This window comes from Amycolatopsis sp. NPDC051106 (genome assembly GCF_040682775.1).
Taxonomy (GTDB): domain Bacteria; phylum Actinomycetota; class Actinomycetes; order Mycobacteriales; family Pseudonocardiaceae; genus Amycolatopsis.
In genome coordinates this window covers 57,197-109,586 of the sequence record NZ_JBFBBQ010000026.1, presented here as the reverse complement: position 1 = coordinate 109,586, position 52,390 = coordinate 57,197, and the positions used below count along the sequence as shown (strand labels likewise).

The 52,390-nt window shown below is 71.3% G+C and carries 56 protein-coding genes and 1 tRNA gene (1 of these 57 only partly in view); 28 read left to right on the top strand and 29 right to left on the bottom strand.

From position 1 onward, the window contains the following. Positions 1–394: 394 nt before the first annotated feature. The gene (gene prmC, locus AB0M83_RS21220; protein WP_286002373.1) at positions 395–1,261 is read right to left on the bottom strand and encodes a peptide chain release factor N(5)-glutamine methyltransferase; all 867 of its coding nucleotides are present in this window, start codon (positions 1,259–1,261) and stop codon (positions 395–397) included. Between the two features lie 96 nt (positions 1,262–1,357). After that, positions 1,358–1,705: a MerR family transcriptional regulator gene (locus tag AB0M83_RS21215; RefSeq protein WP_364519452.1), complete on the bottom strand. Its 348-nt coding sequence runs from the start codon at positions 1,703–1,705 to the stop codon at positions 1,358–1,360. A 56-nt stretch (positions 1,706–1,761) separates the two neighbouring features. Between AB0M83_RS21215 and AB0M83_RS21210 the strand changes: the two genes are divergently transcribed. From AB0M83_RS21210 to AB0M83_RS21195, 4 genes are read left to right on the top strand one after another with little or no spacing between them, the layout of a single operon-like run. After that, entirely contained in the window at positions 1,762–2,559 is a 798-nt protein-coding gene (locus tag AB0M83_RS21210; RefSeq protein ID WP_364519450.1) for a TIGR03619 family F420-dependent LLM class oxidoreductase, read from the top strand. Positions 2,560–2,591: 32 nt separating this feature from the next. Then, complete coding sequence (locus AB0M83_RS21205) at positions 2,592–3,584, top strand: glycosyltransferase (RefSeq protein ID WP_364519448.1); 993 nt, start codon at positions 2,592–2,594, stop codon at positions 3,582–3,584. Beyond that, positions 3,581–4,012 (top strand): GtrA family protein, encoded by a 432-nt coding sequence (locus AB0M83_RS21200; protein WP_364519446.1) that lies wholly within the window; start codon positions 3,581–3,583, stop codon positions 4,010–4,012. Before AB0M83_RS21205 ends, AB0M83_RS21200 begins: the two co-directional genes overlap by 4 nt. A gap of 18 nt (positions 4,013–4,030) precedes the next feature. After that, on the top strand, positions 4,031–5,488 hold the full coding sequence (locus tag AB0M83_RS21195; RefSeq protein ID WP_364519444.1) for a hypothetical protein: 1,458 nt from the start codon (positions 4,031–4,033) through the stop codon (positions 5,486–5,488). Positions 5,489–5,545: 57 nt separating this feature from the next. Here AB0M83_RS21195 and AB0M83_RS21190 read toward each other — a convergent pair whose 3' ends face one another. Next, the gene (locus AB0M83_RS21190; RefSeq protein WP_364519442.1) at positions 5,546–5,977 is read right to left on the bottom strand and encodes a hypothetical protein; all 432 of its coding nucleotides are present in this window, start codon (positions 5,975–5,977) and stop codon (positions 5,546–5,548) included. Then, on the bottom strand, positions 5,974–7,089 hold the full coding sequence (locus AB0M83_RS21185; protein ID WP_364519440.1) for a serine hydrolase domain-containing protein: 1,116 nt from the start codon (positions 7,087–7,089) through the stop codon (positions 5,974–5,976). Before AB0M83_RS21185 ends, AB0M83_RS21190 begins: the two co-directional genes overlap by 4 nt. Before the next feature lie 115 nt (positions 7,090–7,204). Here AB0M83_RS21185 and AB0M83_RS21180 point away from each other — a divergent pair, with 115 nt between their 5' ends. Continuing rightward, on the top strand, positions 7,205–7,861 hold the full coding sequence (locus AB0M83_RS21180) for a TetR/AcrR family transcriptional regulator (RefSeq protein ID WP_364519439.1): 657 nt from the start codon (positions 7,205–7,207) through the stop codon (positions 7,859–7,861). On the opposite strand, the gene prfA is transcribed toward AB0M83_RS21180, so the two are convergent. The 8 genes from prfA to argS all read right to left on the bottom strand — a co-directional run bounded on the left by prfA (position 7,862) and on the right by argS (position 18,273). Next, positions 7,862–8,932, bottom strand: coding sequence for a peptide chain release factor 1 (gene prfA / locus AB0M83_RS21175; RefSeq protein WP_364519437.1), 1,071 nt, complete (start codon positions 8,930–8,932; stop codon positions 7,862–7,864). It lies immediately after the preceding gene. Between the two features lie 76 nt (positions 8,933–9,008). Beyond that, positions 9,009–9,239: a 50S ribosomal protein L31 gene (rpmE, locus tag AB0M83_RS21170; protein ID WP_284744227.1), complete on the bottom strand. Its 231-nt coding sequence runs from the start codon at positions 9,237–9,239 to the stop codon at positions 9,009–9,011. Positions 9,240–9,421: 182 nt separating this feature from the next. Further along, positions 9,422–11,419: a transcription termination factor Rho gene (gene rho / locus AB0M83_RS21165; RefSeq protein ID WP_364519435.1), complete on the bottom strand. Its 1,998-nt coding sequence runs from the start codon at positions 11,417–11,419 to the stop codon at positions 9,422–9,424. A gap of 399 nt (positions 11,420–11,818) precedes the next feature. Continuing rightward, the gene (gene thrB / locus AB0M83_RS21160; RefSeq protein WP_364519433.1) at positions 11,819–12,703 is read right to left on the bottom strand and encodes a homoserine kinase; all 885 of its coding nucleotides are present in this window, start codon (positions 12,701–12,703) and stop codon (positions 11,819–11,821) included. 103 nt (positions 12,704–12,806) lie between these two features. Continuing rightward, positions 12,807–13,868 (bottom strand): threonine synthase, encoded by a 1,062-nt coding sequence (gene thrC / locus AB0M83_RS21155; protein ID WP_364519431.1) that lies wholly within the window; start codon positions 13,866–13,868, stop codon positions 12,807–12,809. Then, positions 13,865–15,187, bottom strand: coding sequence for a homoserine dehydrogenase (locus AB0M83_RS21150; RefSeq protein ID WP_364519462.1), 1,323 nt, complete (start codon positions 15,185–15,187; stop codon positions 13,865–13,867). The genes thrC and AB0M83_RS21150 overlap by 4 nt, the downstream gene beginning before the upstream one ends. After that, the gene (gene lysA, locus AB0M83_RS21145) at positions 15,184–16,614 is read right to left on the bottom strand and encodes a diaminopimelate decarboxylase (protein ID WP_364519429.1); all 1,431 of its coding nucleotides are present in this window, start codon (positions 16,612–16,614) and stop codon (positions 15,184–15,186) included. The genes AB0M83_RS21150 and lysA overlap by 4 nt, the downstream gene beginning before the upstream one ends. Before the next feature lie 3 nt (positions 16,615–16,617). Beyond that, a complete protein-coding gene (gene argS / locus AB0M83_RS21140; protein WP_364519427.1) occupies positions 16,618–18,273 on the bottom strand; it encodes an arginine--tRNA ligase in 1,656 nt (551 codons plus the stop codon). Between the two features lie 196 nt (positions 18,274–18,469). Here argS and AB0M83_RS21135 point away from each other — a divergent pair, with 196 nt between their 5' ends. Both AB0M83_RS21135 and AB0M83_RS21130 read left to right on the top strand, forming a co-directional pair. Continuing rightward, positions 18,470–19,297, top strand: coding sequence for a DUF3105 domain-containing protein (locus tag AB0M83_RS21135; RefSeq protein ID WP_364519425.1), 828 nt, complete (start codon positions 18,470–18,472; stop codon positions 19,295–19,297). Further along, on the top strand, positions 19,294–20,004 hold the full coding sequence (locus AB0M83_RS21130; RefSeq protein ID WP_364519423.1) for a DUF305 domain-containing protein: 711 nt from the start codon (positions 19,294–19,296) through the stop codon (positions 20,002–20,004). Before AB0M83_RS21135 ends, AB0M83_RS21130 begins: the two co-directional genes overlap by 4 nt. Here the strand turns inward: AB0M83_RS21130 and AB0M83_RS21125 are convergent, their stop codons facing one another. Further along, positions 20,005–20,925, bottom strand: coding sequence for a cation diffusion facilitator family transporter (locus AB0M83_RS21125; protein WP_364519421.1), 921 nt, complete (start codon positions 20,923–20,925; stop codon positions 20,005–20,007). Between the two features lie 364 nt (positions 20,926–21,289). Here AB0M83_RS21125 and AB0M83_RS21120 point away from each other — a divergent pair, with 364 nt between their 5' ends. Continuing rightward, entirely contained in the window at positions 21,290–21,415 is a 126-nt protein-coding gene (locus tag AB0M83_RS21120) for a hypothetical protein (RefSeq protein ID WP_364519419.1), read from the top strand. Between the two features lie 16 nt (positions 21,416–21,431). On the opposite strand, the gene AB0M83_RS21115 is transcribed toward AB0M83_RS21120, so the two are convergent. Continuing rightward, positions 21,432–22,532, bottom strand: a complete 1,101-nt coding sequence (locus AB0M83_RS21115; protein ID WP_364519417.1) for an epoxide hydrolase family protein — start codon at positions 22,530–22,532, stop codon at positions 21,432–21,434. Between the two features lie 150 nt (positions 22,533–22,682). Between AB0M83_RS21115 and AB0M83_RS21110 the strand changes: the two genes are divergently transcribed. Then, positions 22,683–22,755 (top strand) — tRNA-Arg (locus AB0M83_RS21110). Positions 22,756–22,817: 62 nt separating this feature from the next. Here the strand turns inward: AB0M83_RS21110 and AB0M83_RS21105 are convergent. After that, on the bottom strand, positions 22,818–23,411 hold the full coding sequence (locus tag AB0M83_RS21105) for a hypothetical protein (RefSeq protein WP_364519416.1): 594 nt from the start codon (positions 23,409–23,411) through the stop codon (positions 22,818–22,820). Beyond that, on the bottom strand, positions 23,408–24,286 hold the full coding sequence (locus AB0M83_RS21100; RefSeq protein WP_364519414.1) for an AraC family transcriptional regulator: 879 nt from the start codon (positions 24,284–24,286) through the stop codon (positions 23,408–23,410). The genes AB0M83_RS21105 and AB0M83_RS21100 overlap by 4 nt, the downstream gene beginning before the upstream one ends. Before the next feature lie 81 nt (positions 24,287–24,367). Between AB0M83_RS21100 and AB0M83_RS21095 the strand changes: the two genes are divergently transcribed. After that, positions 24,368–25,282 carry an MBL fold metallo-hydrolase gene (locus AB0M83_RS21095; protein ID WP_364519412.1) on the top strand — a complete coding sequence of 305 codons (915 nt, stop codon included), beginning with the start codon at positions 24,368–24,370 and terminating at the stop codon, positions 25,280–25,282. A 61-nt stretch (positions 25,283–25,343) separates the two neighbouring features. Beyond that, on the top strand, positions 25,344–25,619 hold the full coding sequence (locus tag AB0M83_RS21090) for a YggT family protein (RefSeq protein WP_155541239.1): 276 nt from the start codon (positions 25,344–25,346) through the stop codon (positions 25,617–25,619). Here AB0M83_RS21090 and AB0M83_RS21085 read toward each other — a convergent pair. Further along, positions 25,616–26,278, bottom strand: a complete 663-nt coding sequence (locus AB0M83_RS21085) for a TetR/AcrR family transcriptional regulator (RefSeq protein ID WP_364519410.1) — start codon at positions 26,276–26,278, stop codon at positions 25,616–25,618. The two genes, AB0M83_RS21090 and AB0M83_RS21085, sit on opposite strands and share 4 nt — an antisense overlap. Positions 26,279–26,390: 112 nt before the next feature. Here AB0M83_RS21085 and AB0M83_RS21080 point away from each other — a divergent pair, with 112 nt between their 5' ends. The 3 genes from AB0M83_RS21080 (at position 26,391) to AB0M83_RS21070 (ending at position 29,010) form a co-directional block, all read left to right on the top strand. Then, positions 26,391–27,581: an FAD-dependent monooxygenase gene (locus tag AB0M83_RS21080; RefSeq protein WP_364519408.1), complete on the top strand. Its 1,191-nt coding sequence runs from the start codon at positions 26,391–26,393 to the stop codon at positions 27,579–27,581. Positions 27,582–27,650: 69 nt separating this feature from the next. After that, a complete protein-coding gene (locus AB0M83_RS21075) occupies positions 27,651–28,637 on the top strand; it encodes an MCE family protein (protein ID WP_364519406.1) in 987 nt (328 codons plus the stop codon). Positions 28,638–28,659: 22 nt separating this feature from the next. Continuing rightward, entirely contained in the window at positions 28,660–29,010 is a 351-nt protein-coding gene (locus tag AB0M83_RS21070) for a YciI family protein (protein ID WP_364519404.1), read from the top strand. A 9-nt stretch (positions 29,011–29,019) separates the two neighbouring features. Here the strand turns inward: AB0M83_RS21070 and AB0M83_RS21065 are convergent, their stop codons facing one another. The 3 genes from AB0M83_RS21065 to AB0M83_RS21055 are packed head-to-tail and all read right to left on the bottom strand — an operon-like array spanning position 29,020 to position 30,950. Beyond that, a complete protein-coding gene (locus tag AB0M83_RS21065) occupies positions 29,020–29,268 on the bottom strand; it encodes a hypothetical protein (RefSeq protein WP_364519402.1) in 249 nt (82 codons plus the stop codon). A gap of 33 nt (positions 29,269–29,301) precedes the next feature. After that, positions 29,302–30,033: a class I SAM-dependent methyltransferase gene (locus AB0M83_RS21060; protein ID WP_364519400.1), complete on the bottom strand. Its 732-nt coding sequence runs from the start codon at positions 30,031–30,033 to the stop codon at positions 29,302–29,304. Then, a complete protein-coding gene (locus AB0M83_RS21055) occupies positions 30,033–30,950 on the bottom strand; it encodes a PAC2 family protein (protein ID WP_364519398.1) in 918 nt (305 codons plus the stop codon). The genes AB0M83_RS21060 and AB0M83_RS21055 overlap by 1 nt, the downstream gene beginning before the upstream one ends. Before the next feature lie 185 nt (positions 30,951–31,135). Between AB0M83_RS21055 and AB0M83_RS21050 the strand changes: the two genes are divergently transcribed. From AB0M83_RS21050 to AB0M83_RS21025, 6 genes are all read left to right on the top strand, one after another. Next, entirely contained in the window at positions 31,136–31,648 is a 513-nt protein-coding gene (locus AB0M83_RS21050) for a PH domain-containing protein (RefSeq protein WP_364519396.1), read from the top strand. Further along, complete coding sequence (locus tag AB0M83_RS21045) at positions 31,645–33,198, top strand: PH domain-containing protein (RefSeq protein WP_364519394.1); 1,554 nt, start codon at positions 31,645–31,647, stop codon at positions 33,196–33,198. Before AB0M83_RS21050 ends, AB0M83_RS21045 begins: the two co-directional genes overlap by 4 nt. A 127-nt stretch (positions 33,199–33,325) precedes the next feature. Next, positions 33,326–34,120, top strand: coding sequence for a helix-turn-helix domain-containing protein (locus tag AB0M83_RS21040; RefSeq protein WP_364519460.1), 795 nt, complete (start codon positions 33,326–33,328; stop codon positions 34,118–34,120). Between the two features lie 31 nt (positions 34,121–34,151). Then, positions 34,152–34,655 (top strand): GNAT family N-acetyltransferase, encoded by a 504-nt coding sequence (locus AB0M83_RS21035; RefSeq protein WP_364519392.1) that lies wholly within the window; start codon positions 34,152–34,154, stop codon positions 34,653–34,655. A 122-nt stretch (positions 34,656–34,777) separates the two neighbouring features. After that, positions 34,778–34,975 (top strand): hypothetical protein, encoded by a 198-nt coding sequence (locus tag AB0M83_RS21030; RefSeq protein ID WP_004561810.1) that lies wholly within the window; start codon positions 34,778–34,780, stop codon positions 34,973–34,975. Continuing rightward, positions 34,954–35,391, top strand: coding sequence for a VOC family protein (locus AB0M83_RS21025; RefSeq protein ID WP_364519390.1), 438 nt, complete (start codon positions 34,954–34,956; stop codon positions 35,389–35,391). Before AB0M83_RS21030 ends, AB0M83_RS21025 begins: the two co-directional genes overlap by 22 nt. Before the next feature lie 75 nt (positions 35,392–35,466). Here the strand turns inward: AB0M83_RS21025 and AB0M83_RS21020 are convergent, their stop codons facing one another. After that, entirely contained in the window at positions 35,467–36,735 is a 1,269-nt protein-coding gene (locus AB0M83_RS21020; protein ID WP_364519388.1) for an aspartate aminotransferase family protein, read from the bottom strand. Between the two features lie 93 nt (positions 36,736–36,828). Next, positions 36,829–38,025: a CoA transferase gene (locus AB0M83_RS21015; protein WP_364519386.1), complete on the bottom strand. Its 1,197-nt coding sequence runs from the start codon at positions 38,023–38,025 to the stop codon at positions 36,829–36,831. Between the two features lie 135 nt (positions 38,026–38,160). On the opposite strand from AB0M83_RS21015, the gene AB0M83_RS21010 reads away from it, so the two are divergent. Then, on the top strand, positions 38,161–40,119 hold the full coding sequence (locus tag AB0M83_RS21010) for an NPCBM/NEW2 domain-containing protein (protein ID WP_364519384.1): 1,959 nt from the start codon (positions 38,161–38,163) through the stop codon (positions 40,117–40,119). An 86-nt stretch (positions 40,120–40,205) separates the two neighbouring features. Beyond that, positions 40,206–40,376, top strand: a complete 171-nt coding sequence (locus AB0M83_RS21005) for a hypothetical protein (protein ID WP_364519382.1) — start codon at positions 40,206–40,208, stop codon at positions 40,374–40,376. A gap of 4 nt (positions 40,377–40,380) precedes the next feature. Here the strand turns inward: AB0M83_RS21005 and AB0M83_RS21000 are convergent, their stop codons facing one another. Further along, positions 40,381–41,358, bottom strand: a complete 978-nt coding sequence (locus AB0M83_RS21000; RefSeq protein ID WP_364519380.1) for a helix-turn-helix domain-containing protein — start codon at positions 41,356–41,358, stop codon at positions 40,381–40,383. A gap of 86 nt (positions 41,359–41,444) precedes the next feature. Here AB0M83_RS21000 and AB0M83_RS20995 point away from each other — a divergent pair, with 86 nt between their 5' ends. Continuing rightward, positions 41,445–41,699 carry a hypothetical protein gene (locus tag AB0M83_RS20995; protein ID WP_364519378.1) on the top strand — a complete coding sequence of 85 codons (255 nt, stop codon included), beginning with the start codon at positions 41,445–41,447 and terminating at the stop codon, positions 41,697–41,699. Here the strand turns inward: AB0M83_RS20995 and AB0M83_RS20990 are convergent. From AB0M83_RS20990 to AB0M83_RS20965, 6 genes are read right to left on the bottom strand one after another with little or no spacing between them, the layout of a single operon-like run. Further along, positions 41,645–42,331, bottom strand: a complete 687-nt coding sequence (locus AB0M83_RS20990; protein ID WP_364519376.1) for a GntR family transcriptional regulator — start codon at positions 42,329–42,331, stop codon at positions 41,645–41,647. The two genes, AB0M83_RS20995 and AB0M83_RS20990, sit on opposite strands and share 55 nt — an antisense overlap. Before the next feature lie 4 nt (positions 42,332–42,335). Then, on the bottom strand, positions 42,336–43,121 hold the full coding sequence (locus AB0M83_RS20985) for an SDR family oxidoreductase (RefSeq protein WP_364519374.1): 786 nt from the start codon (positions 43,119–43,121) through the stop codon (positions 42,336–42,338). A 2-nt stretch (positions 43,122–43,123) separates the two neighbouring features. Next, entirely contained in the window at positions 43,124–44,824 is a 1,701-nt protein-coding gene (locus tag AB0M83_RS20980) for a hydantoinase B/oxoprolinase family protein (RefSeq protein WP_364519372.1), read from the bottom strand. Further along, positions 44,821–46,851, bottom strand: a complete 2,031-nt coding sequence (locus AB0M83_RS20975) for a hydantoinase/oxoprolinase family protein (protein ID WP_364519371.1) — start codon at positions 46,849–46,851, stop codon at positions 44,821–44,823. The genes AB0M83_RS20980 and AB0M83_RS20975 overlap by 4 nt, the downstream gene beginning before the upstream one ends. Continuing rightward, entirely contained in the window at positions 46,848–48,470 is a 1,623-nt protein-coding gene (locus AB0M83_RS20970; protein WP_364519369.1) for a thiamine pyrophosphate-binding protein, read from the bottom strand. The genes AB0M83_RS20975 and AB0M83_RS20970 overlap by 4 nt, the downstream gene beginning before the upstream one ends. A gap of 44 nt (positions 48,471–48,514) precedes the next feature. After that, entirely contained in the window at positions 48,515–49,693 is a 1,179-nt protein-coding gene (locus tag AB0M83_RS20965; protein WP_364519367.1) for an FAD-binding oxidoreductase, read from the bottom strand. An 80-nt stretch (positions 49,694–49,773) separates the two neighbouring features. Here AB0M83_RS20965 and AB0M83_RS20960 point away from each other — a divergent pair, with 80 nt between their 5' ends. The 5 genes from AB0M83_RS20960 to pqqE form a co-directional block, all read left to right on the top strand. After that, entirely contained in the window at positions 49,774–51,138 is a 1,365-nt protein-coding gene (locus AB0M83_RS20960; RefSeq protein WP_364519365.1) for a wax ester/triacylglycerol synthase family O-acyltransferase, read from the top strand. Positions 51,139–51,253: 115 nt separating this feature from the next. Beyond that, positions 51,254–51,349 carry a pyrroloquinoline quinone precursor peptide PqqA gene (gene pqqA / locus AB0M83_RS20955; RefSeq protein ID WP_364519363.1) on the top strand — a complete coding sequence of 32 codons (96 nt, stop codon included), beginning with the start codon at positions 51,254–51,256 and terminating at the stop codon, positions 51,347–51,349. A 3-nt stretch (positions 51,350–51,352) separates the two neighbouring features. Beyond that, positions 51,353–52,036 (top strand): pyrroloquinoline-quinone synthase PqqC, encoded by a 684-nt coding sequence (gene pqqC, locus AB0M83_RS20950; RefSeq protein ID WP_364519361.1) that lies wholly within the window; start codon positions 51,353–51,355, stop codon positions 52,034–52,036. Beyond that, a complete protein-coding gene (gene pqqD, locus AB0M83_RS20945) occupies positions 52,033–52,299 on the top strand; it encodes a pyrroloquinoline quinone biosynthesis peptide chaperone PqqD (RefSeq protein ID WP_364519359.1) in 267 nt (88 codons plus the stop codon). The genes pqqC and pqqD overlap by 4 nt, the downstream gene beginning before the upstream one ends. Then, positions 52,290–52,390 carry the 5' portion of a pyrroloquinoline quinone biosynthesis protein PqqE gene (gene pqqE, locus AB0M83_RS20940; protein ID WP_364519357.1) on the top strand. Its footprint extends 964 nt past the window's final position, so only the first 101 of its 1,065 coding nucleotides appear in the window; the start codon lies at positions 52,290–52,292; the stop codon falls past the right edge of the window. Before pqqD ends, pqqE begins: the two co-directional genes overlap by 10 nt.

The following is a 52,390-nucleotide window of genomic DNA, read 5'->3' as shown; positions in this document are numbered from 1 at the left end:
GGCGACCGCGGTGCTGAGCGCGGGGTGTTCCGTGTGTTCGGGGGTGTCGAGAGACCGAACGCCACATTGGGTGCGTGAGACGCAACCAACGCCACATTGGGGCGCTCGCCCCGCGCTGTGGACAAGTCCGGCCGCCACCCGAAAACGCGCCCGAAACTGTCGGTGGCCGCCGGTAGCGTGGAAGACGGGGGGCGCCCCCGCGAGGCGGGTCAGCCCAGCCGGCGAGCCGGTCCGTTGGCAACGTCAGGTGCCAGGGTCCCGGCGAAGTCGGGGTGGCGCCACCGGCTCGCACGGTCGGCTGCGGCCAAACGTCTTGAATGACTCATTCATGTCGCCGGACGAGGTGAATGAGTCATTCACGACGTCTCGATTTCCAGGAGCCGCGCGAGGCGGGTCAGCCCAGCCGGCGAGCCGTCACGAACCGCGCCCGCCCCGTCAAATCCGCGTGGTCCTCGACCCCGGTCAGCACCCGCCGCGCCCGCACCAAAGCCGGCACCGCCGACCCGTGGGTGTCGTCGTGCTCGATCGCCAGTCCGCCTCCCGGGCGCAGCAACCGCGCCCCCGCCGCGATCGCGTGGCGGATCACCGCCAGGCCGCTCTCCTCCGCGAACACCGCGCGGGGCGGGTCGTGCTCCGCGACCTCCGGGGGCACCGGTGTCCCCTCCGGGACGTACGGCGGGTTGCACAGCACCAGGTCGACCAGGCCGTCGAGCTCGGCGAACATCGTCGGGTCGCCGATGTCGCCCGAATACAGGCGGATCGGGGTGTTGCCCGCGTCCGCGTGGACGTCCGCGTTGTGGCGCGCCCACGCCAGCGCCTGCGGGTCGACGTCGACCGCGTAGACCACCGCGTCCGGCCGGGCGTGGGCCACCGCCAGCGCCAGCGCCCCGGAGCCGGTGCACAGGTCCACCACCACCGGGAACTCGCGCCCCTGCAGGAACTTGACGCCCCACTCGAGCAGCAGCTCGGTCTCCGGCCGCGGCACGAACACCCCCGCGCCGACCGCGACCGTGATCTCCCCCAGCGCCGCCCAGCCGGTCAGGTACTGCAGGGGGATCCGCTTCGCGCGCTGCTGGACGAGCTGGCCGATGGCCTCGATGACCGGCGGGTCGACCAGCGGCACCATCGGCAGCCGGCCGCGTTCGACCCCGAGCACGTGCGCCGCGATCACCTCGGCGTCGAACCGCGGCGAGGCGACGCCGGCGCGTTCGAGAATCCGGGTGGCCTCGATGATGGCCAGGCGCAGCGGCTGCCGGTTCACTCGTCGTCCTTCACCTCGTCAAGCCTGGCACACCAGGCGGAACTCCCCCGTGAGGACACGCGCCGGTCCCACGCCGTCCAGCGTATCGAGGCACCCTCAGCCCTCGGCGGACAAGTACCCGGCCAGCGCGCTCCGCCGCTGCTGCAGCGCCCCGATCCGGTCGTCCATCGCGGTCAGCTCGCGGTGCAGCAGCCCGGCCAGCTCCGGGCACAGGTCGAGGTGCGCCTCCTCCCCGCGGGCGCACTGCAGCGCGGACGCGATGACCTCGGTGGTCAGCCCGGCCCCGAGCAGCCGCCGGATCTGCCGCACCCGGACGACGGCGTCCTCGTCGTAGGCCCGGTAGCCGTTGCCGTCGCGCGCCGCCGTCAGCAGGCCCTGCTCCTCGTAGTAGCGCAGCAGCCGCGTGCTGACTCCTGTGCGTCCCGCGAGCTCGCCGATCCGCATTCCGACCCCCTGGCAGGTTGACCTTCACACCGATGTGAAGACCTAACGTCGCCGGCATGACCGGACATTTCCTGGAAGTCGTGCTCCCGAACGAACAACCGGACCTCGACCCCGCGCGGCCCGCCGAGCTCGCGCGGCGAGCCGAGGACCTCGGTTACCACGCCGCGTGGCTGCCCGACCACCTCATCCCGCCCGGCGCCTTCGGCGACGTCTTCGGCGGCGTCTACGAACCGCTGGTCACGCTGGCCCACATCGCCGCCCGCACGGACCGGATCCGGCTCGGGACGTCGGTGCTGATCGTGCCGCTGCGGGAGCCGTTCGCGCTGGCCAAGCAGGTCGCGACGCTCGATGCGCTCTCCGGGCACCGGTTCGACCTCGGGATCGGCGCCGGCTGGAACGAGCCCGAGTTCGCCGAGGTCGGGGCGGACTTCCGGACGCGCGGCAAGCGGACCGACGCCACCCTCGACCTGCTCGCCGAACTCCTGCGCACCGGCCGCGGCCCCCGCGGCGGGTACTTCGAGCCGCGGCCGGCCGGGCCGGTGCCGATCACCGTCGGCGGCAACTCGGACGTCGCGCTGCGCCGGGCCGCGCGGATCGGTTCGGGTTGGATGAGCGCCGGCCTGTCCCCCGCCGAAGTCGGCGAACGCGCCGAAAAGCTCACCGGCATGACAAACGGCCGCGAAACACGGGTCACCGCCAGAATGGAGTGGAACGGCGGCGATCTCGGGGCCGCCATCGCGCGATTCCGGGCGTATATCCTGGCCGGGGCGGACGCGGTGGCCGTCCACTTCGGCCCGGCCGAGGACTACGGACAGCGGATGACCGTGTTCGCCGAGGGCGTCGCCGATCTCTAGGATGCCCGAGACGCCGACCCCCGGGAGCGCCAGTGCCGACCGAGCCGACCACGCGCCACCGGGTCGCGTTCATCTTCCCGATCTACAACGAGGAAGCGAACATCGACCTGCTGCACCGCACGGTCGACGAGGTCACCGCGCCCCTGGCCGGGCGGTACGACTTCAGCTTCATCTACGTCGACGACGGCAGCCGCGACGCGTCCCTGGAGCGGCTCACCGAGCTGGGCGGGCGCGATCCCCGTGTCACGGTGGTCGAGCTGTCCCGCAACTTCGGCCACCAGATGGCCGTCACCGCGGGACTCGACCTGGTGGACGCCGACGCCACGATCATCATGGACAGCGACCTGCAGGACCCGCCGAGGGTCGCCCTCGAGCTGCTCGAGAAGTGGGAAGAGGGCTACGACGTCGTCTACGCGCAGCGCCGGTCACGTCGCGATTCGCCGTTCAAGCGGTTCACCGCGACCGCCTTCTACTGGTTCCTGCAGAAGATGGCCGCGGTCGAGATCCCGAAGAACACCGGCGACTTCCGGCTGGTCGACCGCAAGGTCGTCGACGAGCTGCGCAAGTACCGCGAGCGCGACCGGTTCCTGCGCGGCCTCGTCAGCTACGTCGGGTTCCGGCAGACGGCGGTGCTGTTCGACCGCGACCAGCGCCACGCCGGCGTCACCGGCTACCCGTTGACGAAGATGCTGCGCTTCGCCGCCGACGGCATCCTCGGGTTCTCGACGACGCCGCTGCGGATGATCACGCGGATGGGCTACCTGATCTCGCTGCTGAGCTTCCTCGGCGTGCTCTACGTCGTCGGCGTGAAGCTGTTCGCGCCGGAAACCGCGGTACCCGGCTGGGCGTTCATCACCATCGCGATGTTCTTCCTCGGCGGCATCCAGATCATCATGCTGGGCGTGCTCGGCAGCTACATCGGCCGCACGTACTCGCAGGTCCAGAACCGGCCGCTGTACACGGTGGCGTCGGTCCGCACCGGCATCCCCGAGACCATCGAGGAAAACCGGAGCGCCGCCCGATGAGGTTCGTCACGGCCACGCAGGTCCGCTTCGGGATCGTCGGAATCGGCAACACGCTCGTCGACGCGCTGGGCTACGCGCTGCTGGCGACGCTGGGCGTGCCGACGTTCGTCGCGAACTTCATCTCGACGACGGCCGGGATGCTGCTGTCGTTCACGTTGAACCGCAATTTCACGTTCCGCGCGAAGGACGGCGACATCCGGAAGCAGGCGCTGCTGTTCTTCGGGGTGACGGCGTTCGGGCTCTGGGTGATCCAGTTCGGCGTGATCACGCTGGTGGGCCGCCTGTTCCCGGGGGTCAACCTGCTGGTGCCGAAGGGCGCGGCGATCGTCGTCGGGCTGTTCTGGAACTACCTGCTCTACCACTACGTGGTGTTCCGGCACCGGCCCGTTTCGCCCGTTCCCGGTGCAGCGCCCGCCGACTCTGCGTGATCTCGTACGCTCTTCCGAGTGCGATCTCGTGAACTGCGCTTCGGCTTGGGCGTCTTCGTCCTCTCCTTGGGCGTCCTGCTGGTCCGGTTCCTCGTGCCGAGGCCGGTCGGGATGGCCGACAACGGTGACGGCTGGCGCCTGCTGTGCGACCTCGGCGGCCGGCACCCGGAGCTCAGTTCCGAGTTCTACGTGCACTTCAGCTACGGGCCGGGTTCGGCCTGCAAGAGCGACTACATCTCGAGCCAGGCGTGGCTCGACTGGTTCGCGAGCAAGCTGGGGAAGGTGCTCGGCTCGTCCGCGGAGCTCAACCTGCTGGTGCTCGGCGCGATCACGTGCGTGCTGGTCGCCGCCGGTGTCGCGGCGACGGTCCTCGGCCTGGAGCTGAGCCGGCGCAACCGCGTCATCGCGGCGGTGCTGCTGCTGCTCGTGATGGCCGATTCGGCGTTCTTCGGTTACTTCGCCTCGGTGCTCAGCGAGGGCGCCGGGTTCGCCGGGATGCTGCTGATGGCCGGCGGCCTGCTGTTGATGAACCGCACGGGCGCGTGGCGCTATTGGGGCGCCGCGCTGACCGTGGTGGGTGCGCTGATCGGCATCAACGCGAAGTCGCAGACGCTGCTGCTGATCCCGCTGTTCGTGGTGGCGCTGGCGCTGATCCGGCCGCTCGGCGCGCGGGGCCGGGCCCGGTGGCTGCTGCCGCTGGGTGTGCTGGTGGTCGTGGGCGCGGGGACGGCGGCGGTGCAGTCCCACGGCGACCCGGCCAACGCCGAGTACCGCGAAGCGAACATGTACCACGTGGTGTTCGACAGCATCGTGGACGGCAAGCACGACACGGACGCCGACCTGGCGGCGCTGGGCCTGCCCCCGAGCGCGAAGAAGTTCATCGGCACCGGCTGGTGGGCGGCGCACCCGTGGACCGACGCGGACTACAACGGCTTCCGCGACAAGATCAGCCGCCGCAACGTGGTCCAGTACTACGCGTCCCACCCGGCGCGCACGGTGCAGATCCTCCAGCAGGGCGCGGTCGACACCCTGACGGCCCGCCCGTCCCGGCTGGGCAGCTTCGCCGAGTCGGCCGGGTTCCCGAAGATGGCCCAGGAGTACCGGGTGCCGGTGTTCTCCGGGCTGTCCGCGCTGGCGGCGCCGCTGGGGCTGTTCGTGCTGGTGCCGTTCTGGCTGCTGATCGGCTGGGCCGGCGTGCGGGCGTTCCGCCGCCGCGCGCGCGAGTACGGCGTCGTGGTGTTCTTCCTGCTGCTGTTCGCGGTGGGCCAGTTCGGGCTGTCCGCGCTGGGCGAAGGCGTCGAGGGCGTGAAGCACCAGCTGCTGACGCTGTTCCCGACGTTCCTGGCGTTCGTGTTCGCGGTGCTGAGCTTCTTCCCGCGGTCGGCTCGGCCGGTGGCGGAAGCCGCGCCCGAAGAGGAGCCGGTGACCGAGGTCTTCGAGGCCTTCCGCGAGCCGGAGAAGCCCGCCCTCCGCTGACGGCGCCGTGTCGACCCCGCGAGCACGCGGGTCGGCACGGCGTGCGGGCCGTGGCGGTCACGCCGCGCGGGGCCTCGTCCACAGCCAGGCGACCGCCAGGACGCCGGCCAGGCAGGGTGCCATCCCGGCCCAGCCCAGCGCCGGCGGTAAGCCGGTGTCGCCGGACGTGTCCCGGATCAGCAGCCCCGCCAAGCCCACGCCGGCGCCGAGCACGAGCCCCACGGTCGCGGCCGCGCGGGCCCACCGCTTGCCCGCCTTGACCGCCAGGATCGTCGCGAGCCAGGCGAGTACGCCCAGAGCGCCGATGACGGACAGCAGGGCCTGATAGGTGGCGACGGCCGAGCCGATCTGCGCCGGGGTGTAAGCGGGATAGCCGGCGCGGAGGTGATCTGCCAGCAGCGAGGTAGCGGTCAACGGGAAGATCGCCGCGAGGACGGTCAGGACGAGCCCGGCCCCCAGCACTGCAGGCACGCGGTTCGTGGCGATCATCCGTACATCGCCACCTGCTGGAACGCCGCGAGCGCGCGGTCGATGGGGTGCGGCTGCGGCACGCCCGAGTCGAGGCGGTTCCACCTCTGCAGGTTCATGGCGACGGCCAGCTGACGTTCGCCGTCGGCCCGGATCGCGGCGAGTGCCCCGCCGCCCCAGACCGTGCCGCCGTGGCCCCAGAACGTGGCCTGGCCGGGCGCCTCCATCGGGTGCAGGCCGAGGCCGTAGTCGATCAGCTTCCCCTCCTGGGAGATCACCGGGACGGTGCGCCGCATCTGCTCGAGCGACGTCCGGCCGACGATCTCGCCCGCGTGCAGCAGGCGGAAGAACCGGTTGAGGTCCGCGACGGTCGAAACCAGCGCCGCCGCCGGCCCGACCCACGACATGTCGAAGACGCTGTAGTCGCGCGGCGGGTCGATCATGCCGAACCACGCCTCGTAGAGCCGCGAGTGCGGCCCCTCGACGTCCGTGCCCTCGGGGAACCCGGTGTCCCGGAGGCCGGCGCGCTCGATGACGTCCTGGGTGATGTGCTTCTCGGCCGCGGTGCCGGTCACGTGCTCCAGGAGCTGGCCCAGGAGCAGGTAGCCGGTGTTCGAGTACACCCCCGGCGCGCCGCCCGGGGTGCCGACGGCGGGCGCGGCGACCCCCATCCCGATCAGGTCGACGGGGTCGAACCGCGTGAGCCGGTGGTCGTCGAAGCTCTGGGGCCCGGTCTTCGCGAGGTCGGGGAACGCGCTGAGCGAGGGGTAGGCGTACGGCAGGTATTCGGCGAGCCCGCTCGTGTGGTCGAGCAGCATCCGGACGGTGATCGCGGCACCGCGCTCGCCGGGGACCAGCCGCGGCAGGTAGTGGCCGATCGGGGTGTCGAGCCCGATCTCGCCGTTCTCGACCTGCCGCAGCACCGCGGCGGCGGTGAACGTCTTCGTGATGCTGCCGACGCGGTGCCGCAGGTCCGCAGTGACCGGCCGGCCGGTGCCGACGTCGGCGACCCCGGCGGCGCCGCGCCAGACCTGCTCGCCGGCCCGTACCTCGGCGAACAGGCCCGGCATCCCGGCGCGGTGGACGTTCTCGAGGGCCGCGTCCAGTCCCGCGGTGTCCAGTGAGTGCTGCACGACAGTGTCCTTCCTCCATGGGAGCGAACTCCCCCCAGCCATCTGTCCTCATTATGCACGCAGTGCGTGCAACAGCAAGTGCATAAGCTAGACTGGCTCGGACGAGAGGGGCGAGATGACCGGCCGAAGGCGTTGGGCGACCGAAGAAATCCTGGACACGGCGGCGGAGCTCCTGCGCACCGGTGACGCGGAGTCGTTCAGCGTGCGCAAGCTCGCGGCGGCGCTCGGCACCGATTCGTCCAGCCTGTACCGGCACTTCCGGAACAAGACCGAACTGCTGCGCGCGGTCGCCGACCGGATCCTCGTGTCGGCCATGGACGGCTACCACCCCGAGGGCGACTGGAAGCAGCGCCTCACCGCCACGGCGCTGCGCTTGCGGGAGGCCTTCGGCCGGCATCCGCAGATCGCCGCGATCTGGGGCCGCTACGCGTCAGGCGGCGCCGGGTCCCGGCTCGTCATGGAAGAGGTGCTGCAGGCCCTGCGCACGTCCGGGCTGCCCGACGAAGAAATTCCGGCGCGCTACCACCGGCTGGCGATCCTCATCGCCGCACTGATCGCGTCCGAGGCCGGGGTCAGCACCGTCACCCCCACCGAGCACGAACAAGGCATGGAACAGTTCCGCGTCGCGGTGCTGGGCGCCGACCCCGAGCGCTTCCCGGCTTTGTCCCACTTCGCCCGCGAAGTGCGCCCCCTCGGCGCAGACCGCCGGGCGGCGTTCGAGGAGCTCCTCGCCGCCCAGCTCGCGCAGATCGAAGCCGGGATCCCGCGCTAGTCAGCCGGCGGAAGTGGCCAGCCGCTCTTCGCGGTCGGCCGTCGCCAACGCGTCCAAGACACCGTCGAGTTCGCCGTCCAGGACCTGGTCCAGGTTGTACGCCTTGTAGTTCACCCGGTGGTCCGAGATGCGGTTCTCCGGGAAGTTGTACGTGCGGATCCGCTCCGACCGGTCGACCGTGCGGATCTGCGACTTGCGGGCGTCGGACGCCTTCGCCGCCGCCTCCTCCTCCGCGACCGCCTGAAGCCGGGCCTGCAGCACCTGGAGGGCCCGCGCGCGGTTCTGGATCTGCGACTTCTCGTTCTGGCACGACACGACGATGCCCGTCGGCAGGTGCGTGATCCGGACCGCCGAGTCGGTCGTGTTGACGCTCTGGCCGCCCGGGCCCGACGACCGGAACACGTCGATGCGCAGGTCGTTCGGGTCGATCTCGACCTCGACCTCCTCCGGCTCCGGGTAGATCAGCACCCCGGACGCCGACGTGTGGATCCGGCCCTGCGACTCGGTCGCCGGCACGCGCTGCACGCGGTGCACGCCGCCCTCGAACTTCAGGCGGGACCAGACGCCGTCGACGACGGGCGACTTCGTCTTGATCGAGAGCGTGACGTCCTTGAAGCCGCCCAGGTCGGAGTCCACCGAGTCGAGGACCTCGGCCTTCCAGCCGTGCCGCTCGGCGTAGCGCAGGTACATCCGCAGCAGGTCGCCGGCGAACAAGGCCGACTCCTCGCCACCTTCGCCGGACTTGATTTCCATCACGACGTCGGAGCCGTCGTACGGGTCGCGCGGCAGCAGCAGCTCGGTGAGCTTCGACTCCAGCTCGGGGATCCGCGCGGCCAGTACCTCGGCCTCCGCGGCGAACTCCGCGTCCTCCGAAGCCATCTCCTTCGCGGCCGAGAGGTCGTCGCGGACGGAGTCGAGCTCCTGGACGGCACGCACCACCGGGGTCAGCTCGGCGTAGCGGCGGCCGAGCTTGCGGGCGCGCGCCTGGTCGGCGTGCACCGCCGGGTCCGCGAGCTGGCTCTCCAGCTCCGCGTGTTCGGCGAGCAGCCCCTTGAGCGAGCTCGAATCCACCTGTGCCACCTCTCAGCCCGGGTCAAGACAAGAAACGGCGCCCACCCGCGCGTGCGGGTGGGCGCCGTGAAAAAAGCTACTTGGCGTCGGCGTCCTTCTTCTGACGCTTGCCGTAGCGAGCCTCGAAGCGCGCGACCCGGCCACCGGTGTCCATGATCTTCTGCTTGCCCGTGTAGAACGGGTGGCAGTTCGAGCAGATCTCGACGTGGATGTCGCCACTGGTCTTGGTGCTGCGCGTGGTGAAGCTGTTTCCGCAGTCGCAGTTCACGTTCGTGACCACGTACTCGGGATGAATACCGCTCTTCATGGTGTCCTCTCTCGTTGGCTCCGGGTCCCCAGTCGTTCTCGCGGGGTGAACCGGCGCCGGACTTCAGCGGGTAATTCTGCCAGACAGGCTGACGATCAGTGGAACGCACCCCGCTGACCTGGTATTCCGAACGTGCCGGAGGCCTCCCCGCGGCCTAGCGGGGAGGCCTCCGTCGAGCACGCTCAGTCGTCTTCGCCGCCGCCGAGGGCGGTCTTCGAGACCTGCATGAGGAACTCGGTGTTCGTCTTCGTCTTGCGCAGCCGCGAGATCAGCAGGTCGATGGCCTGCTGCGAGTCGAGCGCGTGCAGCACCCGGCTCAGCTTCACGGTGACGGCCAGCTCGTCCGGGTTGAGCAGCAGCTCGTCCTTGCGAGTACCGGACGGGTTGACGTCGACGGCCGGGAACACGCGGCGCTCGGCGATCTTGCGGTCGAGCTTGAGCTCCGCGTTACCGGTGCCCTTGAACTCTTCGAAGATGACCGTGTCCATCGTCGACCCGGTCTCCACCATCGCCGTGGCGAAGATGGTCAGCGAGCCGCCGTTCTCGATGTTGCGCGCCGCGCCGAGGAACCGCTTCGGCGGGTAGAGCGCGGTCGAGTCGACACCACCGGACAGGATCCGGCCGGATGCCGGGGCCGCCAGGTTGTACGCGCGGCCGAGCCGGGTGATCGAGTCGAGCAGCACGACGACGTCGTGGCCCATCTCGACCAGGCGCTTGGCCCGCTCGATCGACAGCTCCGCGACCGAGGTGTGGTCCGCCGGCGGCCGGTCGAAGGTCGAGGCGATGACCTCACCCTTCACCGAGCGCTGCATGTCCGTGACCTCTTCCGGACGCTCGTCCACGAGGACGACCATCAGGTGGCACTCGGGGTTGTTCGTCGAGATCGCGTTCGCGATGTCCTGCATGATCGTGGTCTTACCGGCCTTCGGCGGCGACACGATCAGAGCGCGCTGCCCCTTGCCGACCGGCATGATCAGGTCGATCACGCGGGTCGTGAGCTTGTGCGACTCGGTCTCGAGGCGCAGCCGCTCGTTCGGGTACAGCGGGGTCAGCTTGGTGAAGTCGGGACGCCGCTTGGCCTCGTCCGGCTCCAGCCCGTTGATCGAGTCGACGCGCACCAGCGGGTTGAACTTCTGCCGCTGCTGCTCGCCTTCCCGCGGCTGGCGCACGCTGCCGGTGATGGCGTCACCGCGGCGCAGGCCGTACTTGCGGACCAACGACAGCGAGACGTACACGTCGTTCGGGCCGGCGAGGTAGCCGGAGGTCCGCACGAACGCGTAGTTGTCCAGCACGTCCAGGATGCCCGCGACGGGCAGCAGGACGTCGTCCTCGCGGATCTCGGTGTCCGGCGAACCGGCCTCACGCTGGCCGCCGCCACTGCCCCGGCGACGACGGTCGCGGAAGCGACGGCCGCGACGGCCGCCTTCCTCGTCGTCGTCGAGCTGCTGGGACCGGTTGTCCTGGCCGCCGCGGTTGCCGCCGTCCTGCTGGTTGCGCTGGCGGTTGCCGTCCTGGCGGTTGTCATTGCGGCTGTCGTTGCGGCCGCCGCCCTGGCGCTGCTGGTCGCGGTTGTTCCCGCCACCACCCTGGCCCTGCTGACGGTCGCCCTGCTGACGGTCACCCTGCTGCCGGTCACCCTGCTGGCGGTCGCCGCCGCTCTGGCGGTCACCGCCGCCCTGGCTGTCGGGCGACCCGGCGGCCCGGTTCGAGCCGCGACGACGACGGCCGCGGCCGCCCTCCTCGGGCTGGCCGTCCTGGCTCTGCTGGCCGTCCTGCTTGTCCTGCTGCGGGCGCTCGGCCTGCGGCGGGGCGTCCACAGCCGGAGCGCTCGCCACCGGGGCCTCGGCCTTCGGCTCCGGCTTGGTCTCGGCCGGCGCCGACGGCGCCTGGGCCTTGGGCTCCCGCTTCGGGGCCTTGACCGGCTCGCCGACGCCCTCCAGCGGCAGGGTCTCGTTGGCCGCACGCTTGCGAGACTTGCCCTGACGCTCACGGATCGCGGCGATCAGATCGCCCTTGCGCATGCCCGTCGTCTCACCGACGCCGAGCTCCCCAGCCAGCGAACGCAGTTCCGCCACGGTCTTCCCGGTCAACCCGCCGACCGTCTTCTTGGGAGCGGGGGTGGTGCCGTTCGACTCCGCGGCGCTGCTACCCACGTCGCTCAAAAGATCGGTGTTGCTCACACATGTCCTTCCTGACCGATCCACGCCTCCAGGCGGATCAGCGGACTGCCGCTCGCTTCTGATCGCGAACCGGCGTATCTGCCCCCCGATACGGGAGATGAGCTCTTCGGCCGTGCGAAACACAGCTGGAGCGCCTCCACCACAGGGGTTTGCGTCCTCCATTCGGAGGACACGGAATTCGGCACCGCCGAAACCGGAAACCCGCCTGCGTTCCTCCGCGTTACCCCGCTTGCCAGGCGGTGCGGATTCGGCGGATCAACGAAGGATGCGATCCGGGGACCGGCATCGGGTGCGGAAACGCACGGTGATCGAACGCCCCCGAGGGTAGACCGCGCCGGTGCCGGGTGCAACAACCACCCCCCGCGTGGCGGGCGGGGTGGCGGCCACGTGACCCAGCCTTTACTGAGCCGCAACCTGCACACCCGCGAGATCAACGGGCAGCTCGAAGACGTCGAAGCCTTCAACGTCGACCCCGGGCGGCAGTATTCCCGCCGTGGTCAGCGCGAGCACCGTGGGGCCCGCGCCGGAGATGGCGGCCGCGACCCCGCGTGCACGCAGAGTCGTCACCAATTCGCCGCTCGCCGGGTACGCGGGGGCCCGGTAGTGCTGGTGCAGGCGGTCTTCGGTGGCCGCGAGGAGCAGCTCCGGTTTCGCCGTCAGGGCGCGCACGGCGAGCGCGGCGCGGCCGGCGTTGTGCGCGGCGTCGGCGTGCGGCACGGTGGCCGGCAGCAGGCCGCGCGTGGTCGCGGTGGCCGAGCGCACCGACGGCACCGCCACGACCGGCCGGATCGCCGCGTGCGGCTCGAGGCGCTCGGCGTGGAACTCCGCGCCTTCGCACCAGGCCAGGACGAGGCCGCCGAACAGGCTCGCCGCGGCGTTGTCGGCGTGGCCTTCGAAGCCGGCCGCCAGCTGCAGCGCGCCGAACTCGTCGAGGTCCCGGCCCGCCAGGGCGTACCCGGCGGCGACGCCGGAGACCACCGCGGCCGCCGACGAGCCGAGCCCGCGCGCGTGCGGGATCGCGTTGTAGCAGCGCAGGTGCAGGCCCGGCGGCTCGACGCCGAGGTGCGCGCAGGTCCGCCGGATGGCCCGCACGACGAGGTGGGTTTCGTCGGTGGGGACGTCCTCGACCCCGCCCGCGCCCGCGTCGATGACCTCGACCTTGAGCCCGGCGTCGGTGACCCGCACCTCGACGACGTCGTGCAGGCCCAGCGCCATGCCGAAGGCGTCGAAGCCGGGCCCGAGGTTCGCCGTCGACGCCGGGACGGTGACCTTGAACCCGGTCACCGGAGCGCCCCAATGTGGCGTTGGTTGCGTGGGACGCACCCAATGTGGCGTTGGGTGCGTGAGACGCACCGAACGCCACATTGGGGCGCTGGCGAGCCGGCGCTCACCGCAGGTCCAGCGCCGCCGCGACCGCCGAGGGGTCCACCGCGAGGGGTTCGACCTCGACGTTGCCCGCCAGGGCCGTCTGCGGGTCCTTCAGGCCGTGGCCGGTGACGGTGCAGACCACGCGCGACCCGCGGGGCAGCCGTCCGTCGGCGGCCGTGGCGAGCAGGCCGGCCACGCTGGTGGCCGACGCCGGCTCGACGAACACGCCCTCGCGCCCGGCCAGCAGCCGGTACGCCTCGAGGATCTTCTCGTCCGTCACGGCTTCGAAGAGCCCGTCGGACGCGTCCTTCGCCTTCACCGCGGCCGTCCACGACGCCGGGCTGCCGATCCGGATCGCGGTGGCGATCGTGTCCGGGTCGCGCACCGGCTCGCCGTGCACCAGCGGCGCCGCGCCGGCCGCCTGGAAGCCGAACATCCGCGGGGTGTTCTTCACCACATCGTCGGCCGCGTACTCCGAATACCCCGCCCAGTAGGCGGTGATGTTCCCCGCGTTGCCGACCGGCAGGCAGTGGATGTCCGGCGCCGCGCCGAGCGCGTCGCAGATTTCGAACGCCGCGGTCTTCTGGCCGGCGATGCGCACCGGGTTGACCGAGTTGACCAGGGTGACCAGGTAGTCGGCCGCGGTCTTGCGGGCCAGCTCGAGGCAGTCGTCGAAGTTGCCGTCCACCTGCAGGATCCGCGCGCCGTGCAGGACGGCCTGGGCGAGCTTGCCCATCGCGATCTTGCCCTGGGGCACCAGCACGGCGCAGGTGAGCCCGGCGCGGGCGGCGTAGGCCGCGGCCGAGGCGGACGTGTTGCCGGTCGACGCGCAGATCACCGCCTTGAGGCCGCTCGCGAGCGCGTGCGTGATCGCCACGGTCATCCCGCGGTCCTTGAACGAGCCCGTCGGGTTGGCGCCCTCGACCTTGAGGTACACCTCGCAGCCGGTCAGCTCGGACAGGTGCCGCGCGGGCAGCAGCGGTGTGTTGCCTTCCCCGAGCGTGACGACCTGCGCCCCGTCCGGGACCGGGACGCGGTCCCGGTACGCCTCGATGATTCCCGGCCAGGGCTGGCTTGTCACTGGTCTTCGCCTTCCACCCGCATGACGCTGACGACTTCGTGGACGACGTCGAGCTTCGCGATCTCGTCCACAGTGGACTGCAGGGCCGCGTCCGGGGCCTGGTGGGTCACCACGACCAGGCTCGCGCGGTCGCCGACGTCGCTCTGCCGCACGGCCGCGATGCTCACGCCGTGCCCGGCGAACGCCTGCGCCACCTGGGCGAGCACACCGGCGCGGTCGGCCACGGAAAGGCTTACGTGGTAACGGGTCGGGGTCTGGCCCATCGGCCGCACCGGCAGCGCCGCGTGCGCGGACTCGCGCGGGCCGCGGCCGCCGGCCACCAGGTTGCGGGCCACCGCGACGAGGTCGCCGAGCACCGCGCTCGCGGTCGGCGCGCCGCCCGCGCCCTGGCCGTAGAACATCAGCTCGCCGGCGGCGTCGGCCTCGACGTAGACGGCGTTGAACGCCCCGCCCACGCCGGCCAGCTGGTGGCTGCGCGGGATCATCACCGGGTGCACGCGGGCGGAGACCGACTCGACACCGTCGTCGTCGGCCACGCGTTCGCAGATCGCCAGGAGCTTGACCGTGCGGCCGAGCATCCGGGCCGCGCCGAGGTCGGCGGCGGTGACGTCGGCGATGCCCTCGCGGTGCACGTCCGAAGCCGTCACGCGCGTGTGGAAGGCCAGCGACGCGAGGATCGCGGCCTTCGACGCGGCGTCGTAGCCGTCGACGTCGGCGGTCGGGTCGGCTTCGGCGTACCCGAGGCGGCTGGCCTCGTCGAGCGTCTCCGCGTAGCCGGCGCCGGTCGAGTCCATCGCGGACAGGATGTAGTTCGTGGTCCCGTTGACGATGCCCATCACGCGGGTGATCCGGTCGCCCGCGAGGGATTCGCGCAGCGGGCGCAGCAACGGGATGGCCCCGGCGACCGCGGCCTCGAAGTAGAGGTCGGCGCCCGCGGCGTCGGCCGCCTCGAACAGGTCGGCGGAGTGTTCGGCGAGCAGGGCCTTGTTCGCCGTGACGACGGACTTCCCGGCCTTCAGCGCGGCCAGCAGCCAGCCGCGCACCGGCTCGATGCCGCCGACCAGCTCGACCACGACGTCGACGTCGTCGCGGGTCACGAGCTTTTCGGCGTCGGCGGTCAGCAGCTCCGGCGGCAGCTCGGGGTGCTTGTCCGGGCGGCGGACGGCGATGCCGGCCAGCTCGACCGCCACTCCCGCCCGGGCGGCCAGCTCGTCGGCCTGCTCGGAGAGCAGCCGGGCGACCTCGCCGCCGACGGTCCCGCAGCCGAGCAGGGCGACCTTGACGGCTCGCCGTTCCTCTGGGGCAGCCACAGTATTCAGACCTCCAGGCGAAGCATGTCGTCGGTCGTCTCGCGCCGCAGCAGCAGCCGGGAGCCGCCGTTGCGCACGGCGACCACGGCCGGGCGCGGCTGCCGGTTGTACGTGCTCGCCATCGAGTAGCAGTAGGCACCGGTCGCCGCGACCGCCAGCAGGTCGCCGGGAGCCAGCGTGTCGGGCAACCAGCAGTCTCGTACGACGATGTCGCCGGACTCACAGTGTTTTCCCACGACCCGGGACAGCACGGCCTGCACCGGCTGGTCGTTGTCGCCCGCGGAGCGGGAAACCACCCGGACGTCGTACACCGCGTCGTAGAGCGCGGTCCGGATGTTGTCGCTCATCCCGCCGTCGACGCTGACGTACCGGCGCGACAGGTCGTCGCCGAGCGAGACGTCCTTGATGGTGCCGACCTCGTACAGCGTGACCGTGCCGGGACCGGCGATGGCGCGGCCGGGCTCCCCGGCGATGCGCGGCACCGGCAGGCCCGCGTACGCGCACTCCTTGCGGACGATCTCGCGGATCTGCGTGATCATCTGCGCCGGGGGCGGCGGGTTGTCCTTTTCGGTGTAGGCGATGCCGAAGCCGCCGCCGAGGTCGACCAGGCTCAGCTGGTCGAGCAGCTCGGGGCCGTGCTCCTTGGCGAGGTCGGCGAGCAGCCCGACGACGCGGCGGGCGGCGACCTCGAAGCCGTCGGCGTCGAAGATCTGCGAGCCGATGTGGCTGTGCAGGCCGACGAGCTTGAGCGAGCGCGCGTTGAGGACCCGGCGCACCGCCTCGGCCGCGTCGCCGGAAGCCAGCGAGAACCCGAACTTCTGGTCCTCGTGGGCGGTCGCGATGAACTCGTGGGTGTGCGCCTCGACGCCGACGGTGACCCGGATGAGCACCGCCTGCACGACGTCGTGACGCGCCGCGATGTCGGCCAGCCGGGCGATCTCGAAGTACGAGTCGAGCACGATCGTGCCGACCCCGGCGACGATCGCCGCTTCGAGCTCCGCGGGTGACTTGTTGTTGCCGTGGAAGGTGATCCGCTCGGCCGGGAAGTTCGCGCGCTGCGCCACGGCGAGCTCGCCGCCGCTGCAGACGTCGAGGCTCAGCCCCTGCTCGGCCACCCAGCGGGCGATCTCGATGGAGAGGAACGCCTTCGACGCGTAGTGCACGAGCGACGGGTCGTCGAACGCCTCGGCGTAGTCCGCGCAGCGGGACTTGAAGTCGGCCTCGTCGACCACGAACAGGGGCGTGCCGTGCTTCTCGGCGAGCTCGCGGACGTCGACCCCGGCGATCCGCACGACGCCGTCGGCGGCGCGGAAGGTGTTGCGGGGCCAGACCTTCGCGGGGAGGTTGTCGAGTTCCTCGACCCCGGACGGCTGGAGCCCGGAGGTGTCGGCGTGGGGGTAGACGTCGGCGTGCCTGGGGCCCGCGGGGTGAGCCATTTCTTACATCCGTTCCGGAGCCGAAACACCGAGGAGGGCGAGGCCGTTCGCCAGCACCTGGCGGGCGGCCTCGCACAGCGCGAGCCGGGCGTACGTCAGAGGGGTCGCCTCTTCGTCGCCCATGGGCAGCACGCGGCCCACGGTGTAGAACTTGTGGTAGGCGCCCGCGAGTTCTTCGAGGTAGCGCGCGATCCGGTGCGGCTCCCGCATTTCGGCGGCGCGGCGCACGGTTTCCGGGAACTCGCCGATGGTGCGGATCAGGTCGCCCTCGGCGGGCAGCGTCAGCAGTCCGAAATCGACGTCCGAACCGGACTTGAGGCCGAGGTCGGCCGCGTTGCGCTGCAGGGACGCCAGCCGCGCGTGCGCGTACTGGACGTAGTAGACGGGGTTGTCGTTGGAGTGCTTGCGCAGCAGGTCCAGGTCGACGTCCAAAGTGGAGTCCACGGAGTACCGGATCAGCTCGTAGCGGGCCGGGTCGACGCCGACGGCCTCGACGAGGTCCTCCATGGTGATCACGGTGCCCGCGCGCTTGGACATCCGCACCGGCTTGCCGTCGCTGACCAGGTTGACCATCTGGCCGATCAGCACCTCGACCGTCGCCGGGTCGTCGCCGAACGCGGCGGCCGCGGCCTTCAGGCGGGCGATGTAGCCGTGGTGGTCCGCGCCGAGCATGTAGATGCACAGGTCGAAGCCGCGGTTGCGCTTGTCCTTGAAGTAGGCCAGGTCGCCGGCGATGTAGGCCGGGTTGCCGTCCTGCTTGATGACGACGCGGTCCTTGTCGTCGCCGTACTCCGACGACTTCAGCCACCACGCGCCGTCGTTGAAGTACAGGTTCCCGGAGTCCTTCAGCTGCTGGACGGCGGCGTCGACCGCGCCCGACTCGTGCAGCGAGTTCTCGTGGAAGTAGACGTCGAAGTCGGTGCCGAACTCGTGCAGGCTCTCCCTGATCTCGGTGAACATCAGCTCGATGCCGATCCGGCGGAACGTCTCGTGGCGCTGTTCCTCCGGCAGCGACAGCGCGCTCGGCTCGGCCTTGATGACCTCGGCGGCGATGTCGTTGATGTAGCCGCCCGCGTAGCCGTCTTCCGGCGCGGGCTCGCCCTTCGCGGCGGCGATCAGGGACCGGACGAACCGGTCGATCTGGGCCCCGGCGTCGTTGAAGTAGTACTCGCGGGTGACGTCCGCACCCTGCGCGCCCAGCACCCGGCCCAGCGCGTCGCCGACCGCGGCCCAGCGGGTGCCGCCCAGGTGGATCGGGCCGGTCGGGTTCGCCGAGACGAACTCGAGGTTGATCTTCGTGCCGGCCAGCGCGTCGCCGCGGCCGAACGCGGCGCCGGCGTCGAGCACCTGGCGCACGATGTCGCCCTGCGCGGCCGCGGCGAGCCGGAAGTTGAGGAAGCCGGGGCCCGCCACCTCGGCGGAGGCGACGCCGTCGGTGGCCGCGACCGCCTCGGCGAGCGCCTCGGCGAAGTCGCGCGGCTTCAGCCCGGCCTTCTTGGCCACCTGGAGGGCCAGGTTCGTCGCGTAGTCGCCGTGGTCGGGGTTGCGCGGGCGTTCGATGGTCACCTGCTCCGGCAGCACGGCGTCGTCGATGCCGCGTGCGGCGAGCACCTGCACGGCGGAGCTGCGGACCAGGTCGGCGAGAGCGGCGGGAGTCACCTGCCGAATTCTAGGTGTGCCCAGGTCGGACGCTTTCAGCGGTCTCGGCCACGTCACGGCGGGTGGGTGTGTGAGGCGTTAACGGTGATCAGACGGCCGGTCTCTACACTGGCCCGGGCGGGAATCCGTCCGCAGCCACCAGAGGGAGAACGCGGGAGCCATGGCGAACGGGACAACTCGGAAAAAGGGGTCGGCGGTGAAGGCGGCCCGCGGTTCCGTGGTGAGCAAGAAGGGCACGCCGTGGGGCACGATCATCGCCGTCGTCGCCATCGTGGCACTGGCCGCCTCGGTGATCATCTACTACATGGTGCAGTCGGCGCCGAAGCGTGAGCAGAAGGACCGCGAGGCCGCCGCTGCGTCGTTCGCGCCGACCGCGTCGGACCCCGACCCCTCGAAGCGCATCCCCGGCGTGGTGACCGCGACCTACACGGGCAGCGTGCACGTGCTCCCGACCGAGCGCGTCGCCTACGACAAGACCCCGCCGTTCGGCGGCCCGCACGACGGCTACTGGGCCACCTGCACCGGCACGGTGTACCCGAACGCGGTCCGGACCGAGAACATGGTCCACGCGCTGGAGCACGGCGCCGTCTGGATCGCCTACAACCCGCAGCAGATCAGCGGCGACGCGCTGAACCTGCTGAAGGTCCGCGCCGAGGGCAAGCCGTACACGATGCTGTCGCCGTACCCGGGTCTCGACAAGCCGATCTCCCTGCAGTCGTGGGGGCACCAGCTGAAGCTGGACAAGGCCGACGACGCCCGCATCGACGAGTTCATCGCGGCGCTGCGCAGCAACCCGAACGGCGTCTACCCCGAGGTCGGCGCGTCCTGTGACGCCCTCGGCCCGGGCCAGTTCGACCCGGACAACCCGCCGCCGTTCGACCCGTCGAAGCCGGGCCCGGACGCCAAGCCGATGGACTACAAGGGCAGCACGGGCGCGCAGGCCGACCAGCAGACCGGTGGCATGAGCCAGCAGCCCGTCCCCTCGACCGGCGCCCCGGCGCCTTCGGCGACCCCCACCAAGTGAGCACCGAAGCCGACCTCGACGTCGAAGCTCCCGAGCAGCCGACCTGGTCCCGCTGGGTGATCATCGGCGGAACACTGCTCGCGGTGCTGCTCATCGGCGCGACGGCGGGGATGTTCCTCACCCGCACCATCGACGGCGACCCGGCGGCCGGCACCCCGGCCGCCGGGTCCGTCGAGGTCGGCTTCGCGCAGGACATGTCGACGCACCACCTGCAGGCCGTCACGATGGCCGGCTGGGCCCGCGACCACTCGACCGACCCGGAGATCCGCCAGCTGGCCTTCGACATCGAGCGCACGCAGCTCGAGCAGGTCGGCCGGATGAAGGGCTGGCTCATGCTGTGGGACCAGCCGGAGCAGGCGATCGGCGCGCCGATGAAGTGGATGACGGAACCGATGGCCGGCCACGACGGCATGGCGATGGGCACGTCCTCGGTCAACCCGGGCGCCGGCGCCCTGATGCCGGGCATGGCGACCGAGGCGGAGCTGGCCAAGCTGCGGTCGCTGTCGGGCAAGGCGCTGGACGTGTACTTCCTCCAGCTGATGCTCCGCCACCACCAGGGCGGAACCTCGATGGCCCAGTACGCGGCGGGGCATTCGAACATGACCGCGCTGCAGGCGCTGGTCCGGAGCATCCTGACGTCGCAGGGCGCGGAGATGGACCAGATGAAGCTGATGCTTTCGGGCCGGGGCGCCCAGCCACTCCCCTGACTACCAGCTGAGTTCCTGGCAGCGCCGCGCACAGTGCGGCGCTTCCACCTGCAGCGTCGCGTGCTCGATCGCGTACCGCGAAGCCAGCAGGTTCTGCGCCTCCGTCAGCACGTCCGACTGCTGCGCGGGCGGCGCCAGCGTCAGGTGCGCCGAAGCCACCTCCATCCCCGAAGTCAGCGTCCAGACGTGCAGGTCGTGCACGTCCGCCACGCCCGGGAGCGCGGCCAGCTCGGCGTTGATCGCGCCGACGTCGACGCCCTGGGGCGCGTGCTGGAACAGGATGCGCAGCGCGCGGCGGGCCAGCGTCCACGTGCGGGGCAGCACGAACAGCCCGATCGCGACACCGATGATCGGGTCGGCGTAACGCCAGCCCGTCAGCAGCGTCAGCGCGCCGCTGAGCAGCACGCCGACCGAGCCGATGAGGTCGGCCAGCACCTCGAGGTAGGCGCCGCGGACGTTGAGGCTCTCCTTCGCACCCGAGCGCAGCACGGCGAACGACACGATGTTGGCCACGAGGCCGGCCGTGGCGGCCAGCAGCACCGGCAGGCCGGGCACCGCGGGCGGGTCGCTGATCCGGCCGACGGCTTCGACGAGGACGTACCCCGCGACCCCGAACAGCAGGACCGCGTTGGCCAGGGCGGCCAGCACCTCCGCGCGGTAGAGCCCGAACGTGCGGCTGACCGTGGGACCGGTGCGCCGCGCCAGGATGATCGCGGCGAGCGCCATGCCGACCCCGAGGACGTCGGTGAACATGTGCGCCGCGTCGGAGATCAGGGCCAGCGAGCCGGTCGTGAATCCGACGATGAACTCGAGCACCATGAAGCCGGCGCCGATGCCGAGGGCGATGGTCAGGCTCCGCACGTACCGGCCCGACGCGCTCGCCGGCGCGACCGCCTGGCCGTGTCCGTGGCCGTGTCCCATTCCGCCTCCGTTCCCGGGTCACCGTCGAAGCCAAACATATAGTCGGATGCGCATATGTGCAACAGAGGGCAGCCTAAGTTCACCCACTCGAAAGCTACTCCGCGCGCCGATCGCGCCCAATCCACCAGGAGGGGTTTCCCAGCGTGCGGACAGTCACGCTTCGACGTCGACCATTCGCCGCGCAGATCGCGCAGCTTCACGCGATCGTGCGGGCCGAGCGCCGTGAGCAGTTCGGCCGCGAAACCCAGCGCCCGCTCGGCGGCGCGGTCGGCCAGCCGTTCAACGAGGCGTACTGCGCGGCGAAGTTCGCCGTCGAAGGCTTGATGGAGTCGCTCGCGCCGGTCGCCGCGGCCCAGGCGTCACCGTGTGCGTCGTCGAGCCGGGCGCGGTCGCGACGGAGTTCGCGAACTACTTCGGCGTCGACGAGCGACTCTTCGCCGAGGCCGGCCCCTACGCGGAGACCGCGACGGTTCGGCCGCCCAGCGCCTGACGAGCGGCTGGCTCGCCTAGCGCACCAGCCGGAAGAAGCCGCGCACCTGCTCGACGAACAGCCCGGGCTGCTCGAGCGCGGCGAAGTGCCCGCCGACGGGCAGCTCCTCGAACCACCGCAGATCGGTGTAGCGCTGCTCGGCCTGCCGCCGCGACGGCCGGACGATTTCCTTGGGGAACACCGAAACCCCGGCCGGAACGTCTACTGTGGACAGGTCGCGGTCGTTGTTCTCCCAGTACATCCGAGCCGACGACGCCGCCGTCGCGGTGAACCAGTAGGCGGAGATGTCGTCGAGGATCCTCTGCCGGTCGACGGCGTCCTCCGGGTGGCCCTTGTTGTCGGTCCAGGCCCAGAACTTCTCGGCGATCCAGGCGGCCTGGCCGGCGGGCGAGTCGGTGAGGCCGTAGCCGAGCGTCTGCGGCCGGGTCGCCTGCTGGGCGGAGTAGCCGGCCCCGGAGCGCCGGAACTCTTCGAGGTCGGCGAGGGCCCGCCGCTCCGCGGGCGTCGGATCGTCCTGGTCCATCCGCACCGGCGCGAAGTTGACGTGCACCCCGGCGACCCGCCCGGACCGCGCGAGGGCGTTCGAGACGGCGGCACCCCAATCGCCACCCTGCGCGCCGTAGCGGTCGTAGCCGAGCTGCTGCATGAGCTGGTCGAAGAGCTCGGCGACCCGTGCGATCTTCAGCGCGGGCTTGTCGCTCCACCCGAACCCGGGCAGCGACGGAGCGACGACGTGGAAGGCGTCCGCGGGATCCCCGCCGTACTTCGCGGGGTCCGCGAGCGGCCCGAAGACGTCGAGGAACTCGAGAACGGACCCGGGCCACCCGTGGGTCAGCACGAGCGGCAGCGCATCGGCCTCCGGCGACCGCAGGTGCACGAAGTGCAGCCCGACGCCATCGACCTCGGCCCGGAACTGCGGGAAGGCGTTGAGCCGGGCGGCGAACCCGAAGTCGTACTCCTCACCCCAGTCCCGGCACAGTTCCCGGACGTAGGAGAGCGGCACGCCCTGCGACCAGTCCTGGACGGTCTCGGCCTCGGGCCACCGAGTCCGCCGAAGCCGCTCCCGCAGGTCCGCGATATCGGCCTCATCGAGTGAGACCTGGAACGGCTTGACCATCTCGGCTCCTTCAGGTGGGCTTCCCACGCTAGCGACGTCCCGGCTAATGGACCAACTTCCATTCCGCTGACCAGCGGGTTCTTGGATGGGACCACCTGCCCGCGAGAGGTCCGGAGGATGCGCTAAGCTTTCGGAGTCGCCCAGCGATGGGCCCTCGTAGCTCAGGGGATAGAGCACTGCCCTCCGGAGGCAGGTGTCGCAGGTTCGAATCCTGCCGAGGGCACATTTTGCACAACGGCCAGTCAGCCCCTGTCGGCAGCATCGCGACAGGGGCTTTTTCGCGTCTCACTTCTCCAGCGGTGCCCCGTGCCAGCGCCACCCCGTCTGCTTCGGACGGCCCGGGACCTCCACGCGGTCCATGGCCCACAGCAGCGCCGTCCACGGGTCCAGGTCCGAAACGTCGCCCAGGTGGGGGAACAGCCTCGCCATCACCAGCGCGCAAACCGGGCGGGGTGGGTCCAGCGCCAGACCCAGGCCGCGCGCGATGTCCTCGCCGTGGACCAATACCTCCGCGCAGCCCATGGCCGCGAAGCCGGCCGGGTCCGCCGTGCCCGTCGGGTGGTACGCGCGCGCCTCCGGGGACGCCGTGCGGACCACCGCCGCGAGGATCGTGCTACCCGTCAGCGCGAACTCCAGCGCCTCGGCCGCGGGGACCCCCTTTTCCAGCACCGCAAGGAAAGGCACGTAACCGCTGGGACGGCGGGACACCACCTGAGCCGCGTACGACAGCAAACAGTCGCCGATGTGCTCCGCCGTGTGCCACGCGTCCAGGTCGCCCGTGCCCGCCGCCGTCGTCCAGTCCTTCGTCGCCGCCGGGCGCAAACCCTCGGCGAGGCAAGCGATCGACGCGTCGAGGTCCGCTGCGGAAACAGGCTTCATGATCGTGACCCTAGCCGGTAGTTTCCCGGTGCGACACCGAACTCACGCTTGAACGCGTGCGAAAACGCGAAAGGCGAGCCATAGCCGACCCTCGAAGCGATCGACGGCAACGGAAGATCGGTGTCCTGCAGCAAACGCGCCGCCGTGGTCAGGCGCCACCACGTCAAGTACGCCATCGGCGGACGGCCCGTCAACGCCGTGAACCGGCGGGCGAGCGTCGCACGGGACAGGCCCGCCCGAGATGCCAGGTCCTCGATGCGCCACGGCACCTCGGGATTCCCGTGCAACGCCTCCAGCGCCGCCGCGATCGCGGGGTCGTGCAACGCCTGGGGCCAGCCCTCGCCCGGGTTTCCTTCCAGCCACGCGCGGATCAGGTACACCAGCACCACGTCCAGCAGACCGGTGAGGACGGTCGCCGAGCCCGGGCGGTGCGAAGTCGCCTCCGCGCCGAGCAGCTCGATCGCCGCCCGGAGTTCCGGGGCACCGCCGACCCGGGCGGGGATGTGCACCACCTCCGGCAGGCTCGCCAGCACCGGGTGGCGGCGCGCCTGGGACAGGCGGTACTTGCCGCACAGGAACTCCGTCCGGCCGTCCGGCTCGGGGACCGCCGTCTCGAACGGCACCGCGCCCGACGCGTCCGGCCGCGACGACAGCGTGTGCGCGCTGCCGTGCGGGACCAGGACCACGTCGCCCGCGCCCAGGGGTACCGGCTCGCCGTCGGCCGGGATCAGCCAGCCGCTGCCGCGCAGCAGCACGTGGAAGCCCGCGCCCTCGTACGGCGCGAAGCCGTAGCACCACTCGGCGCCGGCGCTCAGCCGGTTCGACGTCGGCTGCCCGATCCGTACCGCGGTGATCGCGTCACTCAACAGGTCCACGTCGCCAGTATAAGACGATCGCGCATCAAAGTGAGCAGTCAAGACATTGGAAAGCTCAAGCGAGAGCGTCAGAGTGAAGGTATGCACATCGGTGACGTCGAAGTCGTGAGGGTCCTCGAGTGGCAGGGCGAGATCGCCCCCGCCCGGACCATCGTCCCCAGCCCGCCCGAGCTCTGGCAGGACAACGCCCGCTGGCTCGCGCCCGACCACTGGAACCCCGACACGGGCGGCTACCGCGGCGCCGTCCAGACCTGGGTGCTGCGCAGCGAAGGCCGGACCATCCTCGTCGACACCGGCGTCGGCAACGACCGCGACCGCCCGCAGATCCCGCTGTTCGACCACCTGACGACGGACTTCCTCAGCCGGCTCCAGGCTGCCGGTGTCCGGCCCGAAGACGTCGACGTCGTCGTCAACACCCACATCCACTACGACCACGTCGGCTGGAACACCCTGCTGCGCAACGGCGAATGGGTGCCGGCCTTCCCCAACGCCACGTACCTGATCCCCCGCGCCGACCAGGCGTACTTCGACCCGCGCAACGCCCACCGGCGGCCCGCCCCGCGCACCGCGCACGACCAGCTGCGCCGCGAAGGCAGCCTGCTCGTCTACGCCGACAGCATCGCCCCCGTGCTCGGCAAAGCCGTGCTGTGGGAGGGAAAGCACCGCATCGACCGCAACCTGACCCTCGAACCCGCGCCCGGTCACACGCCCGGCTCGTCCGTCGTCCGCCTGGCCTCCGGTGGAGACCGCGCCGTCTTCGTCGGCGACCTCCTGCACAGCCCCGTCCAGATCCTCGAACCCCAGCACAGCAGCTGCTTCTGCGAAGACGCACAGCAAGCCGCCGCCACCCGGCGCCGCGTCCTCGAACGCGCCGCCGACAACCGCGAGCTCGTCGTCCCGGCCCACTTCGCCGGCCCGGGCGCGGCGGAAGTCCGGCGCGACGGCAGCCGGTTCGCCATCCGGCGCTGGGCGGGCGATCCTGTCGAGAACCTGTGAACCGGACGGATCCGGCACTGCCGTGCGCCTCCGGGCGTTGTCAGGGGGACAAGGAGGAACCATGGGTGCACTAGGGACACTGCTCGGCTTCGCGCTGAGCCTGTACCTGCTCGTGCTGATCGCGCGGATGGTGCTGGACTGGGTGGGGATGCTGGCCGACAGCCCGCCGTGGACGCGGCGCGCGCGGAGCCTGGCCTACTCGGCCACCGAGCCGGTCATCGGGCCGGTGCGGCGGGTCGTGCGGCCGGTGCGGATCGGCGGGATCTCCCTCGACCTCGCCTTCACGCTGGTCTTCATCGGGGTGATCGTGCTGCGGGGGATCGTGTTCGCGCTCTAGAGGCTGCCGCGGTACCCCGCGGCCAGCCGATCGATGCTGCGCTCCAGTTCGCTGCGGACCCCGCGCAGGTCGACGCCGTCGGGGTCGATCAGCGCCTGCATCGAGATGCCCCGCAGCTGCGCCAGCAGCGCTCCCGCGTACGCGTCGGCGTCGCGGACCCCGGTGATCGAGCCGTCCGCGACGCCGCTGGCCAGGGTCTGGGCGATGGCGAACCGGAACCGGCGGTCGGCCTCGGTCAGCGCGCCGCGCAGGGCCGAGTACTCCGCCGCCGCGTCGCCCCAGCACGCCAGGAAGGCCTGGTTGAGCGTCGGCATCGTGCGGATCAGCTCGAAGATGATGTCGAGCAGCGCGCGCAGCATGTCCATCGGCGTCGCGGTGGCCGAACCGGTCCGGGCCGCGACGGCCTCGCTGTAGGCGGTGGTGAACTCCTCGACGGCGTACTCGACCAGCCGCTGGCCGAGCCCGTCCTTGTCACCGAAGTGCTGGAAGATGACGGACCGCGCGTAGCCGGACCGCGCGCAGACGGCGCCGAGCTTCAGCCGGCCGAAGCCCTCGTCGGCGACGAGGTGCGCGGCGGCGTTGAGGATGCGCGCCTCGACGGCGGCATCCTCGCCGTCCTGCGGGATCCGGTCTGCGGCGGAGCGGTCCACGCGCGCCATGCTAGCCACTCGAACCGGACACCACCGGCCGGACGGTCAGCGGATCGTGCGTGGACCGTCAGCGCGGCGGAGCACCTTGGGGTCATCAGCACCGACCCGAGAGGACACTCCGATGACAACGAAGACCGTGCTCGTGTCCGGGGCCAGCATCGCCGGCCCGTCCGCGGCCTACTGGCTGCACCGCCACGGCTACCGCGTGACCGTCGTCGAGACCGCGCCCGCGCTGCGGCCCGGCGGGCAGGCCGTCGACTTCCGGGGTGAGCAGGTCAAGCTCCTGCGGGCGATGGGCATCCTCGACGACGTCCACCGCTTCGAGACCGCCATGGGCGACCAGACCGTGCTCGGCCTCGACGCGCGGCCCCAGCTGACCGTGCCCGGCGCCGCCTGGAGCGGGGAGGTCGAGATCCTCCGCGGCGACCTCGCGCGGATCCTCTACGAGCACACCAAGGACTACACCGAGTACGTCTTCGGCGACCGCGTCACGAGCCTGACCGAGACGGCGGGCGGCGTCGACGTCACCTTCCGCCACGGCGCGCCACGGCGGTTCGACCTCGTCGTCGGGGCCGACGGCGTGCACTCCGGCGTGCGGGCCGCCGCCTTCGGGCCCGAAGAGGGCTTCCGCCGCGACCTCGGATTCGGGATCGCCGGGTTCACCGCCCCCAACCACCTCGGGCTCGACCACGCGAGCGTGATGTACAACGAGCCCGGCCGTGGCCTGACCGTCGGCAGCCACCGCCTCCCGGACCGGCTGCACGTCGGCCTGGTCTTCGCCGCCGACGGCGTCGAGTTCCGCCGCCGCACCCCCGACGAGCAGCGTGCCTTGGTCGCGCGGCTCTTCGCGGACACCGGTTGGGAAACGCCGAAACTCCTCGAGGCGCTGCCGGACGCGGACGACCTGTACGTCGATTCGATCAGCCAGATCCACCTCGGCCGCTGGTCGAAGGGCCGGGTCGTGCTGCTCGGCGATGCCGCGTGGTGCGCCGGCCCCGGCGGCTCCGGCACCGGCCTCGCGATGATGGGCGCCCAGGTGCTGGCCGGCGAGCTCGCGGCGGCCGGCGGCGACCACGTGACGGCGTTCGCGAAGTACGAGGAGCGCCTCCGCAAGCCGGCCACGGTCGGGCAGAAGAACGGCAGGGGCTCGGGCAACTTCCTCGCGCCGCGCACCGCCGCGAAGATCCGCAGCCGCAACCGCGCCTACCGGATGCTGAGCACGCGGCTGTTCGGCAGGGTGTTCACCTGGATGACCGATCGCGCGGCCAACGCGCTGGAATATCGTGAGTACCCCGCGCTCACGTCGGCGTGAGGCGACGATCTTCGTCTCATCGGGGGACTCGGCTGGCGACCCGGCGTGGCCTGCGTCACTCTTGCCGCCATGTCACCACGTCGGGCCGCCGACGCCCCGGTCCGGACGGCGTTCGCCGGCCTGACCGTGCTGGCGCTGGGCGTGCTCACGGCGCTCAACGCGCGCTCCCTGCCCGTGATCGGTGACGGCACCACCTACGCCGCCGAGTTCACCGAGGCGGCCGGCGTGTCCGAGGGCAACGACGTCCGCATCGCTGGGGTCGAGGTCGGCCGCGTCTCGGACGTCGAGTTGCGCGGCGACCACGTGCTGATTTCCTTCCGGGTCAAGGGCGCGTGGCTGGGTGACACGACAGGCGCGGCGATCCGGCTGAAGACCGTGCTCGGCCAGAAGTACCTCGCGCTGGACCCGCAGGGCGACGGGACGCTCGACCCCGGCAAGCCGATCCCGCGGTCGCGCACCAGCGTTCCCTACGACATCCTCGCGGCGTTCGGGGAGCTGTCGTCCACTGTGGACAGGATCGACACCACCCGGCTGGCGAAGAGTTTCGACACGCTGTCGGCGACGCTGGCGAACACCCCGCAGAGCGTCCGCGCGGCGCTCACCGGACTGTCGCGGCTGTCGGACACGCTCGCCACGCGCGACCAGCAGCTCGCCACCCTGCTGGGCAACACGCGGGTGGTCTCGCAGACGCTCGTCGACCGCGACGCCGCCGTGCGGCAGCTCCTCGACGACGGGAACCAGCTGCTCGCCGAGGTCGGCGACCGCGAACAGGCGATCAGCTCCCTGCTCGACGGCTCGCGCCGGCTCGCCACCGAACTGTCCGGGCTGATCAGCGACAACGACACGCGGCTGGGTCCGCTGCTCACCCAGCTCGACCAGCTGACGTCGATGCTGCAGCGCAACCAGGACGCGCTCGCCGCCGGCATCCGGGCGTTCGCGCCGCTGGTCCGGCTCGGCACCAACCTCTCCGGGAACGGCCGGTGGGTCGACGGCTACCTGTGCGGGCTCGTCCTGCCGTCGTTCGGCCCGCTGAACGAAGCAGGCTGCCACGGCTGAGCCCGCGTGGCATGCTGACGCCGTGCGATACCTGCTCCTGCTGTGCGGTGACGAAAGCGCCGCGGCGGCGGCCGGCCCGGAGATGGCGCGGCGCTGCCACGAATGGGCCGCCGAGGCCGAACGGCGCGGCGTCCGGCAGGCCGGCACGGGCCTGCGTCCGCCGGCCGAGGCGAAGACGATCCGGGTGCGCGACGGCGAAGTGCTGCTGACCGACGGCCCGTTCGCCGAGACCAAGGAGCAGGTGGGCGGCTACAACATCCTCGAATGCGCGGACCGGTCGACGGCCCTCGAGGTCGCGTCGCGGCACCCGTGGGCCGAGGTCGGCACGCTGGAGCTGCGCGAAATCCTCGACGGGCCGCCTACGGCTTCGTGATCTTCACCGTCACCTGGTTGTCGCTGTAGGTAGGCGACGTACTCCGTCCAGGCGCGGTACTCGTGCCGCTTCCAGCCGGGGAAGTCGAAGAACTCGTCGAAGTGCACGATGCTGCCCGCGCGCAGCCGTGGGGCCGACGACCGGTTCGGCACCCGGGACGTCCGGCAGATCGTCGCGGGCGAAGACGTTGCTTTCCAGCGCGGCGTCCTGATCGCCGGAGTAGACGATGTCGCGCCGGCTGCGGATCTCGAACTCCACCACCCGATCGAGGACCCGGGACGGTACCTCGCCTCACCGCACGATGAGCCGGAACCCCGCGTCCCACTCCGTCCGGGTCAGCAGCTCCGCGTGCTCCTCGTGCCACCGCCCGGACTCCAGATCGGCCCGCAATCGGGCCATTCCCCGGAGCACCGCCTCGGGCGACGTCTGCGCGAGCGCCGAGCACGACCGCCGGACCGCCGGATCGAGGTAGGCCTCCGGACGGCGCCAGTGGGCCGGGAACACGCCGTCCGTGAAGTCCCACGGCACCGGCAGCTCGACGACCGAAGCCGCGCCCAGGAAGTCCGCGATCTCCGGTGCCGAGGGACGCGACCGTTCGAGCAGGGCCACCTCCGGCACGTACTCCCGCACGAGCCAGAAGTCGTTGTGCAGCGCGGTGTCGTAGGCGAGGACGACCTGCCGGGAAGCGACCCGGCGAAGCTCGTCGAGACCGCGGCGCCAGTCCCGCCAGTGGTGCACGGTCAGCACCGCCAGAGCCGCGTCGAAGGCACCGTCGGCGAACGGCAACGCCTCGGCGACCGCCCGCACCACCGGCGCGGCGTCAGGACGCCGTTGCCGGATCATTTCCGCCGACGGCTCCACCGCGACGACGCGCCGCGCGGGCGGCTCGTACGACCCCGTCCCGGAACCGACGTCGAGCACGGAAGCGGCCGAGCCGAGCGCGTCGAGCACCGGCGTCAGCCACCGCGGGTCGGTTCGCCTCCCCCGCGCGTAGCCGACGCCGATCTCGTCGTAGCGCGTCATCAGCGCTCCGGGCCGTCGCCGCCGTTCTGCTCGGCCAGGAACCGCTCGAACTGGGACCCGAGCTCCTCCGCGGTCGGCATGTGCTCGACCGATTCGGCGAGCAGCGAACCCCGCTCGGAAGCCTCGATGAACGTGTCGTACTGCCGCTCGAGCGCGCGGACGACGTCGGCGACCTCGTCGGACTCCGCGACCTGGCGGTTGATCTCGGCGTCGGCGAGCTCCGCCGCGGTGCGCAGTTCGCCTTCGGCCAGGCTCAGGCCGGTCGAGCGGCTCAGGGCGTCGAGCACGACCAGCGACGAGGCCGGGTACGTCGACTGCGCCAGGTAGTGCGGCACGTGCGCGGCGAACCCGATGGCGTCGTGGCCCCACTCGCCGAGCCGGTACTCCAGCAGCGCGGCCAGGCTGCCCGGCACCTGCAGCCGGTTCGGCAGCGGCTGGTGCTCGCCGACCAGGTCCTGCCGGGTCGCGTGCACCGTGACGCCGAGCGGGCGGGTGTGCGGCGCGCCCATCGGGATGCCGTGGAAACCGGCGGTGAGCCGGACGCCCCAGCGTTCGATCAGGTTCCGGACCGCGCGGCAGAACCGCTCCCAGTCGTGGTCGGGTTCCGGGCCGGACAGCAGGAGGAAGGGCGTCCCGTCGCCGTCGTGCAGCAGGTGGACGACCAGTTCCGGCGCGTCGTAGTCCTCCCAGTGGTCCACGGCGTAGGTCATCGTCGGCCGGCGCGAGCGGTAGTCGATGAGCCGGTCGACGTCGAAGCGCGCGACCACCCGGTGCTCGCCGGCGAGCAGGTGCTCGGCCAGCAGACGGCCCGCCGAACCGGCGTCCATGAACCCTTCGAAGTGGTGCATCAGCACCGCCCCGGTCAGGTCGGGGACGTCCGAGTCCACCTCGTACAGGTCGTCGGGATCGGGTCCCACCGGGTCCTCCTGCTCGCTGACAAGTCAATCCTTCAAGCACAACACACCCCGACGGCGAATCCATTCCTCCGACGGTGTGGCCGATCGTAACGGCATGCGATGGAGGCCGGACCGGATCGGCCTCGATGAAACTTCGATGACACATGTCGTGGGCACGCAAGGCGCCGATCGGGCACGCTTGACCTGTGACCGAACACAGTACGAACACAGCGGCGTTGCGGCTGCGGCCGCCCGCGCACCGGGTCAGCCGGCGGGCCATCGGCTACTGGACGGTGACCGCCGCGCTCCTGTGGATCGTGCTGATCGGGGTGCAGACGGTCATCGTCGTGACCAGCGACGATCCACCGTCGTTCCTCGACGTCACGCTGATCATCTCGTGCGTGCTCGCTCCGCTGCACCTCGTCGTGATGCCGCAGTGGCGCTACCGCGTGCACCGCTGGGAGGTCACCGGCGAGGCCGTCTACACCCAGGCCGGCTGGCTGAAGCAGGAGTGGCGGATCGCGCCGGTGTCGCGGATCCAGACCGTCGACATCGAGCGCGACCCCTTCGAGCAGCTCTTCGGGCTGGCGAAGATCACCGTGACGACGGCGTCCGCGGCGGGCCCGCTGCGCATCGCGGGCCTGCGGCACGACCGCGCGCTCGAGCTGGCCGACGAGCTCACGAAGACCACGCAGGCCGTCCGGGGCGACGCGACATGAGCAGTACCGAAGCCCTCGTGACGCCTCCCGCCGAGGGGACGCAGGACGCGCCGTGGCACCGCCTGGACCGGCGCATGCTGCTCATCCGGCCGGTGCTGGACCTGGTGCGCTCGCTGCCGGTGCTGCTGGGCGCGCTGCTCGTCGGGCAGGGCGAGCCGTGGCAGTGGGTCGGTCTGATCTTCACCGCGATCGCCGTGTTCACCGGGGTCTCGCACGTGCTGACTTCGCGCTACCGGATCACCGGAACCCAGATCGAGTGGCACACCGGGCTGCTGCTGCGCAAGCAGCGCGCCATCCCCCGCGACCGGATCCGCACGGTCGACGTCACCTCCGAGCCGAAGCACCGGCTGTTCAAGCTGGCGGCCGCGCGCATCGGCACCGGGCGGCACTCGGGCGGCAAGGGGCCGGGCAAGGACGAACTCGTCCTCGACGCCGTCACGATCGCCGAAGCGCAGCGGCTGCGGACGCTCCTGCTGCACCGCAAGGCCGTGGAGACGGAGACCGAAGCCGCCCCCGCGCCGCCCGAGCAGGTCGTCGCCGTCGTCGACAAGAAGTGGCTGCGGTACGCGCCGTTCACGCTGTCCGGGCTGGCGGTGGTCGGCGCCGCCGTCGGCACCGTCTACCACTTCGCGCACGAACTGCACTTCGACCCGATCCAGTTTTCGCTGGTCCAGACGGTCGTCGGGCACTTCGCCGACACCCCGACGTGGGTGAGCCTGGTGCTGGCCGCCGCCGGGCTGCTCGTGCTCGTCTCGCTGCTGTCGATCGGCGGGTACGTGCTGTCGTTCTGGAACTTCCGGCTCACCCGCGAGCCCGCCGGCACGCTGCACATCCGGCGCGGCCTGATCACGACGCGCTCGGTGTCGATCGAGGAGGACCGCCTGCGCGGCGTGGAAATCCGCGAGCCGCTGCCGCTGCGGCTGGCCGGCGGCGCCCGCTGCGTCGCCATCGCCGGCGGCCTGCGCGAGGGCAAGGGCGCGGACAAGAGCGGCGGGCTGCTGCTCCCGCCCGCGCCGCTCGCGAAAGCCCACGAGGTCGTCGCGAAGGTGCTCGGCGAGGACCCGGCCGCGACGCCGCTGGTGCGCCACCCGCGCCGGGCGCTGTACCGGCGGCTCTCCCGGGCCGTCATCGGGGTGCTGGTGCTCGCCGCGGCGCTGTACGGCCTGGCGTGGCTCGGGGCGCTGCCGGACTGGCCGTGGCAGGCCGCGCTCGTCCTCGTGCCGTTCGCCGCGCTGGTCGGCTGGGACCGCTACCGCGGCCTCGGGCACGCCCTCACCGGCCGCTACCTCGTGACGCGCTCGGGGTCGCTCGACCGCGGCACCGCGGCGGTCCGCTGCGACGGCATGACCGGCGTCGTCGTCGAACGCTCGTACTTCCAGCGCCGGGCCGGGCTGGTCACGATCATCGCGCCGGTCGCCGCGGGCAAGGGGCACTACCGCGTGCTCGACGTCGGCGAGGCCGACGGGCTCGCGCTGGCCGACCGGACCGTCCCCGGCCTGCTGACGCCGTTTCTGGAGCGGGCTGAGCACTCCGAAGTACTACAAGAATAAGTGAATCAGCGCATTTCGAGTGGAAATTGACCCGCGGCGAGAATGCTGGCCTTCGTTTAACACAACGTGCTAATTTATTCACCCCGTGTGATAGCGAAGGTCGTTTTTGTCTCACCGAGAGGTCATGATGACGCCTGCCGTCAGTGCCGCCAGTGCCGTTGACGGTCCCGCCACCACCGCTCCCCGCCGCACCCCCGGCGCAAGCAGTTCCCGGAAGGTCCTCCAGCTGCTCCTCGCCTTTTCCGAACGTCGCTGGGAGGCCAGCGTCGCCGAGCTCGCCGCGACGATCGGCACCCCGGTCGCGACGACCTACCGCTACGTCGCCCTGCTCAAGGAGCTGCAGCTGCTCGAAGAGGGCCGGGCCGGGCACTACCACCTCACCAGCCAGGTGATGCCGCTCGCGCGCGCCGCGCAGCTGGCGAACGACCTCGTGCGGCTGGCCAAACCGTCGATGGAGGAAGCCGCGCGCGAGCTCGGCGAGACGGTGATGCTCTTCCAGCAGTTCGGCGACGCCGCCGTGTGCGCGGATCGCGTGGAGTGCGACCGCGCCATGCGGTTCACGTTCGAGCCGGGGCATTCCGTGCCGCTCGGCGTCGGCGCGTCGGGGAAGATGCTGCTCGCGCTGCTGCCGGAAATGGAGCGCGAGCGGCGGCTGGCACCGATCGTCGAGCAGCGGGGCGCGCACGTGCGTGACGAGCTCAAGCACGCGCTGGAGAACCGGTTTTCGGTCAGTTCCGGGGAAATCGACGAAGGCGTCTGGGCGTGTTCGGTGCCGGTGCCCACCTACGGGCGGCGGCCGACCGTGCTGAGCCTGGCCGGCCCGGCCGCGCGGATCACCGACGAGGCGCGGTACACCGCGATCACCGCCCTGCAGGGGTACGCGAACCGCATCCAGCGCACGATTTCGTCTTATTCGCTGTGAAAATCCCGGCCGGGCGCGTACGAATGCGTTCGTGATCCGGCTCGCGCGCCCCGACGACCTGCCCGCGTTGATCGACGTCGAACGCGAGGCGGGCAGCCTCTTCCGGGCCGTCGACATGGCCGCGATCGCCGACGACGACCCGGGTTCGGTCGAGGAGCTGGCGGGATACCAGGTCGACGGCCGCGCCTGGGTGAGCGTGGACGACGCCGACCGGCCGGTGGCGTACCTCGTCGCCGAAGTCGTCGACGGGCACGCGCACGTCGAGCAGGTCTCGGTGCGGCCCTCGCACGCGCGGCGCGGGCTCGGCAGCGCGCTGATCGAGACGCTCGCCGAGTGGGCGGCCGCGCGCGGGTTGCCGGCGCTGACGCTCACGACGTTCGCGGCCGTGCCGTGGAACGCGCCCTACTACGAGCGGCTGCGGTTCCGGGTGCTGGCGGACGCGGAAATCGGCGACGGGCTGCGGGCGATCCGCCGCGCGGAGGCCGCCCGCGGCCTCGACGCCTGGCCGCGCGTGGCGATGATCCGACCACTCTGACCTGGGGTTCTCACCTGCGCGGGGGATCCACTGGCGCACCCGGTCGAACATGTGTTCTACTGTGCTCGCCGGCCTCGGAGGGGGAAGCTCCTGGGCCGGCCCACAGACTTCGGGAGGTTGTTGTGGCGGTCAAGATCACCCACCTGACGAACGGCCAGCAGGTGCGTTTCGCCAACGCCGACGGCGCCCGCCGCTACGCCGAGATCATGGGCGGCGGCGTCGACAAGTGGCGCTTCACGGTCGTGCCCGAGGACCCGATGCTCCGGAAAATGTCGGACTCGGTCGTTAACGTGCCCGTATGGCGCATGACTTCCAGGTAGTGGTGGATACGGCCGACCCGCACGTGCTCGCCGGCTGGTGGGCCGAGACGCTCGGCTGGCTGGTGGAACCGACGGACGAGGACTTCATCCGCGAGATGATCGCGAAGGGGTACGCGAAGGAAGAGGAAACCCGGACGTACAACGGGTCGCTGGTGTGGCGGACGGGGGCGGCGATCCGCCATCCGGACTCGCCACCCGGGGGTCCACCCCGGCGGATTCTCTTCCAGGAGGTTCCGGAGCCGAAGACGGTGAAGAACCGCCTCCACATCGACGTGTGGGTCGGCGCGGACAACGTCGAGGCCACGCTGGAAAAGCTGACGTCACGCGGGGCGAAGTTCCTGCACCGGGGGCGGCAAGGGCCGCACAGCTGGGTGACGATGGCGGACCCGGAGGGCAACGAGTTCTGCATTTCGTGAGCGGCGCGGCCGGGTACTCCGGGCACGAACGACTCTTTCCTGCCGTCGGAGGACAGGAAAGAGTCGTTCACCGCGTCAGCTCTGCGCCGCCAGGCGGTCCAATGCCTTCGGGAGCGCCGAAGCCAGCAGATCCAGCTCCGCCTCTCCCGCGATCAGCGGCGGCGACACGGCGATACCGCGTCCGAGGTTCCGCACGATGACGCCCTCGTCGCGGCACGCGCGCTGCAGCTTCACCGGGGCGCCCGGGTCGGCGTCCACGACCTCCGCCGTCAGCTCGACCGCGGCCAGGAACCCGAGCCCCGCCCGGACCTCCGCCACCAGGGAATGGCCGACGAGCCCGGATACCGCGTCGGCCAGGGGCTTCTCCAGCTCGCGGCCGCGGGGGATCAGGCCGTCGCGCTCGTAGATGTCCAGGGTCGCCAGGCCGGCCGCGCACGCGACCGGGTGGCCCGCGTACGTCGCGCCGTGGCGGAAGATCGGGGCGCCCGGCTTGCCCGTGAAGAACGGCTCGGCCACCCGCGGGGCCACCACCAGGGCGCCCAGCGGGATCGTGCCGCCGGTGATGCCCTTCGCCGTCGTGATCAGGTCCGGCTCGACCGCCCAGCGGTCGATGCCGAACCACGTCCCGAGCCGGCCCCACGCCGCGATCACGCAGTCCGCGACGAACAGCACGTCGTGGCGGCGGCAGATCGCGGCCACCTCCTCGAGGTAGCCGTCCGGCGGGAGCAGCACCCCGCCCGCGCCGATCACCGGCTCGCAGAAGAAGGCCGCGACGCGCGAAGCGCCCACCCGCTCGATCTCGGCTTCCAGCGCCGGAGCGCTGTCGAACGGCACGTGCGAGAACTCCGGCGGCTGCGGCCCGACGCCGGCCGCGTTGGCCGGGATGCCGCCGACGGCCGTGCCGAAGCCGTGCGTGCCGTGGTAACCCTGCGCGCGGCCGATGACGTGCGTCTTCTCCGGCCGCCCGGTCTGCGCGAAGTACGCCCGCGCGAGCTTCACGGCGGTGTCGATGACGTCCCCGCCACCCGACCCGAAGAAGACCTTCGACCCCGGCGTCGGCGCGAGCGCGGCGACGCGGTCGGCCAGCTCGATCGCGGGCTCGTTCGCGTTGTAGCCGAACAGGTTGTACGAGTCGAGGGTCCGCAGCTGCCTGGTGACGGCCTCGGTGATCTCGGGCCGCCCGTGCCCGAAGTTCGCGTACCAGAGCGACGCGGTGGCATCGAAGTACCGGCGGCCGGCGTCGTCCCAGACGTAGGAGCCCTCCCCGCGGGTGATGACCATCCGGTCGCCGTCGACCGCGCCCATGTCGGCGAACGGGTGCCAAAGGGCGTGCTGTGCTGACATCGGTCCTCCTCAGTCCTTCCCCCATCCCTACCAGGGCGAAGCGGGGAGCGCGAACACTCCATCGTGCACATTTCGCGACACTGGGTGTACCATTCAGTCCAGGAACTCCGCGATCTCCTCCGCCGAGTAGCCCAGCTCCGCCAGCACCTCCGCGGTGTGCTGCCCCAAGGTCGGCGGCGCCGACGTCGGGCGCGCCGGGGTGTCCGAGGCCTTCACCGGGAACCCCGTCCCCACATACGTTCCCACCGTCGGGTGCGGGAGGCGGACCACCTGGTCGCGCGCGGCGGTCCACGGGTCCGCGTACACGTCGTCGATCTCGTTGATCGGGGCCGCCGGGATACCCGCCGCGTCGAAGGACTTCAGCCAGTCCGCCGCCGTTCGCGTCCGCAGCACCGGCTCCAGCACCGCGTTCAGCTCGTCGCGGTGCGCGGCCCGCAGAGCGTTCGACGAGAACCGCGCGTCCGAAGCGATGTCCAGCTCGAGCACCCCGCAGAACGCGTGCCACAGCTTTTCGCTGCCCACCGCGATGATCAGCCAGCCGTCCGAAACGTGGTACGCCTGGTACGGGACGATGCTCGGGTGCGCCGAACCCATCCGGCGCGGGCGCGGCGCGTCGTAGAACACCGCGCCCGCCGCGTACACGTGCCAGGCCAGTTGACTGTCCAAAAGGGACACATCGAGGTACTGGCCGCGGCCCGTGGTGTGCCGGGCCTGCAGCGCCATCAGCACCGCGATGATCGCCCACGTCCCCGCGTTCAGGTCCGCCACCGGCAGCCCGACCTTCGCCGGCGCGCCGCCGGGCTCGCCGGTCAGCGACATCACGCCGCCGAGGGCCTGGGCCACCAGGTCGTAGCCCGCGCGGTCGCGGTACGGGCCCGTCTGCCCGAACCCGGTGATCGACACGTGGATCAGCCGCGGGTTCAGCTCCGACAGAGCCGCGTACCCGAGCCCCCACTTCTCCAGCGTCCCCGGGCGGAAGTTCTCGACGAGCACGTCCGCGTCGGCCACCAGACGTCGGAGGGCTTCGCGGCCGCGGTCGCTCTTGAGGTCGAGCACGATCCCGCGCTTGTTCCGGTTCGCCGCGAGGTAGTACACGGCTTCGCCGCTTTCGCCGACGAACGGCGGCCCCCAGCCGCGGGTGTCGTCGCCGTGGCCGGGCGGCTCGACCTTCACCACGTCCGCACCCATCTCGCCGAGGTACTGCGTGCAGTACGGCCCGGCGAGGATGCGGGACAGGTCGACGACCTTGATCCCGTCCAGCGGACGGAAACCGGCGCGGTCAGCAGGCATCGAAGTCACGGCCCTTTCTCTCCCACGACCCGGAATTGCGCAAGGTGTTCCTCCTAACGGCCGTAGACGTCCGACCTCTTCATGGTGTTTGTTGTTGAGTGAGTTTGTGCAGAGTTGCGCACTCCTGGAGGGAACATGCGTCTTCTTGTCGGGCTCGCGGCCGCTGTCGTGGCCGCCGCGATCGCTTCTCCCCCACCCGCTCAGGCCGCCGAGCCGGCCGATGCGCCCCAGCTCGGCCAACGCCCGCCGATGGGCTGGAACAGCTGGAACAGGTTCCATTGCGACATCACCGAAGAACTCATCCGCGAGACGGCGGACGCGATGGTGAGCTCCGGCCTGAAGGCGGCCGGCTACCAGTACGTCAACATCGACGACTGCTGGGCCGAACAGAACCGCACCGCCGACGGCAAGCTCGAGGCCAGCCACACCCGTTTCCCCGGCGGCATCAAGGCGCTGGCCGACTACGTCCACGACCGCGGGCTCAAGCTCGGCATCTACACCAGCGCCGGCACGCTCACCTGCCAGAAGACCATGCCCGGCGGCCTCGACCACGAGGACGTCGACGCGCAGACCTTCGCCGACTGGGGCGTCGACTACCTCAAGTACGACAACTGCAACAACCAGGGCCGTCCGGCCGTCGAGCGCTACACGAAGATGGGCGAGGCGATCAAGAAGACCGGCCGCCCGATCCTCTACGCGCTCTGCGAGTGGGGCGAGAACCAGCCGTGGCTGTGGGGCAAGGACGCCGGCGCGCAGGTGTGGCGCACCACCGGCGACATCAGCGACAGCTGGAGCAGCATGACCGGAATCCTCGACAAGCAGGTCCCGCTGGCCGGTTACTCCGGCCCGGGCGGCTGGAACGACCCGGACATGCTCGAGGTCGGCAACGGCAAGATGACGACCACCGAGTACCAGGCGCACTTCGCGTTGTGGGCGCTGATGAACGCCCCGCTGCTCGCCGGCAACGACCTGCGCTCGATGTCCGACACGACGAAGAAGATCCTGGAGAACAAGGACATCATCGCGCTCGACCAGGACTGGGCGGGCAAGCAGGGCTCCCGGCTCCGCGACGACGGCGACACCGAGGTCTGGACCAAGCCGATGTCCGACGGCTCGGCGGCGGTCGTGCTCTTCAACCGCGGCCTGACCGCCGCGCCGATGTCCGCCACCGCCGCCGAACTCGGCCTCGCGAAGGCTCGCGACTACCGCGTCCGCGACCTGTGGACCGGCGCCGAAACCGAGTCCACCGGCACGCTCCGGGCGTCGGTGCCGAGCCACGGCGCCGCCGTGTTCCGCGTTTGGCCCGCGAAGTTCCCGAACGCGGCCCCGCTGTCGACGCTCACCGTGCGGACGCCGGACTTCGCCGACGCCGCCAAGCCGTTCACCGCGACGCTCGAGCTGACCAACGACGGCAGCACCCCGCTCGTCGCCGCGCAGGTGAAGCTGACCGCCCCGGCCGGCTGGCAGCTCGACGGCCGCGGTGACGCGCTCGTCCCGGCGGTGGCGCCGGGCCGGTCGTGGCAGCGGTCCTGGACGGTCCGGCCGCACTCCCCCGCCGGCGACCGCGTCACCCTGACCGCGACGGCGAACTACTGGACCGCCTGGGGTGAACGCTCGTTAACAGCGGACGGCGGCGCGCCGATCGTGGTCCCGCCGACGTCAGGCGTGACGCCGCTTTCGAAGGCGGCGTGGCTTTCCGCCGAGAACGGCTACGGCCCGGTCGAACGCGGCACGAGCAACGGCGAGTCCAAGGCCGGTGACGGCCACCGGATCACCATCGGCGGCGTGTCCTACGACGACGGCCTCGGCGTCCACGCGCCGTCGCGCGTCCGGTTCTACCTCGGCGGCGGCTGCACGGCGTTCGGCGCGTCGGTCGGTCACGACGACGAAAAGGCCAAGGGCAGCGTCGCGTTCCAGGTCCTCGGCGACGGCAAGGAACTCGCCGCGACCGGCGTCATGACGGCGGGCCTGCCCGCGCAGCAGCTCGCGGCGAACCTCGCCGGCGTCCAGGTGCTCGACCTCGTCGTCACCGACGGCGGGGACACCACCGATTCGGACCACGCCGACTGGGCGGACGCCACGATCACCTGCTGAGAGCGCGCGAATCATCCACCTAACGCCGTCCCCGGCACAGTCCGGGGGCGGCGTTTCCTCCCTTCTGCCGGTTTACCCTGGGGATCTTGTCGGTGGCCCGGGGAGGGACCCATGCGCCGCACAGCGGCGCCGCCGCACTGGTCTGCGGGATGAGCGATGCGTTGAAGCAGACTCGCCAGCCGATCACCCTCGACATGCTGCTGCCGCCAGTGGGAGTCGAGTTCGCCGACTGGAGCGCGCCGAACCTCACCTGCTGAGCGCTTACGCGCCTTCCAGGAGGACGACGGCCTGCGGGGTCCGCCGGTACAGCACGTAACGGCCGTCCCGGATCTTGCTCACGAGGCCCGCGCGGTGCAGGGCGGTGAGGTGGTAGGAGACGGTGCCCGCGGCGTACCCGGTCCGGGTGGCGAGCTCCGCCGTCGACCGCGCGGTTTCGAGGTCGCTCAGCAGCGCCGCCCGGGCGGCTCCGACCACCGGCGCGATCCGGCCCGGTTCGGGCGCCCCGCCGGTGCCGATCCCGTGCGCGGGGTAGCAGAGCACGACCTGGCCGGGTACGTCGACCTGGATGCTGGTGCCGGGCCAGCTGAGCACGCCGGGGGCGAGGACCAGCTCCCGGCCGCCGGCGTCGACCTCGCCGTCGAACGCCTTGACGAGGGTGATCGCGTCGCCCGCCCAGCCGATGGCGGGGTGCAACGTCCCCAGCACCGCCCCGACGCCGCGGCTCGCGATGGTCCGCGCGCGGTGGGTGATGTCCCGGTCGAGGATCTCCTGCAGGCCGTCCCAGTCCTCGGCCAGTGCGTCGCGCCAGAACCGCGCGAGCCCGTTCGCCAGCCGCCGCGGCATCGTCCCCGACTCCGCGGCGCGGCGGGCCTTGACCGGCACCGGCCGGCGCCAGTGGGCCTGCGTGTGGGAGAGCACCTGCTCCTCGAGATCGTCCTGCGGGGTCGCCTCGATCCGCGCGAGCTGCTCGTCGAGCAGGTCGCGGGGCCGGGTGGCCGTGCCGGGCTGCGGGGTGAGCAGGTCGGGCGTGTAGACCTCGCCGGCGCGCGGAAGCAGGTCGAGGAGCAGGGCGACGTCCGGGTGCGTGAGGGACGCCCGGGCGAGCGGGCCCGGATCCCCGAACACGGGGTGACGCTCCGAGCCGGCGGCGAGTTTCAGCCAGGCCAGGGACTCCGCCGCGAGCGACGGCGAAAACCGGGTCCTGGCGACCGTCTCCGCGTCGACGCGCAGCATGAACATCCGCTCGACGGTAACAGCCGCCGCGGTGGATTTGAACCGGCTCGAATCCTTTCCGGCCGGCGGCTCCCGCGCGGTTCACTGAGGCCGTGCTCCCCGGACGCGTGAGAACCCTGGTCGCCGTGGCCGCCGTGTTCCTCGCCTCGGCGCCGGCCGCGGCGGCCCAGTCCGCTCCCGCGTACGCCCGGTTGTCCGTCGTCCGCACCATCACCTGGATCGGCTGGTCGGCCGGTCCCGACGGAACGTACCGGGCCACCATCTGCCTCCGGCCGTACGTCTTCGAGGTGCCCTACGTCGCCGGTTCGCTGAGCGCCAGCAGCAACGCTTCGGCGTCGCGGAGGTAGCGGTCCAAGGTGGCCTCGGCGAGGTCGAACCGGCCGCACCGCAGCTCGCGCAGGATCCGCTCGTGGCAGTCCAGGAACGGCTCGTAGAACTCGCGCGTGTTCTCGCTGAGGGCGAAGAACAACCGCGTCTCGGCGAGCACCTGGCGCATCGTCGCGGAGATGCGCTCGCTGCCGGCCAGGTCGGCCAGCGCCTGGTGGAAGTGGATGCTGGCGGTGCCGACCGCCGGCCAATCCTCCACCGCGGCCGCCGCGCGGCCGTCGCGCATGGCCTGCTCGACCGGTACCAAGTCCACAGTGGACAGCTCGGCCGCTCGCCGCAGGGCACCGCATTCGGTGGCGCGGCGGACGACGTAGAGGTCTTCGATGTCCTCTGTGGTCAGTTCGCGCACGAACACGCCGCGGTTCAGCTCGTGCACCGCCAGCCGTTCGTGGGCGAGCAGCTGGAACGACTCGCGCAGCGTGTTGCGCGAGACACCGAGTGCCGAGCTGATCACCGGCTCGGACAGCCGTTCACCGGGGGCGAAGACGCCGTCGGTGATGTACTGGCGCAGGATCGTGGCAACCCGTTCGGCCGTGCCGCTGCGCTCGAGCAGGTGCCGCTCGCTCGCCAGCCCCGAGGGATCGACGGACACGGCGCTACCTGACGCCGAGTTCGAAGTCGAGGCTGTAGCGGTTGCCCGGCATCGCGCCCGCGGCCTTCGCGCCGTCGATCGGCAGCACGACGCCGTTGATGAACCGCGACTCGTCGCTGGCCAGGAACACGACGGCCTTCGCGACTTCCCACGCCTCGCCGACGCGCGCCGCGGGAGTGCTCGCGACGAGCTGGTGCTGCTTGGTCTCGAACTCCTCCGGCGAGTTGAGCGTGCTGCGCAGCATGTCGGTGTCGATCGCGCCGGGGTTCACCGTGTTCGCGCGGATGCCCTGGTGCGCGTGGGCGACGGCGATCGACTTCGTCAGCCCGACCAGCGCGTGCTTGGTGGCGTTGTAGACCGGGTCGCCGGGACGGCCCATCACGCCGCCGTTCGACGACGTCGTGATGATGCTGCCGGCCTTACGCTCGATCATGTGCGGCAGCACGGCGCGCGTGCCGAGGAAGGCCGCTCGCACGTTGAGCGCGAAGATGTTGTCGAACTCGGCCAAGGTCGTGTCCGCGAGCGGCTTGCCGAGGTGGATGCCGACGTTGTTGAACAGCACGTCGACGCGGCCCGCTTCGGCGAGCACGCCGTCGACGAACGCCGCCACGGCGTCCTCGTCGGTCGCGTCCACCAGGGCATGGCGGTATCCGTCGAGCTGTTCCGCGGGCTCGCGGATGTCGGAGGCGAACACCGTCGCGCCCTCGGCGAGGAACTCCTTCACCGTGGCGAGGCCGATGCCCCGCGCGCCGCCGAAGACGACCGCCACCTTGCCGGCCAACCGACCCATGGTCACTTCCCCGCTCTCAGTCGTGCTGTCTGCTCTTCGTCCACCGCGTAGTCCGCGGGCAGCCGGACGAGTGTCTCCGGGTCGCCGAGGAACCGCACCTCGACGCCGTACACCTCGCGCGCCGCGTCCACCGAGACGTACCCCTCGACGACGTCGCCGAGCACCGCCGCCACCGGCCGCTCGAACGGCGGCCCGTAGCCACCGCCGCCGGGTAGCGTGACGTCCACAACGGACTCGCGCGCCAGCGTCACGCGGCTCTTCGCGGGGAGAACCTCCCCGGCGTGGAGCCCGAAGCGACCGGCCGCGCCGGGCTTTCCGCCGTCCACACCGGACGCCGCGGCACGCACGCGGTCGACGTTCCCGTTGACGCTCCAGGACTCCTGGTCGCGCGCCGCCATCGTCGTCACCTGGCCGAGGCCGCCGCGCCACCGCCCGGCACCACCCGAGTCCACCCGCAACTCGCGCGAACGCTGGACGAGCGGCGCCATCGTCTCGATGACCTCGGTCGGCGTCGAGCGCAGTCCACTGGGGAAGCCAGTCGTGTTCAGGCCGTCCTTGTCGACGCGCGCGCCCATGCCGCCGGTCTGGAAGACGTTGAGCATGAACCCGGAACCACGCCAGATCGTCATCCACAGCGCGTCCGCGCTCGGGGCGATCGCGGCGCCGGGCAGGGCGCCGATCAGCAATGACGGCAGGAAGTGCCCGATCAGGTGGCGGGACGCGACCGGGGCGGGCGGCACGCAGTTCAGCACCGACCCTTCCGGCGCGGTGACGTGCACCGGCCGGAACGACCCGGCGTTGTGCGGCACCTCCGGCGAGATCGCCGCCTTGACCGCGAACGACGCGTACGCCCGCGTGTAGTTGAGTACGACGTTGATCCCGCGACGGCTCTGCGGCGACGACCCCGCGAAGTCGAGGTGGATCTCGTCACTGTCCACAGTGGCCGTCACGCGCAGGATGATCTCTTCGTCGTCGAAGCCGTCGGTGGCGATTTCGTTGGTGTAGACGCCGTCCGGCAGTTCCTGCAGCGCGTCGCGGAGGGCCTTCTCGGAGCGATTCATGATCTCGGCGGCGACGTCGTCGAGGCTGTCGAGCCCGAACTCGTCCAGCAGCCGCAGCAGGCTCGCCGCGCCGACCTCGTTGCCCGTGACCTGCGCGTACAGGTCGCCGATGGTCTCTTCCGGGGTCCGGACGTTGGCGCGGATCAGCCGCTCGAGATCGGCGTTGACCTCGCCCGCGCGCAGGAACTTCAGGATCGGCAGGCGTAAGCCCTCTTCGAAGACCTCGTGGGCTTCGGCGGAGACGAGCCGGCCACCGATGTCCGGAGCGTGGCAACAGGACGCGAACCACGCGACGAGCCGGCCACGCAGGAACACCGGCGTCGCGACGGTGATGTCGTTGATCTGCCCGGCGGTCTGCCACGGGTCATTGGTGAACAGCACGTCCCCGGGTTCCAGGCTCTCCGGCGGGTAGGCCGCGACGAAGTGGTGCATGCCGGTGGCCATCGCGTTGATGTGCCCGGGCGTGCCGCCGACGGACTGGCCGATCATCTCGCCGCGCGAGTCGAACACCGCGCAGGCCAGGTCGAGCGATTCTCGGACCACGGCGGAGAAGGCCGTGTTGACCAGCGCGTTCTGCTGCTCGGCGAGAATGGAGTGCAGCCGGTTGCCGAACAGTCCGACCAGGATCGGATCGACGGTCACACCGTCACCTCCAGTGCCGCGTCACCTCGGACGACGCAGTGGGCACCGGGCGGGACGACCACAGTGGACTCGCGTTCCTCCACGATGGCCGGTCCGTCGACGCGCTCACCCGGCGTCAGGAGGTACCGGTCGAACACCGCCGTGTCGACAAATCCCCCCGCCGCCGGGAAGTAGGCCTGACGCGAACCCTTCCGCGCAGCTCCCGGCGACGCTTGGGCTGCCAGTCGCAGGGTGACGTCCGGCACGGGACCGCTCGAGACGACCCGCCAGTTCAGCACCTCGACGGCGACCGCGGGCCCGGTGCGCCGGTACAGCGCGCGGTAGGTGGCGGTGAACTCGTCGATCAGGGCGTCCGGCCAGCTGCCCCCGTGGACCGGGACACGGATCTCGTAGCCCTGCCCGGCGTAGCGCATCTCGGCAACGCGCCGGTGCGTCACTTCGTCCACTCCGGACTTCGCGAGCAGCGCCGCGCCTTCGGCTTCCATCTCGGCGAACAGCGCGTCGACCTGCTCCCAAGCCAGATCGTGCACGGCCGCGCGCGCCGACCGGACGAAGTCGAAAGCCAGCGGCGCGGCGAGGAACCCGGCCGCGCTGAGCACGCCGGCGGCGGGCGGCGCGACGACCGAGGGCGCCCCGAGCGCGCGGGCGACACCGACGCCGTGCACCGGTCCCGCCCCGCCGAACGTGTACATCGGCAGCTTGGCCGGATCCTGGCCACGCTCGACGGCGTGCACGCGCGCGGCGTTCGCCATGTCCTCGTTGACGCTCGTGTGGATGCCCCACGCGGCCTCTTCGACGCTCACGCCGAGCGGTCCGGCGATGCGGCCGATCGCCGCACGCGCCGCCGCGGCGTCGAGTTCCATGCCACCGCCGAGGAAGTACGCCGGGTCGAGGTAGCCGAGGACCAGGTCGGCGTCGGTCACCGTGGGCTCGGTGCCGCCGCGGCCGTAGCAAGCCGGGCCGGGTTCGGAGCCGGCCGAGTCTGGGCCGACGGTCAGCAGGCCGAGCGCGTCGATCCGGGCGATCGACCCGCCGCCGACGCCGATCTCGATCATGTCGGTGACCGGCACCTGCACCGGCAGCCCGGACCCGGGCAGCAGCCGGTACTTGCGGTCCACTTCGAACTGGTGCGTGACGAGCGGCGCGCCGCCGGCGATCAGGCACAGCTTCGCCGTCGTGCCGCCCATGTCGAAGGCCAGCAGGTCCGCGGGGCCGATCGACGCGGCGGCCAGCGCTCCCCCGGCCGGGCCGGACTCGAGGATCCGGATGGGGTGCCGGGCCGCGGTGTCCACAGTGGCCAGACCGCCGCTGGACAGCATGATGTGCGGCGCCCCGGAAATCCCGAGCCGCCGCAGCCGGTGTTCGAGGTCGCGCAGGTAGCGCTCGGTGAGGTCCTGGACGTAGACGTTCGCGACCGTGGTCGACGTCCGTTCGAACTCGCGGATCTCGGGGACGACGTCCGAGGACAGCGCGACCCGCAGTGAGGGCGCGACCTCGGCCAGGATCCCGTCCACGCGCCGCTCGTGCGCGGGGTTGGTGAACGCGTGCAGGAAGCAGACGGCGACCGCCTCGATGCCGCGCGAAGCCAGCTCCCGTCCGAGCCGCGCGACGTACTCTTCGTCGAGTCTGATGTGGACGGACCCGTCGGCGAGGATCCGTTCCGGCACGTCGAAGCGCAAGTGCCGCGGGACCAGGGGCTCGGGCAGCTCGAGGTGCAGGTCGTACAGCTCGTAGCGGTGCTCGCGGCGCATCTCCAGGACGTCCCGGAAGCCCGCGGTGGCGAGCAGCGCGGTGCGCGAGCCCTTGCGCTCGATCAGCGCGTTCGTCACCAGCGTCGTCCCGTGCACGACCTGTTCGACGTCCGTCGCCGCGATGCCCGCGTCCGCGAGCAGCTCGGCCAGGCCCTCCTCGACCGCGCGCGCCGGCTCGTCGTGGGTGGTCAGGACCTTGCCGACCGCGACGATCCCGGTCTCGTCCACCGCGCAGAGGTCGGTGAACGTGCCACCGATGTCGACGCCGATCCTCATGTGCGGTACCACCGCGGCGAAGTGTTCAGCGGCGGCTTCAGCTTGGCCTTCACGACCAGGACGTTCGGCTCGTCCGACATGACGAACTCGCCGAGCAGCCGCCGGAACGCCCGCCCGAACCCGGAGACGCGGTCCGCGTGCACCCCGAAGGAGCGCGCGAGGCCGACGAAGTCCGGGCTGTCCCAGTCCACTCCGCGGCGCGGGAGACCTTCGCGTTCCTGGTCGTAGCGCAGCATCCCGTAGCCGCCGTCGTCGACGAGGACGACCGTGACCGGCAGCTGTTCCTGCGCGAGCGTCGCGAGATCACCGCAGGCGTAGAGGAAACCGCCGTCGCCGGTGATGCAGATGGCTCGCCCGACGCCCGCCGCGGCGGCGCCGAGCGACGCCGGGAAGCCGTAGCCGAGGGTGCCCCAGCCCATCGGGTAGGCGAGCTTGCGCGGCGCCCGCACCCGGTGGAAGCCGCCGACCCAGTAGCCGGCGACGCACATGTCGGACACGATCACCGCGTCCGACGGCAGCACCTCGTCCAAAGTGGACAGGAAGTCGTAGGCCTGCGGCTCTTCGTCGCGGATGCGCTGGCGCACCCGGCGCCCGATCCCGGCCAGCCGCAACGTGATGTCGTTCAGGCCCGGACGTTCCTTCGGCAGCAGCCGCTCGACGATCGCGCGCGCGTCGCCGACCAGCGTCAGGTCCGGCGGGTAGTTCTTGGCGGCGTCGTCGGCGTCGACGTTGATCGCGACCAGCTTGCGCGGCTTCGGCATCCGCCAGTTCTGCGTCATCAGGCCGTCGAAGTCGGTGCCGATGGCGAGCACGACGTCGGCTTCGTCCCACAGCTCGCCGACCTCCGGCGTGTGCACCGGGTTCGGGGCGAGGCACGGGTGGTCGAGCGGGAGCAGACCGCGGGCGCCGAACGTGGTGATGACCGGCGCGGCGATCTTTTCGGCGAGCGCGCCGATGGCGTCCCCCGCCCCGGAGCGCAGCGCGCCGCCGCCGGCCCAGATCAGCGGGTGCTCCGCGTCGGACAGCATCGCCTCGGCGCGCGCGAGGTCGGGGACGTCGCCGTCGGGCTTGCGGTGCGGCGCGGGCGGACGCCGGTGCGGCACGGTCTCGCGCAGGTAGTCGGTGGGCACACCGAGGTAGACGGGGCCGCTCTGCGGCTGCAGCGCGAGCCGGGCCGCGCGGTGCACGGTGGTGCCGATCTGGTCGGCGGCCCGCACGGTGAAGCCACCTTTGGTCACCGGCGCGAACATCGCCTGCTGGTCGGACGTCTCGTGCAGCACACCGCGGACGACACCGGGGCGCCGTAGAGTCGAGGGGATGTCGGTGGCGATGACCAGCACCGGAGCCGCGGAGGCCATCGCTTCGCCGACCGCGCCGAGGGTGTTGGCCGCACCCGGCCCGGTGGTGACGAGGGCGACGCCGAGCTTGCCGGTCGCGCGCGCGTAGCCGTCGGCCGCGTACCCGGCGGTCTGTTCGTGGCGGACCCCGACGAGCTTGATGCGGGTTTCGGCGAGCGCCTCCCACAACGGCAGGTTGTGTACCCCCGGGAGGCCGAAAACGATCTCCGTCCCCAGCCCTTCGAGCGCGTCCACCAGCTCCCGAGCACCACTCACAGCCACGGCGCGGATACTGCCAGATCGTTGAACGATCTGGCAATCAACCCCTAGACGATGTTGTGCTCGGCCGGTGCGGTATCGGCGCCTTCGAACCGCCGGACGTCGAGCTCCGCGATGTCCACGGCCGTCGGCCGGCCCAGGTAGAGGTCCCGGACCAGCTCGCCGGTCGCCGGACCCATCTGGAACCCGTGCCCGGAGAAGCCGGTCGCGTAGAAGAACCGCGACAGCAGGACGCTTTCCCCCACGATCTGGTTGCGGTCGGGCGTCACTTCGTACAGCCCGGCCCAGGCCGTGCGGATCCCGGCGTCGAGCACGGCCGGGATCCGGCGGCCCGCCAGCTCGGCCAGGCGCGGCAGCCACTCGCCCGGTTCGTACCGGGTGTCGAAGCCCGGGAAGCCGTCGTCCTCGCTGAACGACGTGGCCAAACCCGGACCCTCGCGGTGGAAGTAGAACGCCGACGGCAGCTCGATGGTCAGCGGCACCGTCGCCGGCAGCCCGGGCACCGGCCCGGTGAACACGACCTGGCGCCGGAACGGCCGCACCGGGAGGTCGAGGCCGGCCAGCTCGCCGATTCGCCCCGACCAGGCGCCCGCCGCGCACACCACCGCGCCGGTCCGCACGAACCCCGCCGTCGTGTTAACGCCGGTTAACGTGTCGCCGTCACGCTCGATCCCCGTGACCTCGACGCCGGTGCGCAGCTTCGCGCCGTGTGCGCGGGCCGCCTTCGCGTAGCCCTGGACGACGGCGTCCGGCGTCGCCTTCGCGTCGTCCGGCGACCAGAGCGCGGCGATGATCCCGTCCGTCTCGAGCAACGGGAGGAGCCCCTTCGCCTCCGCCGGATCCAGCAGGTGACTGCGGACGCCGTACTCGCGCTGCAGCTCCGAGCAATGTCCGATTGCAGTCACGGCCGCCGGGTCGGTGAGGAGGTAGAGGTAGCCGTCGCGGCGGAAGTCGATCTCGGCTCCGAAGTCGCGCGCGAAGGCGCTGTACGCGGCGAGCCCGCGCAGTCCCAGTTCGACGTTCACGCGGCTGGTGAACGACGACCGGATGCCGCCCGCGGCCTTCGCCGTCGAGCCCTCGCCGAGCCCGCCGCGCTCCAGCAGCAGGACGTCGACGCCGGCTTCCGCCAAGCGGAACGCGCAGCTCACGCCGATCACCCCGCCGCCGATCACGACGCACTCGGCCATCGGTGGCAAGGACGTTTCCCCGGCGCCGCGGACGGTCATACTCGCCAATGTAGAACGTGATCCACCGCCGGCCACCGAGCGCGTAGAGTCGGCGTGCCGAGCGCGGAAGGTGATGTCCCATGGCGATGATGCCCGTGACCGACTCGATGTTCCTCCTGGTCGAAACGCGCGAGCATCCGATGCACGTGGGCGGTCTGCAGCTGTTCAAGAAGCCCGACGGCGCCGGGCCGGACTATCTGCGCGACATCCGCCGTTCGCTGCTCGAGTCGGACAACATGCGGTCGGTGTTCCAGCGCCGCCCGGCCCGGCCGGTCAACACGATGGGCCACGTGGCGTGGAAGGCCGAGACCGATCTCGAGCTCGACTACCACTTCCGGCACTCGGCGTTGCCGCAGCCGGGCCGCATCCGCGAGCTGCTGGAGCTGACGTCCCGCTGGCACAGCACCCTGCTCGACCGGCACCGCCCGCTGTGGGAGACGCACCTCGTCGAGGGGCTGGCCGACGGCCGGTTCGCGGTCTACACCAAGGTCCACCACGCGCTGATGGACGGCGTCTCTGCGCTGCGGCAGCTGCAGGGCACGCTGTCGGACGATCCGGCGGACCTGGATTGCCCGCCGTGGTGGGGCAGCCGTCGCAAACCGGGCGAAGGCCGCGTCAAGACCCAGCGATCGTTCCTGCAGAGCGCGGGCAAGACGGTCAACCAGCTCGCCGGGCTGGCGCCGGCCGCGATGAAGGTGGCGCGCGAAGCGTTCGGCGAGCACACGGTGACCCTGCCGGGGCAGGCACCGCGGACGATGTTCAACGTGCCGATCGGGGGCGCGCGGCGGTTCGCGGCGCAGTCGTGGTCGCTCGACCGCGTGCGTCAGGTGGCGACGGCCGCCGGGGTGTCGCGCAACGACGTCGTGCTCGCGATGTGCTCGGGCGCGTTGCGGGACTACCTCATCGAACAGCGCGCGCTCCCTGACGCGCCGCTGGTCGCGATGGTGCCCGTGTCGCTGCGCCGCCAGAACGACCCGGGCGAGGCCGCGGGCAACAACATCGGCGCGCTGCTGTGCAACCTCGCCACCGACCTGCCGGACGCGGGCAAGCGGCTCGTCACGATCCACCAGTCGATGCGCAACGGCAAGCGGCTGTTCTCGGAGCTGACGCCGTTGCAGACGTTGCTGTTATCGGCCGTTAACGTCGCGCAGCTCGGCGTCTCGCCGATCCCGGGCGTCGTGAACAACACGCGGCCGCCGTTCAACCTCGTCATCTCCAACGTGCCGGGGCCGCGCAAGCAGATGTACTGGAACGGCGCGCAGCTCGACGGCATCTACCCCGCGTCGGTCCTGCTCGACGGTCAGGCCGTGAACATCACGCTGACGAGCAACGGTGACCACCTCGACTTCGGCATCACCGGCTGCCGCCGCAGCGTGCCGCACCTGCAGCGGATCCTGACACACCTCGACACAGCCTTGGTGGAACTCGAAGCTGCGGTAAAGTAACCCGCTCACCGGCACGCCCGCTCCCCCATCGGAAGGAATCTTTCCGAACTGGCTGGTCAGCCGCCTTCGCCCGCTCTTAGGGTGGCGGCGATCAGTTCCCGGAGAGGAGCAGGAAATGGCCGAATCCGTTGAGGTGTGGACGACTCCCGACTTCGTCGAGTACGAAACTCCCATGGAGGTGACCGCCTACGCGGCCCGCCTGGCGGAATGACCCGTGCCCGTCGAGCCGCTCGCGGAAAGCGCGTTCATCGGGGCCCTGCGCGGTCTTTCGGACCACTACTGGGGCACGCACCCGTTCCACCGCCGGCTGCACGCGGGCGAGCTCGACGAGCGGGAGCTGCGGATCTGGGCGGCCAACCGCTGGTACTACCAGGGTCAGTTGCCGCAGAAGGACGCGGCGATCATCAGCAACTGCCCGCTGCCGGAGATCCGGCGCCAGTGGCTCGACCGGATCGTCTACCACGACGGCCCGCACGCCGGCACCGGCGGAACCGAACGGTGGCTGCGGCTTTGCGAGGCAGTCGGGCTGGAACGGGAGGAAGTGCTCGACGAGCGGCACGTCGCTCCCGGCGTCCGGTTCGCCGTCGACGCCTACGTGACCTTCGCGCGGACGAAGCCGTGGTGGGAAGCCGTCGCTTCCGGGCTCACCGAGATGTTCGCCGGGCACCTGATGCAGCAGCGCGTCGCCGACATGCTCGCGCACTACCCGTGGATCGCGCGCGCGGACCTCGACTACTTCACCCACCGCATCGACCAGGTCTCCGGCGAGGGCAAGGACACGCTCGACATCGTGGTCCGTCACTGCGTCACGCGCGAGCAGCAGGACCGTGCGATCGCCGCGCTGTCGTTCAAGTGCGACGTCCTGCGGTCCATGCTCGACGCGATCGAGCGCGCATGATCGCCGCCGGCTCCGTTCCCGCGTTGCGCCGCGGCGTGCGGCTGTCCTTCGACCACGTCCGGGAGACGCACGTCCTGCTGTTCCCCGAAGGCGTGCTGGTGCCGAACGCCACCGCGGCCGCGGTGCTCGAACTCTGCGACGGCGCGCGGACCGTCACCGCCATCACCGCGATGCTCGGAAAGCGCTTCACCGGTGTCCGGGAGCAGGACGTCCTCGACGTGCTGGCGCGGCTGGGCGAACGGCGGGTCGTCGCATGGACGTGACCCCGCCGCTCGGCCTGCTGGCGGAGCTGACCCACCGCTGCCCACTGCACTGTCCTTATTGCTCGAACCCGGTTTCGCTCGTCTCGCGCGA

Excerpts from the sequence above, each read along its gene's own strand:
- AB0M83_RS21215 (WP_364519452.1), bottom strand. The coding sequence starts at position 1,705 with ATGCGGATCGGCGAGCTCGCGGGACGCACAGGAGTCAGCACGCGGCTG.
- AB0M83_RS21210 (WP_364519450.1), top strand. The coding sequence starts at position 1,762 with ATGACCGGACATTTCCTGGAAGTCGTGCTCCCGAACGAACAACCGGAC.
- AB0M83_RS21200 (WP_364519446.1), top strand. The coding sequence starts at position 3,581 with ATGAGGTTCGTCACGGCCACGCAGGTCCGCTTCGGGATCGTCGGAATC.
- AB0M83_RS21190 (WP_364519442.1), bottom strand. The coding sequence starts at position 5,977 with ATGATCGCCACGAACCGCGTGCCTGCAGTGCTGGGGGCCGGGCTCGTC.
- AB0M83_RS21180 (WP_364519439.1), top strand. The coding sequence starts at position 7,205 with ATGACCGGCCGAAGGCGTTGGGCGACCGAAGAAATCCTGGACACGGCG.
- rpmE (WP_284744227.1), bottom strand. The coding sequence starts at position 9,239 with ATGAAGAGCGGTATTCATCCCGAGTACGTGGTCACGAACGTGAACTGC.
- lysA (WP_364519429.1), bottom strand. The coding sequence starts at position 16,614 with ATGGCTCACCCCGCGGGCCCCAGGCACGCCGACGTCTACCCCCACGCC.
- AB0M83_RS21125 (WP_364519421.1), bottom strand. The coding sequence starts at position 20,925 with ATGGGACACGGCCACGGACACGGCCAGGCGGTCGCGCCGGCGAGCGCG.
- AB0M83_RS21115 (WP_364519417.1), bottom strand. The coding sequence starts at position 22,532 with ATGGTCAAGCCGTTCCAGGTCTCACTCGATGAGGCCGATATCGCGGAC.
- AB0M83_RS21105 (WP_364519416.1), bottom strand. The coding sequence starts at position 23,411 with ATGAAGCCTGTTTCCGCAGCGGACCTCGACGCGTCGATCGCTTGCCTC.
- AB0M83_RS21095 (WP_364519412.1), top strand. The coding sequence starts at position 24,368 with ATGCACATCGGTGACGTCGAAGTCGTGAGGGTCCTCGAGTGGCAGGGC.
- AB0M83_RS21090 (WP_155541239.1), top strand. The coding sequence starts at position 25,344 with ATGGGTGCACTAGGGACACTGCTCGGCTTCGCGCTGAGCCTGTACCTG.
- AB0M83_RS21085 (WP_364519410.1), bottom strand. The coding sequence starts at position 26,278 with ATGGCGCGCGTGGACCGCTCCGCCGCAGACCGGATCCCGCAGGACGGC.
- AB0M83_RS21080 (WP_364519408.1), top strand. The coding sequence starts at position 26,391 with ATGACAACGAAGACCGTGCTCGTGTCCGGGGCCAGCATCGCCGGCCCG.
- AB0M83_RS21075 (WP_364519406.1), top strand. The coding sequence starts at position 27,651 with ATGTCACCACGTCGGGCCGCCGACGCCCCGGTCCGGACGGCGTTCGCC.
- AB0M83_RS21060 (WP_364519400.1), bottom strand. The coding sequence starts at position 30,033 with ATGACGCGCTACGACGAGATCGGCGTCGGCTACGCGCGGGGGAGGCGA.
- AB0M83_RS21045 (WP_364519394.1), top strand. The coding sequence starts at position 31,645 with ATGAGCAGTACCGAAGCCCTCGTGACGCCTCCCGCCGAGGGGACGCAG.
- AB0M83_RS21040 (WP_364519460.1), top strand. The coding sequence starts at position 33,326 with ATGACGCCTGCCGTCAGTGCCGCCAGTGCCGTTGACGGTCCCGCCACC.
- AB0M83_RS21025 (WP_364519390.1), top strand. The coding sequence starts at position 34,954 with ATGGCGCATGACTTCCAGGTAGTGGTGGATACGGCCGACCCGCACGTG.
- AB0M83_RS21020 (WP_364519388.1), bottom strand. The coding sequence starts at position 36,735 with ATGTCAGCACAGCACGCCCTTTGGCACCCGTTCGCCGACATGGGCGCG.
- AB0M83_RS21015 (WP_364519386.1), bottom strand. The coding sequence starts at position 38,025 with ATGCCTGCTGACCGCGCCGGTTTCCGTCCGCTGGACGGGATCAAGGTC.
- AB0M83_RS21010 (WP_364519384.1), top strand. The coding sequence starts at position 38,161 with ATGCGTCTTCTTGTCGGGCTCGCGGCCGCTGTCGTGGCCGCCGCGATC.
- AB0M83_RS21000 (WP_364519380.1), bottom strand. The coding sequence starts at position 41,358 with ATGTTCATGCTGCGCGTCGACGCGGAGACGGTCGCCAGGACCCGGTTT.
- AB0M83_RS20985 (WP_364519374.1), bottom strand. The coding sequence starts at position 43,121 with ATGGGTCGGTTGGCCGGCAAGGTGGCGGTCGTCTTCGGCGGCGCGCGG.
- AB0M83_RS20975 (WP_364519371.1), bottom strand. The coding sequence starts at position 46,851 with ATGAGGATCGGCGTCGACATCGGTGGCACGTTCACCGACCTCTGCGCG.
- AB0M83_RS20965 (WP_364519367.1), bottom strand. The coding sequence starts at position 49,693 with ATGACCGTCCGCGGCGCCGGGGAAACGTCCTTGCCACCGATGGCCGAG.
- AB0M83_RS20960 (WP_364519365.1), top strand. The coding sequence starts at position 49,774 with ATGGCGATGATGCCCGTGACCGACTCGATGTTCCTCCTGGTCGAAACG.
- pqqA (WP_364519363.1), top strand. The coding sequence starts at position 51,254 with ATGGCCGAATCCGTTGAGGTGTGGACGACTCCCGACTTCGTCGAGTAC.
- pqqD (WP_364519359.1), top strand. The coding sequence starts at position 52,033 with ATGATCGCCGCCGGCTCCGTTCCCGCGTTGCGCCGCGGCGTGCGGCTG.